Source organism: Amycolatopsis halotolerans, assembly GCF_042647905.1.
In the GTDB taxonomy this organism is placed as follows: domain Bacteria; phylum Actinomycetota; class Actinomycetes; order Mycobacteriales; family Pseudonocardiaceae; genus Amycolatopsis; species Amycolatopsis halotolerans.
In genome coordinates, this window is sequence record NZ_JBHRWI010000030.1 from 108,379 (window position 1) to 164,167 (window position 55,789).

General features: G+C 65.8%; 56 protein-coding genes and 1 tRNA gene (2 of these 57 running past the window's edge). 26 read left to right on the top strand and 31 right to left on the bottom strand.

Annotation, left to right across the window (positions count from 1 at the left end):
- Positions 1-615, top strand: partial view of a hypothetical protein gene (locus tag ACFORO_RS26145; protein ID WP_377869088.1) — the 3' portion only. It extends 267 nt beyond the left edge of the window; only the last 615 of its 882 coding nucleotides appear in the window; its start codon lies beyond the left edge, outside the window; it ends in the stop codon at positions 613-615.
- Positions 616-844: 229 nt separating this feature from the next.
- On the opposite strand, the gene ACFORO_RS26150 is transcribed toward ACFORO_RS26145, so the two are convergent.
- Complete coding sequence (locus ACFORO_RS26150) at positions 845-1,444, bottom strand: TetR/AcrR family transcriptional regulator (RefSeq protein ID WP_377869089.1); 600 nt, start codon at positions 1,442-1,444, stop codon at positions 845-847.
- Positions 1,445-1,564: 120 nt separating this feature from the next.
- On the opposite strand from ACFORO_RS26150, the gene ACFORO_RS26155 reads away from it, so the two are divergent.
- Positions 1,565-2,560 (top strand): fumarylacetoacetate hydrolase family protein, encoded by a 996-nt coding sequence (locus ACFORO_RS26155; protein WP_377869090.1) that lies wholly within the window; start codon positions 1,565-1,567, stop codon positions 2,558-2,560.
- A 2-nt stretch (positions 2,561-2,562) separates the two neighbouring features.
- A complete protein-coding gene (locus ACFORO_RS26160; RefSeq protein WP_377869091.1) occupies positions 2,563-3,504 on the top strand; it encodes an MBL fold metallo-hydrolase in 942 nt (313 codons plus the stop codon).
- 4 nt (positions 3,505-3,508) lie between these two features.
- Here the strand turns inward: ACFORO_RS26160 and ACFORO_RS26165 are convergent, their stop codons facing one another.
- On the bottom strand, positions 3,509-3,892 hold the full coding sequence (locus tag ACFORO_RS26165; RefSeq protein WP_377869298.1) for a hypothetical protein: 384 nt from the start codon (positions 3,890-3,892) through the stop codon (positions 3,509-3,511).
- Positions 3,893-3,985: 93 nt separating this feature from the next.
- Positions 3,986-5,173: a cytochrome P450 gene (locus tag ACFORO_RS26170; RefSeq protein ID WP_377869092.1), complete on the bottom strand. Its 1,188-nt coding sequence runs from the start codon at positions 5,171-5,173 to the stop codon at positions 3,986-3,988.
- Positions 5,174-5,380: 207 nt separating this feature from the next.
- Between ACFORO_RS26170 and ACFORO_RS26175 the strand changes: the two genes are divergently transcribed.
- The gene (locus ACFORO_RS26175; RefSeq protein ID WP_354742988.1) at positions 5,381-5,731 is read left to right on the top strand and encodes an antibiotic biosynthesis monooxygenase family protein; all 351 of its coding nucleotides are present in this window, start codon (positions 5,381-5,383) and stop codon (positions 5,729-5,731) included.
- Positions 5,732-5,735: 4 nt separating this feature from the next.
- On the opposite strand, the gene ACFORO_RS26180 is transcribed toward ACFORO_RS26175, so the two are convergent.
- A complete protein-coding gene (locus ACFORO_RS26180; RefSeq protein ID WP_377869093.1) occupies positions 5,736-6,332 on the bottom strand; it encodes a TetR/AcrR family transcriptional regulator in 597 nt (198 codons plus the stop codon).
- A 97-nt stretch (positions 6,333-6,429) separates the two neighbouring features.
- Between ACFORO_RS26180 and ACFORO_RS26185 the strand changes: the two genes are divergently transcribed.
- A complete protein-coding gene (locus tag ACFORO_RS26185) occupies positions 6,430-7,449 on the top strand; it encodes a hypothetical protein (protein ID WP_377869094.1) in 1,020 nt (339 codons plus the stop codon).
- Between the two features lie 32 nt (positions 7,450-7,481).
- Complete coding sequence (locus ACFORO_RS26190; RefSeq protein ID WP_377869095.1) at positions 7,482-8,795, top strand: MFS transporter; 1,314 nt, start codon at positions 7,482-7,484, stop codon at positions 8,793-8,795.
- Here the strand turns inward: ACFORO_RS26190 and ACFORO_RS26195 are convergent, their stop codons facing one another.
- Together ACFORO_RS26195 and ACFORO_RS26200 are read right to left on the bottom strand one after the other, a co-directional pair.
- Positions 8,796-9,470: a TetR/AcrR family transcriptional regulator gene (locus ACFORO_RS26195; RefSeq protein WP_377869096.1), complete on the bottom strand. Its 675-nt coding sequence runs from the start codon at positions 9,468-9,470 to the stop codon at positions 8,796-8,798.
- A gap of 55 nt (positions 9,471-9,525) precedes the next feature.
- The gene (locus ACFORO_RS26200) at positions 9,526-10,164 is read right to left on the bottom strand and encodes a TetR/AcrR family transcriptional regulator (protein ID WP_377869097.1); all 639 of its coding nucleotides are present in this window, start codon (positions 10,162-10,164) and stop codon (positions 9,526-9,528) included.
- Between the two features lie 126 nt (positions 10,165-10,290).
- On the opposite strand from ACFORO_RS26200, the gene ACFORO_RS26205 reads away from it, so the two are divergent.
- Positions 10,291-10,749, top strand: coding sequence for a cupin domain-containing protein (locus ACFORO_RS26205; RefSeq protein ID WP_354742978.1), 459 nt, complete (start codon positions 10,291-10,293; stop codon positions 10,747-10,749).
- Here ACFORO_RS26205 and ACFORO_RS26210 read toward each other — a convergent pair.
- A complete protein-coding gene (locus tag ACFORO_RS26210; RefSeq protein ID WP_377869098.1) occupies positions 10,731-11,612 on the bottom strand; it encodes an AraC family transcriptional regulator in 882 nt (293 codons plus the stop codon). The genes ACFORO_RS26205 and ACFORO_RS26210 overlap by 19 nt on opposite strands.
- 80 nt (positions 11,613-11,692) lie before the next feature.
- Between ACFORO_RS26210 and ACFORO_RS26215 the strand changes: the two genes are divergently transcribed.
- Positions 11,693-12,535, top strand: a complete 843-nt coding sequence (locus tag ACFORO_RS26215; protein WP_377869099.1) for an NAD(P)H-binding protein — start codon at positions 11,693-11,695, stop codon at positions 12,533-12,535.
- A 23-nt stretch (positions 12,536-12,558) separates the two neighbouring features.
- A complete protein-coding gene (locus tag ACFORO_RS26220; RefSeq protein ID WP_377869100.1) occupies positions 12,559-13,545 on the top strand; it encodes a methyltransferase in 987 nt (328 codons plus the stop codon).
- On the opposite strand, the gene ACFORO_RS26225 is transcribed toward ACFORO_RS26220, so the two are convergent.
- Positions 13,542-14,102: a TIGR03086 family metal-binding protein gene (locus tag ACFORO_RS26225; RefSeq protein WP_377869101.1), complete on the bottom strand. Its 561-nt coding sequence runs from the start codon at positions 14,100-14,102 to the stop codon at positions 13,542-13,544. The two genes, ACFORO_RS26220 and ACFORO_RS26225, sit on opposite strands and share 4 nt — an antisense overlap.
- A gap of 66 nt (positions 14,103-14,168) precedes the next feature.
- Between ACFORO_RS26225 and ACFORO_RS26230 the strand changes: the two genes are divergently transcribed.
- Together ACFORO_RS26230 and ACFORO_RS26235 are read left to right on the top strand one after the other, a co-directional pair.
- A complete protein-coding gene (locus ACFORO_RS26230; RefSeq protein ID WP_377869102.1) occupies positions 14,169-15,137 on the top strand; it encodes an RNA polymerase subunit sigma-70 in 969 nt (322 codons plus the stop codon).
- A complete protein-coding gene (locus ACFORO_RS26235; protein WP_377869103.1) occupies positions 15,131-16,285 on the top strand; it encodes an AAA family ATPase in 1,155 nt (384 codons plus the stop codon). Before ACFORO_RS26230 ends, ACFORO_RS26235 begins: the two co-directional genes overlap by 7 nt.
- Before the next feature lie 131 nt (positions 16,286-16,416).
- Here ACFORO_RS26235 and ACFORO_RS26240 read toward each other — a convergent pair whose 3' ends face one another.
- The 5 genes from ACFORO_RS26240 to ACFORO_RS26260 form a co-directional block, all read right to left on the bottom strand.
- Complete coding sequence (locus ACFORO_RS26240; RefSeq protein ID WP_377869104.1) at positions 16,417-17,226, bottom strand: SDR family NAD(P)-dependent oxidoreductase; 810 nt, start codon at positions 17,224-17,226, stop codon at positions 16,417-16,419.
- Positions 17,227-17,272: 46 nt separating this feature from the next.
- Positions 17,273-18,055, bottom strand: a complete 783-nt coding sequence (locus ACFORO_RS26245) for a helix-turn-helix domain-containing protein (RefSeq protein ID WP_377869105.1) — start codon at positions 18,053-18,055, stop codon at positions 17,273-17,275.
- Between the two features lie 16 nt (positions 18,056-18,071).
- Entirely contained in the window at positions 18,072-19,340 is a 1,269-nt protein-coding gene (ftsW, locus tag ACFORO_RS26250; RefSeq protein WP_354742961.1) for a putative lipid II flippase FtsW, read from the bottom strand.
- Between the two features lie 137 nt (positions 19,341-19,477).
- Positions 19,478-20,719: an LCP family protein gene (locus ACFORO_RS26255; protein ID WP_377869106.1), complete on the bottom strand. Its 1,242-nt coding sequence runs from the start codon at positions 20,717-20,719 to the stop codon at positions 19,478-19,480.
- 85 nt (positions 20,720-20,804) lie between these two features.
- On the bottom strand, positions 20,805-22,427 hold the full coding sequence (locus tag ACFORO_RS26260) for an NRAMP family divalent metal transporter (RefSeq protein WP_377869107.1): 1,623 nt from the start codon (positions 22,425-22,427) through the stop codon (positions 20,805-20,807).
- 409 nt (positions 22,428-22,836) lie between these two features.
- Here ACFORO_RS26260 and ACFORO_RS26265 point away from each other — a divergent pair, with 409 nt between their 5' ends.
- Complete coding sequence (locus ACFORO_RS26265) at positions 22,837-23,352, top strand: pyridoxamine 5'-phosphate oxidase family protein (RefSeq protein ID WP_377869108.1); 516 nt, start codon at positions 22,837-22,839, stop codon at positions 23,350-23,352.
- 61 nt (positions 23,353-23,413) lie between these two features.
- Positions 23,414-24,283, top strand: a complete 870-nt coding sequence (locus tag ACFORO_RS26270; RefSeq protein WP_377869109.1) for an SDR family oxidoreductase — start codon at positions 23,414-23,416, stop codon at positions 24,281-24,283.
- On the opposite strand, the gene ACFORO_RS26275 is transcribed toward ACFORO_RS26270, so the two are convergent.
- Complete coding sequence (locus ACFORO_RS26275; RefSeq protein ID WP_377869110.1) at positions 24,204-25,553, bottom strand: MFS transporter; 1,350 nt, start codon at positions 25,551-25,553, stop codon at positions 24,204-24,206. The genes ACFORO_RS26270 and ACFORO_RS26275 overlap by 80 nt on opposite strands.
- Before the next feature lie 103 nt (positions 25,554-25,656).
- Between ACFORO_RS26275 and ACFORO_RS26280 the strand changes: the two genes are divergently transcribed.
- Positions 25,657-26,610 (top strand): Lrp/AsnC family transcriptional regulator, encoded by a 954-nt coding sequence (locus ACFORO_RS26280; protein ID WP_377869111.1) that lies wholly within the window; start codon positions 25,657-25,659, stop codon positions 26,608-26,610.
- Here the strand turns inward: ACFORO_RS26280 and wzt are convergent.
- The gene (gene wzt / locus ACFORO_RS26285) at positions 26,607-27,341 is read right to left on the bottom strand and encodes a galactan export ABC transporter ATP-binding subunit Wzt/RfbE (RefSeq protein WP_377869112.1); all 735 of its coding nucleotides are present in this window, start codon (positions 27,339-27,341) and stop codon (positions 26,607-26,609) included. The two genes, ACFORO_RS26280 and wzt, sit on opposite strands and share 4 nt — an antisense overlap.
- A 68-nt stretch (positions 27,342-27,409) precedes the next feature.
- Here wzt and ACFORO_RS26290 point away from each other — a divergent pair, with 68 nt between their 5' ends.
- Positions 27,410-28,042 (top strand): TetR/AcrR family transcriptional regulator, encoded by a 633-nt coding sequence (locus ACFORO_RS26290; protein WP_377869113.1) that lies wholly within the window; start codon positions 27,410-27,412, stop codon positions 28,040-28,042.
- A gap of 16 nt (positions 28,043-28,058) precedes the next feature.
- A tRNA-Arg gene (locus ACFORO_RS26295) sits at positions 28,059-28,131 on the top strand.
- Between the two features lie 439 nt (positions 28,132-28,570).
- On the opposite strand, the gene ACFORO_RS26300 is transcribed toward ACFORO_RS26295, so the two are convergent.
- Entirely contained in the window at positions 28,571-28,684 is a 114-nt protein-coding gene (locus ACFORO_RS26300; RefSeq protein WP_377869299.1) for an SAM-dependent methyltransferase, read from the bottom strand.
- Between the two features lie 342 nt (positions 28,685-29,026).
- Positions 29,027-29,542, bottom strand: a complete 516-nt coding sequence (locus ACFORO_RS26305; RefSeq protein WP_377869114.1) for a hypothetical protein — start codon at positions 29,540-29,542, stop codon at positions 29,027-29,029.
- Positions 29,543-30,220: 678 nt separating this feature from the next.
- On the opposite strand from ACFORO_RS26305, the gene ACFORO_RS26310 reads away from it, so the two are divergent.
- Entirely contained in the window at positions 30,221-32,599 is a 2,379-nt protein-coding gene (locus ACFORO_RS26310) for a hypothetical protein (protein WP_377869115.1), read from the top strand.
- Between the two features lie 317 nt (positions 32,600-32,916).
- Complete coding sequence (locus ACFORO_RS26315) at positions 32,917-33,648, top strand: hypothetical protein (RefSeq protein WP_377869116.1); 732 nt, start codon at positions 32,917-32,919, stop codon at positions 33,646-33,648.
- On the opposite strand, the gene ACFORO_RS26320 is transcribed toward ACFORO_RS26315, so the two are convergent.
- Together ACFORO_RS26320 and ACFORO_RS26325 are read right to left on the bottom strand one after the other, a co-directional pair.
- Complete coding sequence (locus tag ACFORO_RS26320; protein ID WP_377869117.1) at positions 33,626-34,957, bottom strand: DNA methyltransferase; 1,332 nt, start codon at positions 34,955-34,957, stop codon at positions 33,626-33,628. The two genes, ACFORO_RS26315 and ACFORO_RS26320, sit on opposite strands and share 23 nt — an antisense overlap.
- Before the next feature lie 44 nt (positions 34,958-35,001).
- Positions 35,002-36,333: a protein kinase domain-containing protein gene (locus tag ACFORO_RS26325; protein WP_377869118.1), complete on the bottom strand. Its 1,332-nt coding sequence runs from the start codon at positions 36,331-36,333 to the stop codon at positions 35,002-35,004.
- 1,509 nt (positions 36,334-37,842) lie between these two features.
- On the opposite strand from ACFORO_RS26325, the gene ACFORO_RS26330 reads away from it, so the two are divergent.
- On the top strand, positions 37,843-38,487 hold the full coding sequence (locus tag ACFORO_RS26330) for a lytic polysaccharide monooxygenase auxiliary activity family 9 protein (RefSeq protein WP_354742943.1): 645 nt from the start codon (positions 37,843-37,845) through the stop codon (positions 38,485-38,487).
- A gap of 49 nt (positions 38,488-38,536) precedes the next feature.
- On the opposite strand, the gene ACFORO_RS26335 is transcribed toward ACFORO_RS26330, so the two are convergent.
- On the bottom strand, positions 38,537-39,151 hold the full coding sequence (locus ACFORO_RS26335; protein ID WP_377869119.1) for a DUF3159 domain-containing protein: 615 nt from the start codon (positions 39,149-39,151) through the stop codon (positions 38,537-38,539).
- Positions 39,148-40,197, bottom strand: coding sequence for an FAD-dependent oxidoreductase (locus ACFORO_RS26340; RefSeq protein WP_377869120.1), 1,050 nt, complete (start codon positions 40,195-40,197; stop codon positions 39,148-39,150). Before ACFORO_RS26340 ends, ACFORO_RS26335 begins: the two co-directional genes overlap by 4 nt.
- Positions 40,198-40,299: 102 nt before the next feature.
- Here ACFORO_RS26340 and ACFORO_RS26345 point away from each other — a divergent pair, with 102 nt between their 5' ends.
- Positions 40,300-40,884 carry a TetR/AcrR family transcriptional regulator gene (locus ACFORO_RS26345; RefSeq protein ID WP_377869121.1) on the top strand — a complete coding sequence of 195 codons (585 nt, stop codon included), beginning with the start codon at positions 40,300-40,302 and terminating at the stop codon, positions 40,882-40,884.
- Here the strand turns inward: ACFORO_RS26345 and ACFORO_RS26350 are convergent.
- Positions 40,881-41,465 (bottom strand): TetR/AcrR family transcriptional regulator, encoded by a 585-nt coding sequence (locus tag ACFORO_RS26350; RefSeq protein WP_377869122.1) that lies wholly within the window; start codon positions 41,463-41,465, stop codon positions 40,881-40,883. The two genes, ACFORO_RS26345 and ACFORO_RS26350, sit on opposite strands and share 4 nt — an antisense overlap.
- Positions 41,466-41,534: 69 nt before the next feature.
- Here ACFORO_RS26350 and ACFORO_RS26355 point away from each other — a divergent pair, with 69 nt between their 5' ends.
- Complete coding sequence (locus ACFORO_RS26355) at positions 41,535-42,974, top strand: carboxylesterase/lipase family protein (RefSeq protein ID WP_377869123.1); 1,440 nt, start codon at positions 41,535-41,537, stop codon at positions 42,972-42,974.
- Here the strand turns inward: ACFORO_RS26355 and ACFORO_RS26360 are convergent.
- Genes ACFORO_RS26360 through ACFORO_RS26390 form a run of 7 tightly spaced genes read right to left on the bottom strand, consistent with a single transcriptional unit; the run spans position 42,958 to position 51,130 of the window.
- Positions 42,958-44,889 (bottom strand): acetoacetate--CoA ligase, encoded by a 1,932-nt coding sequence (locus ACFORO_RS26360; protein WP_377869124.1) that lies wholly within the window; start codon positions 44,887-44,889, stop codon positions 42,958-42,960. The two genes, ACFORO_RS26355 and ACFORO_RS26360, sit on opposite strands and share 17 nt — an antisense overlap.
- Complete coding sequence (locus ACFORO_RS26365) at positions 44,874-45,692, bottom strand: SMP-30/gluconolactonase/LRE family protein (RefSeq protein WP_377869125.1); 819 nt, start codon at positions 45,690-45,692, stop codon at positions 44,874-44,876. Before ACFORO_RS26365 ends, ACFORO_RS26360 begins: the two co-directional genes overlap by 16 nt.
- Entirely contained in the window at positions 45,689-47,137 is a 1,449-nt protein-coding gene (locus ACFORO_RS26370) for a bifunctional 3-(3-hydroxy-phenyl)propionate/3-hydroxycinnamic acid hydroxylase (RefSeq protein WP_377869126.1), read from the bottom strand. Before ACFORO_RS26370 ends, ACFORO_RS26365 begins: the two co-directional genes overlap by 4 nt.
- A gap of 14 nt (positions 47,138-47,151) precedes the next feature.
- The gene (locus ACFORO_RS26375; RefSeq protein WP_377869127.1) at positions 47,152-48,348 is read right to left on the bottom strand and encodes an MFS transporter; all 1,197 of its coding nucleotides are present in this window, start codon (positions 48,346-48,348) and stop codon (positions 47,152-47,154) included.
- A gap of 5 nt (positions 48,349-48,353) precedes the next feature.
- Entirely contained in the window at positions 48,354-49,313 is a 960-nt protein-coding gene (locus tag ACFORO_RS26380) for an amidohydrolase family protein (RefSeq protein WP_377869128.1), read from the bottom strand.
- Between the two features lie 43 nt (positions 49,314-49,356).
- The gene (locus ACFORO_RS26385; RefSeq protein WP_377869129.1) at positions 49,357-50,283 is read right to left on the bottom strand and encodes a VOC family protein; all 927 of its coding nucleotides are present in this window, start codon (positions 50,281-50,283) and stop codon (positions 49,357-49,359) included.
- Positions 50,284-50,296: 13 nt separating this feature from the next.
- Entirely contained in the window at positions 50,297-51,130 is an 834-nt protein-coding gene (locus ACFORO_RS26390) for a fumarylacetoacetate hydrolase family protein (RefSeq protein ID WP_377869130.1), read from the bottom strand.
- A gap of 110 nt (positions 51,131-51,240) precedes the next feature.
- Here ACFORO_RS26390 and ACFORO_RS26395 point away from each other — a divergent pair, with 110 nt between their 5' ends.
- Positions 51,241-51,918 carry a GntR family transcriptional regulator gene (locus ACFORO_RS26395; RefSeq protein ID WP_377869131.1) on the top strand — a complete coding sequence of 226 codons (678 nt, stop codon included), beginning with the start codon at positions 51,241-51,243 and terminating at the stop codon, positions 51,916-51,918.
- A 94-nt stretch (positions 51,919-52,012) separates the two neighbouring features.
- Here ACFORO_RS26395 and ACFORO_RS26400 read toward each other — a convergent pair whose 3' ends face one another.
- The gene (locus tag ACFORO_RS26400; protein WP_377869132.1) at positions 52,013-52,267 is read right to left on the bottom strand and encodes a hypothetical protein; all 255 of its coding nucleotides are present in this window, start codon (positions 52,265-52,267) and stop codon (positions 52,013-52,015) included.
- Between the two features lie 63 nt (positions 52,268-52,330).
- Positions 52,331-52,675, bottom strand: coding sequence for a hypothetical protein (locus ACFORO_RS26405; protein WP_377869133.1), 345 nt, complete (start codon positions 52,673-52,675; stop codon positions 52,331-52,333).
- Between the two features lie 475 nt (positions 52,676-53,150).
- On the opposite strand from ACFORO_RS26405, the gene ACFORO_RS26410 reads away from it, so the two are divergent.
- The 4 genes from ACFORO_RS26410 to ACFORO_RS26425 all read left to right on the top strand — a co-directional run.
- Positions 53,151-53,804: a response regulator gene (locus ACFORO_RS26410; RefSeq protein WP_009083595.1), complete on the top strand. Its 654-nt coding sequence runs from the start codon at positions 53,151-53,153 to the stop codon at positions 53,802-53,804.
- A 9-nt stretch (positions 53,805-53,813) separates the two neighbouring features.
- Positions 53,814-54,434: a trimeric intracellular cation channel family protein gene (locus ACFORO_RS26415; RefSeq protein ID WP_354742913.1), complete on the top strand. Its 621-nt coding sequence runs from the start codon at positions 53,814-53,816 to the stop codon at positions 54,432-54,434.
- Positions 54,435-54,565: 131 nt separating this feature from the next.
- Positions 54,566-55,258 (top strand): response regulator transcription factor, encoded by a 693-nt coding sequence (locus tag ACFORO_RS26420; protein WP_354742911.1) that lies wholly within the window; start codon positions 54,566-54,568, stop codon positions 55,256-55,258.
- On the top strand, positions 55,255-55,789 hold the beginning of the coding sequence (locus ACFORO_RS26425; protein ID WP_354742909.1) for a sensor histidine kinase. 905 nt of this gene lie beyond the right edge of the window; the window shows 535 of its 1,440 coding nt (coding positions 1-535); its start codon is at positions 55,255-55,257; the stop codon falls past the right edge of the window. The genes ACFORO_RS26420 and ACFORO_RS26425 overlap by 4 nt, the downstream gene beginning before the upstream one ends.

The following is a 55,789-nucleotide window of genomic DNA, read 5'->3' on the forward strand; positions in this document are numbered from 1 at the left end:
CCGAATGGAACTCTGACTACTGGGAAACAGTTGGCGTACAACGGTTCCCTGTACTGGGGAGACCGGGAAGGCTACCGAATCACCCGGGTGCGTCCGGACGGAACTGGGCTCACGGATCTGATCGTGAACGAGCCGGACGACAGCGGGACGCAGGAATGCGTCGGCGTAACTGTGGACTCGACGCACCTCTACTGGACGCAAAAGGGTCCGGCAAAGGGCGGCGTCGGACGGATTTTCCGTGCTGGGCTGGAGATTCCTTCAGGTGAGACCGCTCGCGACCGGTCCGACGTGGAGACCCTGTGGGACCACTTGCCGGAGCCGATCGACCTGGAAATCCATGGCGGGTACCTGTATTGGACCGACCGTGGTGCGGCTCCGAAGGGAAACACGCTGAACCGCGCGCCGATCCCCGGTCCGGGGGAGAAGGGCGCCGAGCCGGAGATTCTGGCGAGCGGATTCACCGAGGCGATCGGTTTGGCGGTGGACGCCGAAGTCGCTTACGTATCCGACCTCGGCGGCCGGATCACGGCGGTGCCGTTGGCTGGCGGCGAGCCGCGTGTGGTGGTGGACATGGGCGAGTTGTTGTCCGGGATCGCGGGGGTTCGGGCCTCGTGAGCGTTTATCCCGGTGAGAACCCAATGCCGCCGCGGCATTGGCCTGCGACCTTTTGCTGAGGTCCGTGAGGGGAACCCTGAGGGACTCTGAGTCCCTCAGGGTTCCCCTCACGGACTACTGGCCCAGCTTAGGGCCTTCGACCCGGGCAGACGCGCCTCAACCGCACCCGTAGTGCCGCCTCAAGCTACGCGGAATTGGGGTTCTCACCGGCACAAACACTCACGAGCAGCTACCGAGCCGCGATCCCGCGCAGGATCATCTCCACCATGTTCAGCAAATGCTCCTGCAGATCAAACGGAGCAGCCTCGCTCTCGATCCACGAACTCAGCGTCCCGAAATAGGACGTAGCAAGCAACAACCCGGCCTGCGCCGGATCGATGTCCGCGCGGATCTCCCCGGCCTCCTGCGCCCGTGCGACGAACGAGCCGAACTCGCGGGCCAGTTCCGGGTTGCCGAAGACGTTGGTGGAGTGGATCGCCGCGCCCATGCAGGCGATCGTCTCGGCCCGGGAGTCAAGGCTGTTGCGCGCGAGTTCGATCAGGTACCGGCTGAGCACCTCGCGCAGCGGCCGGTCCTCGAGGTTTTCGGCGCGCACCGCGGTCATCGCGCGTTCCCGGCGGCGCAGGCTCCACTCGTCCAGGAACGCCGTCTTGCGCTGGAAGTGGTTGAACACGGTGGCGCGCGCGGTGTCGGCTCGTTCGGCGATGTCCTCCATCGTGGTGTTGTCGTAGCCGCGCTCCACGAACAGCTCCACGGCCGCCTGGAACAGCCGGTCCCGGCGTTCGTGTCGCTGCCTGGTCCGCCGGTCGCCCGTCGCTTCTGCCGTCATGCCTCGCAGTCAACCATCATTTCCTCCCGGCGCCTGCTGAACGACGCCCTTGACGCTACTTACGTCGCGGCATAACTTGGACTCAAGTCCAAATTTATACTCCAGTTCAAGGAGGCGGCGATGCGGCTGGTCACCTACGAATCCGCGGGTACGGCCCGGCTCGGTGTGCTGCATGGCGACGTCGTGGTGGATCCGGCACGCGTCTTGCGGGCGGTGAAGGCCGGGGCCGAAGTCCCGGCCGAGATGGTCGCCTTCTTCGAGGGCGGGGCCGAGGCGCGCGCCAGGGCTGAGCAGGCGCTTCAGCTCGCAGACGCCGCGGCCGAAAAAGGCGACTTGTTGATCGACGAAGGTCATCCGGCGGTGCTTCCGCAGGAGGAGGTCCGGCTGCTCGCCCCGGTGCCGAGGCCGCGCCGGATTCGCGACTACCTGACCTACACCCAGCACGCCTCCGGCTCCGGCCTCGCCGTTCCGCCCGCTTTCGAGGCGATGCCGATCTGCTACCAGGGCAACGTCGAGACGGTGATCGGGCCGGAGGAGCCGTTGCTCTGGCCGTCCTACACCGCACAGCTCGACTTCGAACTCGAGCTTGGTTTCTTCACCTCCGGCGGCGGCAAAAACCTCACCCCGGCCGAGGCTGCCGGACGCATCGCCGGCGTCACGATTTTCAACGACGTCAGCGCGCGCGACATCCAGATGTTCGAGATGAGCCTGACGATCGGTCCGTCCAAAGGGAAAAACTTCTGCACCGCGATGGGCCCGTGCGTGCTCACCATGGACGAGGTCGACGAATGGGCGGTGCGGATGTCGGCGACGGTCAACGGCGAGGTCTGGGCTTCCGGGTCCACAAAGGACCGTCAGTTCTCGTTCGCCGAGGTGCTCGCGTGGGCGTCGCTGGACGAAGACATCTATCCCGGGGAGTTCTTCGGGCTCGGCACCGTCGGCGGTGGATGCGGGCTGGAACTGGACCGCTGGATCCAGCCGGGCGACGTAGTGGAACTTGCCGCGGCTGGCATCGGTGTGCTGCGAAACCCGGTGGGAAAACGGCAGAACGCTCCGGAAGGCGCGGGATTGGCTTCATATCAAGGTGCACCCGAGGTGCACGTTCCTAGGAGGTAAGTGTGCTCCAAGACATTCCCTACACCAAAGGACAGCACCGGCTCACCGAACACTGCTCGGCCTGGCTGGTCCCGGACGGGACCTGGGGCTGGAGCAATGCCGGACTGATCGCCGGGGCAGGAGAATCCCTGCTCGTCGACACCCTCTTCGACGTGCCGATGACCCGGGAAATGCTGAGCGGTCTGCGGAACACCACAGCAGACAGTCCGATCAAGACAGTCGTGAACACGCACGCGAACGGAGACCACTGGTTCGGCAACGAACTGGTCGCCGACGCCGCTATCATCGCCTCCGTTGCCACGGCGGAAGAAATGCGCACCAACGGCCCCGATCTCATGCGCGGCCTGGTGCATCAGGAAGGTCCGCTGGGCCGGTTCGCCCAGCACATCCTGCACCCGTTCGACTTCGACTCCATCACCACGACCTACGCGACCCGGACGTTCGCCGAACAGCTGAAGCTCGACATCGGCGGCGTGGCAGTGGAAATCCGCTGCCTCGGCCCCGCGCACACCGAGGGCGACAGCGTCGTGCTGGTCCCCGACGAGGGCGTGCTGTACGCCGGGGATCTGCTGTTCATCGGCGGCACCCCGATCACCTGGGCGGGGCCGGTGTCGAACTGGATCGCCGCCTGCGACGCGATGCTGGCGATGGACGCCGAGTTCGTCGTCCCCGGCCACGGCCCGGTCACCGACGCCGACGGCATCCGCTCGGTCCTCGACTACCTGCAGTGGGTACAAGCCGAGGCGGCCGACCGCCACCGCCGGGGGATGACCTCGGAGGAGGCGATGCGCGACATCTCGCTGGGCCGGTTCGCGGACCTCGACGAGCACGGCCGTCTCGCGCAGAATGTGCTTGCGGTGTATTACGAACTCGACCCGGAGATGGAGCGGGTGGACACCCGTGAGGTGTTCCGCCGCATCGCCGAACTGGAAGGGTTCGCGTGAGCCGCTAACCGGCCACGGTCAGGATTCCGAGCGCCAGCAGCACGAGGACCTTCACGGTTTCCGTTGCGATATAGACAAAATGCGCCCGAGACCGGGGCAGCTCCGCGCCCTCCGGGGCGGCGAGGACGCGGTCCGTCCGCCGGTTCAGCGCCGGGCGGACCGCTCCCAGTTGCCCGATCAGCACCACTACCGCCACCGCCGCCAGCACGGTCACGGCGGCCCCGGGCCGCCCGGCCACCACGGTGACCACCACCCCCGCCGCGAGCACGATCTCGGCGAGGTTCAAGGCCCGGAACACCAACCGGCCGATGCCGAGACCGATCGGGATGGTCACCCCCGGCGCGCGGAACTTCAGCGGGGCTTCCAGGAACGAGATGGCGAGCACCATCCCGAACCAGACGAACGTGAAGGCGCCAATCAGAGCAATCGCATGCACAGCGCGGAAAACCTCGATTCCCGTCTTCGATCCGCCACTGCCAGGCTACTCCCGCTGCCAGGTCACCGGCAGTCGCACCGGACCGTAGATCGACGCGTCGTGCGGCAGGTCCACCTCGGCGAACGGCACCGCGAGCCGCAGGTCCGGGAAGCGCGCGAACAGCCGGAACAGCGCGGTTCGCATCTCGACCCTGGCCAGCTGCTGTCCGAGGCATTGGTGCACGCCGTGTCCGAAAGCCAGCTGTCCGGCCGCGCGCCGGGTGACGTCCAGCTCGTCCGGGTCCGGGAACTTCTCCGGATTCCGGTTGGCCACCGGCAGCGACATGACGACCGGGTCGCCCGCCTTGATCGTCACGCCGCCGAGTTCGACGTCCTCGAGTGCGGTGCGGATCGGGCCGATGTGGATCACGCTGAGGTAGCGCAGCAGTTCCTCGACCGCGCCCGCGACCAGGTCCGGATCAGCCTTGAACTTCGCCAGCTGCTCCGGATTTTCCAGCAGCACCAGCGTTCCGAGCGCGATCATGTTGCGGGTCGTCTCGAATCCGGCGACCAGCAGCATCATGCCGATGTTGGCGAGTTCCTCGTCGGTCAGCTCGCCGCCGCGGACCAGGTCGGACAGCAGGTCGTCGCTCGGCCGCGCCCGCTTCTCCTCGATCTGCCCGGCGATGAACGCGACGACGCCCTGGGTGGCGTCGATCCGCTCGGCGATCGGGACGTCCTTGGAGAACATCGTGGTGGTGAACCTGTCGAACTCGGCGCGGCGTTCGTACGGCGCGCCGAGCAGTTCGCAGATCACCAGTGACGGCACCGGCCGCGCAAACGCTTCCACCAGGTCGACCGGACCGTCCGCGGCGGCCATCGCGTCGAGGTGGTCGTCGACGATCTCCGTGACGCGGTCCTCCAGTTTGTGCATCCGGTGCACGGTGAACGCCCCGGTCAGCAGCTTGCGATAGCGGTGGTGGTCCGGGTCGTCCATCCCGCTGAACACCCCCGGGTCAGCCGGTTTCGGCGGCGGCAGCGGGCCGAAGTCGATCGGGATCTTCGTCAGCTCCACTCGCGCGGACATCCGCTTGTCCGAGAGGACTGCCCGCACCTCCTGGTATCCGGTGACGAGCCAGCCCTCGGTGCCGTCCGGATAGGTCAGCGGCTCGACCGGAGCCTGCGTGCGCTGGGCCGGTGCCGGATCGAACGGACACGCGCCCCTGGCGAGCGGGAGTCCTGCCTGACGGGTCATCGTCGCTCCTTCCCCTCTGAATAGTTCAGAAGGTACACAGCTTTCACAAAGTTGTGAAGAGAATGTCTGAACTGAACGCGGGGCGGACGGGGATTCACCGGCTTGGCCTATTTCTAGCGCTGCTAGACAACCGAGCGGCAGCAGTGCTAGCGTTGACTCAACAGCTAGCAATGCTAGATTCAGTCGACCGCAAGGAGAAGTCCCGAAATGGCCAAGTTGCAGAGCCTCGACCCGCGCACGCCGATGTTCGCTCAGTTCAAGGAGAAGACCGGACCGATCGTCCTGGCCAACACCTTCGTCGTCCCGGAGGGGAAGACCGAAGAGTTCCTGGCCACCTTCAAGAAGCAGGCCGAGTACATGAAGGCTCAGCCCGGATTCGTCTCGCTGCGGATGCACCGGGGAACGGCGGGCAGCCAGCTGCTGATGAACGTCGCGGTCTGGGAATCGACCGGGGCGCTCGCCGCCGCGTTCGGCAATCCGGAGTTCCAGCGGCTGGCGGCGGAGACCTCCGACGACATCGAGTCGTACCCGCACATCTTCGAGCAGATCGACGTCTGAGTCCTCAGGCCTCCGCGGCGTCGAGGGCCGGAACGAGCGGTTCGAGCATGCGCCGCAACAGGTCTGGCAGTGACCCGGACACCACGACCAGACCGTTGCCCGCTGGCTGCGTCCACTGCTCCAACGCGACCCGCACTGCCGCGGCGATGGAGGCGGCCAGCACGCGCGCGGTCTGCGGGTCGCCGACCCGGGTCGCGATCACTTCCTGCAGCGGATCTTCCAGTGCGGCCGGAGCGTCAAGAAATGCCGTTCGCAGCCCGGGATTCGTGGTGATCAGCAGCAGTGCGTCGCGGCTCTGCTCGCCGGGATCGGTGTATTGCGCGGTGATCGCGTCGACGATCGCCTCCGCCAGCCGGGTCTCCGAAAGGCGCTCGGTGACGGCGGCGGCGATCCGGCTCTCGCGGTCCGCGGTGACCGCGGCGACGATCGCTTCCTCGCGGCTGGAGAAGTAGTTGTTGTAGGTCCGCGGCGAGACCCCGGCCGCCTCGGCGATGTCGTCGACGCGGACGTTCGCCGGCCCGTGTTCGAGCGCCAGCCGCAGCGCTGCTTCGCGCAGTGCGACGCGGGTGGCCTCCTTCTTCCGTTCGCGCAATCCGGTCACGTATCCAGTCTCGCAGCCTTCGTGCGCCTACGCAAACTTGCGTGCACGCAAGTTTCGTGCGTAAAGTGAGCGTGTCCCCGAACGAGAGGAAACCGCCATGCGCGGCAAGGGAATGACGTACGAGACCGGGTTCGTCCGCAATGGACGGTCGTCGCGGGAGAACTTCGAACCGGAGGTGGTGAAACGCGAACTGGCGATCATCCGCGACGACCTGCACTGCACCGCGGTGCATCTCGTCGGCGGCGATCCGGAGCGGCTGGAGCGGGCCGCGCGGTGGGCGGCCGACCTGGGGCTGGAGGTCTGGTTCTCGCCGTATCCGCTGGAACAGACCCACGAAGAAATGCTCGCCCTCTTCGCCGACTGCGCCACCCGCGCGGAACGGCTGCGCGCCACCGGGGCCGACGTCGTGTTCGTGACCGGCGTCGAGTTGAGCGTGATGAACCACGGCTTCCTTCCCGGCGAGGACGTCGCGGAACGGGTCAGTTCGCTGCTCGCCGAACCCGAGGGTCGCGCCGAGCGGCTGGCCGCGGTGGGCAAGCGGCTCGACCCGTTCCTCGACACCGCCGTCAAGCTCGTGCGGGAGCGGTTCCACGGCCCGGTCACCTACGCGTGCATCCAGTTCGAGCAGGTGGACTGGAGCCGGTTCGACTTCGTCACGGTGGAACTCATCCGCTCCGCCGAGGTCGCGCCGATCTTCCGGGACGGCGTGCGAACCCTGGTGGCGCAAGGGAAACCGGTCGCGATCACCGGTTTCGGCACGGCGACCTGGCACGGGTCCGGCGACGTCGCGCCGCGGAGCATGGAAATCGTCGAGTACGACAAGGAAACCGGCGATCCGCTCCGCATCGACGGCGAGTACGAGCGCGACGAAGCCGGGCAGGCGGGGTATCTGCGCGAGCTGCTGGAGATCTTCGACGAGGAGGGAGTGGACAGTGCGTTCGTGTTCCTGTTCGCGCTCTACAACCATCCGCACCGGCCCGGGGGCAACGATCTCGACCTCGCGAGCTTCGGCCTGGTGAAGGTCCTGGAAGACCGCTCGGGCACGGCGTACCCAGGGCTGAACTGGGAACCGAAGGAGGCGTTCACCGCGGTCGCGAAGCATTACGCAAAACCTTGACTCAGCGGGGTCCGGCCGGGTGAGATCCGGACATGTCGACGAAGACGAGCGCACTGGGCAACCGGGTCATGGCCAAGGCGGCGGTGCGGGTCATGCCGCTGCTGATGCTGCTGTACTTCGTCAACTACCTGGACCGGGTCAACATCGGGTTCGCCGGTCCGAACGGGATGAACAAAGAACTCGGGCTCACCGCGACGGCCTTCGGGCTCGCGTCGGGGATCTTCTTCATCGGCTACCTCATCCTCGAGGTGCCGAGCAATCTCGCGCTGCACCGGTTCGGCGCGCGCCGCTGGATCGCGCGGATCATGATCACCTGGGGCGCGGTGGCCGTCGCGATGGCTTTCGTGCCGAACACCGCGACGCTGGTGGTGCTGCGGTTCGTACTCGGTGTCGCCGAGGCGGGGTTCTTCCCTGGCATCATTTTGTATCTGACGTACTGGTTCCCGGCGGCGCAGCGGGCGAAGGCGGTCGCGCTGTTCATGTGCGCGGTGCCGGTGTCGAGCGCGATCGGCTCGACCGTCTCCAGCCTGCTGATCAGCGGCGGCCACGGCGTCTTCGGCCTGTCCGGCTGGCGGTTCATGTTCCTGGTCGAAGGAATTCCGGCGATCCTGCTCGCGGTCGTCACGTGGTTCTGCCTGAGCGACCGGCCGGAAACCGCGAAGTGGCTGTCGGCGGAGGAACGCGACTGGCTCACCAATGAACTCGACGCCGAACGCCGCGCCACCGAAGCCGAACACCACTGGCCGCTGCGGAAAGCGCTGACGCACCCGCGGATCCTCGGGCTGGCGTTCGTGTACTTCGCGGTCGTCTACGGCCTGTACGCGCTGGGTTTCTTCCTGCCGACGATCATCGCCGGGTTCGGCGAGGAGTTCGGCACGAAACTGACCGTGCTGCAGGCGGGTTTGGTGAACGCGATCCCGTACGTCGCGGGCGCGCTGGTGATGGTCCCGTGGGCCCGCCACGGCGACCGCACCGGGGAACGGACGTGGCACGTCGCGCTGCCGATGCTCGTCGGCGGCGCGGCGATCCCGGTCGCGCTGTATCTCGGAAACCCTTACGCCACAATGACCGCGGTGACCATCTGCGCGATGGGCGTGTGCGCGGCGCTGCCGACATTCTGGGCACTGCCGTCGAACTTCCTGTCCGGCGCGGCGGCGGCAGGCGGGATCGCGTTGATCAACGCGCTGGGCAATCTGAGCGGGTTCGTCGCGCCGTATGTGACGGGCTGGCTGCGCGACCTGACCGGTACGCAGCGGACCGGTTTGTGGGTGGTCGGCGCGTGCATGGTGGCCGGGGCCGTGCTGGCGGTGGCGTTGGGGGCGAAGCCGCGCGCGTCTCGCCGGTGATCAGGAGGCGCGGCGGACCCGGTCTGCCAGTACTCGCACTTCGGTCTCGAACAGCGCGTCGGCGTCGAGGCCCATCGCGGTGAAGCCGCCGCCGATTTCGAGGCTGACGAAGCCGTGCAGCCGCGACCACAACGCGACTGCCAGCTGGTGGTTCTCGCTGTTGGCGCGCCGGGCGTCGAGCACTTCCTCGTTCTCGTACGCGGTCGGCTTTTCCGCGGTGGCGGAATCGAGGTGGTGCAACACCCCGAGCACCACGCCCATCAGCGACCGGGCCGCTTCGGCGAGCGGCTTGGCGTGCGCGTCGTATCCGGGGAACGGCGCCTTGAACAGCAGCTCGTACCGGTGCGGTTCTTCCTGCGCCCAGGCCCGGTATGCGGCGGCCAGCAGCCGGACCTGCGCTTCCGCGTCGAGTGCGTCGGTGTCGAGGGCTGTCGCCATGGCCTCGCGGAGGTCGTTGTACGCGTCGATGACCAGGACGGTCAGCAGTTCGTCGCGGCTGGAGAAGTAGCGGTACAGCGCCGGCCCGGAGACGCCGAGCTGCTTGGCGATGGCGTTGATCGAGATCGCCTGCGCGCCCCCGGCCGCGAGCTGGTTGAGCGCGACGACCTTGACCTCCTCGCGCACCTGCTCGCGGAACCGTTCGCGCATCGGCTTGCGGGTGCCTGCTGCGGGCATCCCCACCTCCTTGACGACGCCCGACGGTAACATGGCCGATCGTTCGGAAGACCTTCTAACTGTCCGCCCGTGCGGCGAAGGCCTGCTCGACGTCCTCGCGTTCGACGGCGGGACCAGGCACTTCCCTCGGCCCCTCGGTCGCGATGCCGTTGAGGAAGTGCGCGATCTGCCGTCTCGCCAGGTGGGTCCAGTCGAGGACGGCGGCTTTCGGCTGCGTGAGCAGGGTGCTGAACGCGATGAGATCAGTGGCGTTGACCTGGCCGCGGATGCTGCCGTCCGCGCGACCGCTCGCGAGGAAGAAGCCGAGCCGTCGGTAAATCGACTTTCGCGCCGCCACTGCCTCCGGGGTGACGAGCGGAGGCGCGCCGTGCAGCGGGAGTACCAGCTGGTCGGCGAGGTCCACGGTGCCTTCGAGATAGCGGGCGACCGAGTCGAGGCCAGTGCTGTCTTCGTCGGATTCGATCTGGTCGAGCAGGCTGTTGAGCAGGCCGTACGCGCGGTGCTCCAGTGCTTGCAGCAACGCGTCGCGGTCGGAGTAGCTGCGGTAGAGCGTGCCGATCCCGAGACCGGCCTCGGCGGCGATAGTGGCCAGCGGAACGTGCCGGCCTTCGCGGAGCACCGCCGCGGCAGCCGAGGCGAGCAGCCGTTCGCGGTTGGCCTCGGCGTCCTTGCGGACCTTGCGCGGGCGGGACATCTGTTCTCCTCGCGGTGCCTGGACACTGCCCGTCAGTTTAAGCTAATCTGAATAAGCGGACGAAATGTTCCGGATTTTCTGCCGTGTCGCCCGTCTTCGGATTCCGTTGCCTCGCAGGGAGAATCGATGACCTCTCTTCCCCCGGACGATCCGCGGCGCCAGCTCACCGTCGCGCGCCCGAACGACCTGCCGAATCTCGAGCTCGTCGGCGACAGCTACACGATCCTGGTGTCCGGCGAGCAGACCAACGGCCGCTACTGCCTGATCGACATGCGCGTCCCGCCCGGCGGCGGCCCGCCGCCGCACCGGCACGACTTCGAGGAGATGTTCACCCTGCTCGAAGGCGAGCTTCGGTTCACCTTCCGCGGCGAGGAAACGATCGTGCACGCGGGCGAGACGGTGAACATCCCGGCCAACGCGCCGCACTTCTTCCGCAACATCTCCGACCGGCCCGCGCGGATGTACTGCGTGTGCTCCCCGGCCGGGCAGGAGGAATTCTTCCGGCAAGTGGCGAGTGCGGAGAAGGCCGAGCAGGGCCAGCGGGCGCGGTCGTTGGCGGCGAAGTATCACACCGAGCTTTTGTGACGGTGTTCGCTCGGCCGGATTCCGCGTCGTCGTTTGAAGGCTACGCTGAGTGCGAAAGCGTTGGCGTAGCCGACTGTTCGCGCGATAGTGTCCACTGTGTACTCAGTGGTGCGGAGCAGTTCGGCGGCTAGTGAGACGCGTCGGCCCGCGAGGTAGGCCATCGGCGGTTCGCCGACCTGCTCGGTGAACCGCCGGGCTAGCGCTGCCCTCGACACTCCCGCTTCGGCAGCCAGTTCCGCGACTGTCCAACTGCGGGCGGGATCCTCGCGGAGGTGCTTCAGCGCGGCGCTTACCACCGGATCGAGTTGGACCGGGGCGTTGTCGAACCAGGTGCGCAGCGCGGAAACCAGCATCAAGTCCAGCATCCGGTCGAGTACCTGCTGTTGTCCCGGCCGGTCTTTCCCGACCTCGTCGGCGAACACCTCGGCCGGCGGATGCGGACTGCCGGCCGGTACGACCAGCACCTCGGGCAACGCTCGCAACAACCGTTCGCCGGACTGGCCACGGCTTTCAACCGCCCCGCTGAGCAATACGGCTGCGTCCTCGGACGGATTTCCGCAGGTGCGACCGTCGGTCGGCGGCGGACAGTAGTCGGCGGCGATGACGGTGTGCGTCGGCGGGGCGGTCGGATCGTTGGCCACCACGTACGGCACATCACCGCGAACCACGGCGATGTCGTTCGCGCCGATCCGGACCGGTGCGAGCCCGTCGGGCACGATCCACGCCTCGCCGCGCAGCATCCGCGCCAAGGTCAGCGGCGTACCTGTGGCGACCCGCAACGCCCACGTCGACGGCATGATCGTCTGCCGGAAGACCGCACCGCGCACCCGGACGTCCGCGAGCAGTTCCGCTACTGCGTCCACCTGGCCAGCGTATACGCGCAGACATCGAGGCGAGCTTTTCAACCATGGCCGGGCGGGGAGCCTGCCGCTTGACTGAAGACATGGCTGAACACCCGATCCTGGTCACCGGCGCGACCGGCAAGTCCGGCCGCCGCGTCGTCTCCCGGCTGCGCGCCGCCGGGCACCCGGTCCGCGCGGCTGCGCGATCCGGCGAACACCCCTTCGACTGGACCGACGCCAGCACCTGGGGCGCCGCGTTGGAAGGCATCCGCGCGGCCTACGTCGTGCAGCTCGACGGGACCAACCTGGTCCGCCCCTTCGTTGCGCAGGCCCGAAAACACGGTGTGCGGCGCATCGTGCTGGCGTCCGGACGCGGCATCGACGACCCGGGTTACGTCCGCGACCGCACCGGAATGCGCGACGGTATCGCGGACAGCGAGGCGGCCGTCCGGGAAAGCGGTCTGGAGTGGACGATCAGCCGCCCCGGCTGGTTCGCGCAAAATTTCAGCGAGGGATTCTTCGCCGACGCCGTGGCCGCCGGCGAACTGCGCCTGCCCGCCGGTGACGGCGCGGCGACCTTCGTGGACGCCGAGGACATCGCCGAGGTGGTCGCCGCCGCCCTGACCGAAGACGGTCACGCGGGGCAGACCTACGAACTCTCCGGGCCCAGTGCGGTATCACTGGCTGAGGCGGTCGAAGCGATTTCCGCCGCGGCCAGCCGGGAAATCCGCTATGTTCCACTGTCCATTGAGGATTACGTCGCGGAATTGGTCGACCAAGGCTTGCCGCGCGCCGAGGCTGCGATCTTCGCCGACGTCATCGAACCGCTGCGCGAAGGCCGCGACGCCCACGTTTCCGACGGCGTCCAACGCGCTCTCGGCCGTTCGCCGCGCAGCTTCGCCGAATTCGTCAAGACCGCCACCTGGCCCGGAAAATTCGGTTGACCGGGCTGGCAAGGTGGAATCACGTGAGTGATGACGCGAACCTCCTCCTCCGTGCCGCCAGCCTGGCCACTCCGATGGCGTTGCGAGTCGCGGTAACGCTGGGCCTGCCCGACCGGCTGCGCGCCCCCGGCACTGTCGACGACGTCGCCGCGGAACTGGATCTTTCCCCGGTCGCGCTCGACGTCCTGCTCGGCCACCTGGTCACGCTCGGCGTGGTCGAACGCACCGACGACGGCTACCTGACCACCTCCTATGGCGAGAACTTGTGCGCTGACAAGGAAAACGGCGTCGCCAACCTCCTGCACCTCGACCGGGCCGCCGGTCGCGCCGAACTCGCTTTCGTCGAACTGGCGCACAGCGTCCGTACCGGCGAGGCGGCTTACTCCCGTCGATACGGCAAGGATTTCTGGACCGATCTCTCCGAACAACCGCATTTGCGGCAATCCTTCGACCGGCAGATGACCAACCGATTCCGCACCGAGATCCCGCAAGTGATCGCCGGAATCGACTGGGCCGCATTCGGCACAGTAGTCGACGTCGGTGGCGGCCGAGGAGATTTGCTCGCCGCGATCCTCGAGGCTCAGCCAAAACTGCGGGCGCAGCTGATCGACCTCGAACCCACTGCGAGCGAGGCCCGTGCCGCCTTCACCGCACGCGGCCTCGCCGACCGCGTCGAGGTCCTGGGCGGCAGCTTCTTCGACCCGCTCCCGTCTGGAGCAGATGTCTATGTACTGGTGGACATCCTGCACAACTGGGACGACGACAACGCCCGCCGCGTCCTGAAGCGGTGTGCGGAAGCGGCGGGCCCGTCCGGTCGGATTCTGGCCATCGAAGCGGTCGGCGGAATTCACGCGCGCACCGAAATGGACCTGGTCATGCTGGTCCATTTCGGCGGACGCGAACGGCGCGTGGAAGAATTCTGCACCCTCGCCGATTCCGCTGGCTTAGTGCTGGAATCAGCAGTCCCGTTGACCGACCAACGAGGTCTGCTGACCTTCCGCGTCGCTTAATTCGGCGACCGGCCGAGCAGCCCAACCAGCCGATCCAACGGCGGCGCGTCCTCCGCGACCGGCACTGGCGCCGCGAACGGACTGCGCTCCGCCGGAAGGTCAGCTAGCCGAGCCGCGCTGAACGCGATTTCCCGCTCCACCAAGGCGTCCTCGAACTTCGGCTCCTGCCCGGTGGCGCGAGCGAGGTCCCAGCCGTGCACGAGTTCCTCGACGATCCGCAGATGCAGCGCGGCGATCCCCGGAACTGTCCCGGCTGGGACCTCGAAAGTCCCCTCCAGCACGCCCGGCTGCCGGAACGCCGCGAGCAGACCGGCGACCGCGTCCCGGTAGGCCGCCACCGGATAGTCGCCGAGCGCGTCGGAAGTGCGCGGGTCCAGCGAGCCGCCCGCGTCACCGCGCAGGGCGGCCGTGAACAGCCGGTGCCCGAGGACCAGATGGTTCACCAGCTCGCGGACAGTCCACTCCGGGCACGGCGTCGGCGCGTCCCAGCGAGACACGCCAGCGACCAGTTCGCTGGTGGACTCGAGGACAGTGGCCAGATCGTCGACAGGGTTCATCGTTTCGCCTTTCGCAGGGGTCGCCAGTAGAGACACCGCCCGCCCCGGAAACGGAACGGTGGCAGGATGCGAAGGGTGGGCCAGGACATCCTCGATCGCGCACGCGCCGGAGACGCGCACGCCTTTCGCGAGCTGGTCGAGCCTTATCGGCACGAGCTGCAAGTGCACTGTTACCGCCTCCTCGGCTCGCTCACCGACGCCGAAGACCTGCTGCAAGAGACGCTCCTCGCCGCCTGGCGCGGCCTGGACGGGTACGCCGGTCGAGCCTCGGTGCGGGCCTGGCTGTACCGCATCGCCACCAACCGCTGCCTCAACGCTCTCCGCGACGCCGGCCGTCGCGTCCCAGCCGAACCCTCGCCGCCGTTCACCCCGACCGAGCCCACCCGTCGCACCGAGGTGACGTGGCTGCAGCCCGCGCCGGACGACCCCGCCGCGCACTACAGCGCCAAGGAAACCTTCGAGCTGGCGTTCGTCGCGGCCCTGCAGAAACTTCCGCCGCGCCAGGCCGCGGTCCTCGTGCTCCGGGACGTGCTCGACTACTCGACCGCCGAGGCCGCGGAAATGCTGGACACCAGCCCGAATGCGGTCAAAGGCGCTCTGCAACGCGCGCGGGCGCAGCTGCGCCAAACCGTCGAACCCGCCCCGCCAGCGCCCCGGGAACGGGAGATCGCGCAACGCTTCGCCGACGCGTTCAGCGAGGGAGACGTCGAGGGCGTAGTCGCGCTCCTGACCGACGACGGCTGGCTCGCCATGCCGCCCGCGCCGCACGAGTACGTCGGCCGGGAAGCTGTCACCGCGTTCCTCACCATGTTCGGCGAATGGCGCGGCACCCGAGAGTTTCGTTTGCTCCCGACGCGCGCCAACACCCACCCAGCCTTCGCCTGCTACCTCACGGAACCCGGTGGCACGGTGGGACGTCCCGCCGGAATCCTCGTCCTGGCACCGTGGGGCGACCGAATCCGCACCGTCACCTGGTTCCTCGAACCCGAGTTGCTCCCCCGCTTCGGCCTGCCCGCGGAGGTGTCGGCGTGCTGACCACCCTGGCCATCCAGAACTACCGCTCGCTACGCGACCTGGTGCTGCCGTTGTCGCAGCTCACCGTGATCGTCGGCGCGAACGGCACCGGGAAATCCAGCCTGTACCGCGCGCTGCGGCTTCTCGCCGACGCCGGACGCAACGGCGCAGTCGCCGCCCTCGCCGGTGAAGGCGGCCTGCCGTCGACGCTGTGGGCCGGTCCGGAGACGATCGGCCGATCCGTGCGCGAAGGCCGATCACCGATACAACCGTTGCAGCGCACCAAACCGATCGGCCTGCGCCTGGGTTACTCCGGCGACGAATTCGGCTACGCCCTGGACTTCGGCCTCCCCGTGCCCACCGAGACCGCCTTCAACCTGGACCCCGAGTACAAACGCGAATGCGTCTGGCACGGCCCAGTTCTGCGCCCGTCGGCGTTGTTGGCCGACCGCTCCGGCACGAGACTCCGCATCCGAGACGAGTCCGGCCGGTGGGCCGAAAGCGGCCACTCGATCGCCCTGACCGACAGCATGCTGAGCGAATTCGCCGACCCGCGCCTCTGCCCGGAACTCCTGATCGTGCGCGACCGAGTCCGAGCGTGGCGCTTCTACGACCACTTCCGCACTGACGCCGACGCCCCCGCCAGGCAAAGCCGCATCGGCACCCGAACCTGGGCCCTGGACCACGACGGCGGCGACCTGGCCGCGGCCTTGCGCACCATCCAAGAATCCCTCGACGCCGACGCCCTGGCCACCGCGATCGACGACGCCTTCCCCGGCTCGTCCATCGAAGTAGCCACCACCGACGGCAGATTCGACCTCCGCTTCCACCAACACGGCCTGCTGCGCCCGCTGAGCGCCGCCGAACTCTCCGACGGGACCCTGCGCTACCTGCTGTGGGCGGCGGCATTGCTGAGCCCGCGCCCGCCGGAGCTGCTGGTGCTGAACGAGCCGGAAACCAGCCTGCACCCGGACCTGTTGCCCGCGCTGGCCGCGTTGATCACTGCGGCGGCGAAGAAGACGCAGCTGCTGGTGGTTTCGCATTCCCAGCTGCTGGTGCGGTTTCTCGAGGACGCCTCGGTGCTGGAACTGGAAAAGGACTTCGGCGCGACGGTGGTCGCCGGGCAGGGTCGGCTCGACCAACCGGCTTGGCATTGGCCGAAACGGTGAAACCTGGAGTTGCTGGGCTGGCCGCTGAAGAGGCTTCCGCACAAGGCGTTCCGCGAGTCGTATGCGCAGATCGGGCCATTGGCCGAGCTGTACCTGGCGCGAGTGATTCCCAAGCCGAAAGCCGCACATCTCTACCGTTTCGCCCGTTGCCCCTCCGCCAACTGCTCGGTAATCGCCTCCGCGCCAAGACGCCGTTGCACAGCCGCCGCCACCCCGGGTGCGATCCCGCCGAGCAACGCCGTCAGCCGCAACCCGAACGGTGCCACGTCGATCTCCGCGAGGTTGCGTTCGATCGCCCGCACCGTCGCCCGCGCGACGTCGTCCGGTGTCCGGGTGCCGACGCCGAACGGCAAGGTCGCCCCCGAATCGGCGAACATGCCCGCGTCGCTGATATAGCCGGGAAACACCGACGACACACCGACATTGAACGGCCGCAAGTCCTCCCGGAGCGCAAGAGCAAACCCGCGCAAGCCGAACTTCGTCGCGTTGTACAGCGAAGCCTGCCCAGACGCGGTCTTCCCGGACAGCGACGAGATGAAGACGAGATGCCCACGCCGCCGCGTCATCATCCGCGAAGCGACCAGCTTCGCCATCACAGCCGGCGCCCGCAGGTTGACCTCAAGCGCGCGATCGACCTCATCGATCGAGTAATCAGCCAGCAGCCCCGTCGCGGGGAGAGCCGCATTGGCGACAACGACGTCGATTTCCCCTGCCGCAGCGAGAAGTTCCTCGACCGCACCCCGATCGGTGAGGTCGGCCGGAACCGCGCGACCACCCACCTCGGCGGCCAGCGGTTCGAGCAACTCGACCCGGCGGCCGGTGAGCACCAGGTCGGCTCCGCGCGCGGCCAGCGCACGGGCAAGCGTCCGACCGATCCCGCCGGTCGCTCCGGTCAGCAGGGTTTTCGCGCCCCGCAATTCCACAGTGGACAATTTCGCCATGCCCGCAGTGTCGCGCGGCCAAGACCGCCGGGTATTGCACAAATGTTCAGGCGAACGCGCTGCGATCCGCCGCGAACCCGGCATCGGCGGCCAGCCGACCCGGCGTCACCCCGGCGAACGCCACGACATCCCGGTGCAGGTGCGACTGATCGGTATACCCGCACTCAGCCGCGACATCGGCCGCACTGGCCCCGGTCGCCAGCCGTCGAGCAGCATGATCGAAGCGCACCAGCTTCGCCGCTCGCTTGGGCGGCAACCCGACCTGTGCCCGGAACCGGTCCCACAACCGCCGCCTGCTCCACCCGCATTCGGCCGCCAGCGACTCGACCCGCACGAGGCCGCGGCTCCGGACGATCCGCCGCCAAGCCAAGGAAACCTCCGGATCCGTCGCCGGAACCACCGAGAGCCGACGGGCGAAAGCAGCCTCCACCAGCGCGAACCGGGCGTCCCACGAACCGGCTTCGCTCAACTGGTCCCGAAGCCGGTCGGCGTCCCGGCCCCACAACTCGGTCAGCCCGACCGTCCGGTCCAGCTCCGCGGGCCCAGCGCCCACTCCGGCAGCGGCCAACGGCGGCAACCGGACTTCGACGCATTCGAGGCTTTCCCCGCGCAGCCGCACCCCGCGCGGCGCGAGCCCGGCGACGAAGCTGCCGTGCTGAGCGCCGTCGTCCACGAGGAGTTTGCCGCCGCCGAACTCCAGCACCACCGTGATCGCCGGATGCGGCACCACTCGCAGATCGACCGTCCCGCCGGTCCGGTGGCGGAATCCGCCCAGGGACAACGGACCCGCGCGACCGGGCCGCGCGACATCCCAGACGTCGCTCTCCACTACCGCAGTGTAAGAGTCAGCGAGGCCGCACCGGTCGTCGTGCGCGGGTCGGCTTCGCCGACGCCCGGACCGGCCGATACGGCTCCGGCACCGGCAGCCGCAGGATCCGGCCGATCTTGCCCGGTCCCAGATGATTCAGGTCGGCCACCGCGGCGGGCTCGTGCCGCGCGCAGCTGGCGAGCACGCCGAACAGGAACATCGTCACGATCAGCGACGTCCCGCCGTACGACACCAGCGGCAGCGTCACCCCGGTCACCGGCAGCGCGTTCACGACGTACCCGATGTTGACCGCCGCCTGCGCGACCAGCAGCACGGTGATCGTCGCGGCGACGATGCGGATCCACGGGTCGAGGTTGCGCGTCGCGATCCGCAGGCCGACCAGCGCGAGCCCGCCGAACAGCAGCAGCACCACGGCACAGCCGAGGAACCCGAGCTCCTCGCCGATCAGCGCGAAAATGAAGTCGTTCTGCACGTTCGGCAGGTACTTCCACTTCGACGCGCCCTGTCCGAGCCCGACGCCGAACAGGCCGCCCTCGGCGAGTGCGTACTGTGCCTGCACCGCCTGGTATCCGGCACCGGAGGTGTCCGCGTCGGGGGAGAGGAACGACAGCACGCGCGCGAGCCGGTAGTCCGCGACCAGCGCGAGCACCACGAACCCGCCGACGCCGCCAGCCAGCAGCGCGGCGAACAACCGTCCCGGCGCGCCGGAGAACCACAGCAGCGAAAGCAGCACGATGCCGAGCGAGATCGTCCCGCTGAGGTTCGGCTGCGCCATCACCAGGGCGAACATCAGCAGCGCGACCGGAACCAGCGGCACCAGCAAGTGCCGCCAGTGGTGCAGCAGCCGGGCCTTCACCACGAGAATGTGCGCGCCCCACAAGGTCAACGCGACCTTCGCGAGCTCGACCGGTTGCAGCGTCAACGGACCGAGCGTGAACCACCGCTGCGCGCCGTTCACCTTCGCGCCGAGCGGGGTGAGCACCAGCGCGAGCATCGCCAGCGTGACGAGCATCAGCATCGGCGAGAGGGACCTGATCCGCCGCAACGGAATCCGCAGCCCGGCCCACAGCGCGACCAGCCCGATCAGGACGAAGATGATGTGCTTCTGGAAGGTGCTGTACACCCCGCCCGGCTGCGCGGAAGACGCCGACAGCACCATGATGACGCCGAGCAGCGTGAGCAGGCCGCACAGCGCGAGCACGAGGTGGAACGACGCCAGCGGCCGGGACAGCCAGCCGACGATCGCGACCGGAACCCGGCTTCGTCTGTTCCGTGTCGTAGCCACCCGAGCACCGCCGTCCGCCGATTTTTCGGCGCGGGAAAGAACGCGCCGGGCTGATTATGCCTGCTCTGTCCTGAAAGGACATTGAGGCGCGCGGAGTGTCCGTGGTCTCATTCGCGGTGCTGAAGTTATTTCACGAGTTATTTCACGCACGGGATTCCGCCTCCGCTCAACGCCGGCGGGGGAGCGGGGGTGGCGTTTCCGTGCGCCAGCGGGGTGACGTACGCGGCCGGGCTCGGCACCGGGGCTCCGCTCAGCAGTTGCGCGACCAGGGACTGGATTTGCGCGGTATTGACGAAGTTGACGTCCTCACCGGACGGGCTCTTGCCGAAATGATCGACCGGAAGGGTCACGAAACTGACATTGCCGCCGGTCAGGCTGGACGCCTGTTTCGCGAGCGCGAGCAGGTCCAGCGAACTGTCGACCGCGGTGTTCTGCTTCGCGACGTCCAGAATTCCCTGGAGTTTCGCCGGATTCGTGAAGGTCCCGCCCTGTTTGAGCTGATATGCGAGCGAGGAGATGAACGCCTGCTGCCTGCGTTCGCGGTCGAGGTCGGTGAAATTGAGCGACGGATGCACGTAGTCCCGGCGCTGCCGGACGAACTCGACGGCCTGCTCGGCGCTGATCTCCTGCTGGCCGGCGTGGAAGTTCGCGCCCGAGTAGCTGTCCTGGGTGTCCTCGTTGAGGCACACCGTGATCGGCTGGACGACCTGGGCGATCTCGAAGAACGCCACCAGGGTGACCTCGACGAAATGGTCGATCGGGACATCGCCGAGGAATTTCCGGACGGTGTCGATTTCCGCGCGCCGGCCCGCGTCCCGTGCCTGCTGCTCGCGCTGGGTTTTGTCGGTGACGTTCTGCTGGACGAGCTGTTTGGCTTTTTCGTCGAACGCCAGCCCGTAAGCCTGTTTGATCTTGCCCTTGCACACGTTGTCCGGGCAACCCGCCAGCGGAACGTAATCGTCGCGCGGAATCGAGATCGACGTCGCCTTGCCGCCGTTGCCGGGGACGTGCAGCAGCATCAGCACATTGGCGTTGTAGCCGCCGTCCTGTTGATCCCCGGCGTGCAGCGAGTTGTAGATGTCCTTCGGCAGTGGGTTGCCGTTCTCGTCGAGCCGCGAATCGAGGCCCATGATGAGGATGTTGGTGTCGCCGCCGCTGGAGGTCGACTGTCCGTCGAGCACGTCGGAAACCTGCAGCCCGGCCACGATGCCGTTGTAGGCCGCCCAGCCGTAGCCGGTCAGCGAAAGCGTCAGCGCGGCCGCGAGGGCCAGCGCGACCCGGCCGGTGATCCGTCGTCGCCGGGCCGCGGCGCGGGCGGCGACACCGCGTGCCGCCGCACCTCGGGATGCGGCGGCGCGTCTGTCGTTGGGGTCGGTCATCAGGCCTTCCGGTGCCAGGGCGTCACGGTTACCCACTGTTGTGCACACTCGCTGTGTACACGCTGAGAAGTACTCTCACGCAGAGTTAACCTAGAGCCAGTTGGACGAGCTTCACGATGACGAGCGCCATCGCCAGGAGCAGATACGTGCGCAGCGCGGTCAGCCCGATCTTGCGTCCGGTCGACATCTCCGGCGGCGGCAAGTACTGCAGCGGCGGCATCCGCCACTCCGCGCGTCCGGTGCGATCGATCGGGGCGGCGTTCCGGCGGCGGCGAAGCAGCGCGTACCCGGCCGTCAGCGCGCCGATCCCGCCGCTGACCGCCATGATCAGGAAAATCTGGTCCGCGCTGATGTCCGGGAACAGCACCGCCGAGGTGAGGATCACCGACAGCACCACCAGCACCCCGACCACCACGGAAGTGAACAGGTTGGTGAGCCGTCCGTTGACCCACGGCCCGAGCACCGCCTTGTCGTTGCACAGCAGTAAGAGGAACACCGTCGCCGACGGCAGCAGCACCCCGGCGAGCGTCTGCACCCCGGTGGTGAGCAACCCGAGCGGCGAGCCCGGGATGAGCACGATGGTGGCCGACAGCGCGACGAGACCCGCGTACACCGCGTAGAAGCCCTTCGCGTGCCGCGCCCCGCGATGCAGCGAGTGCTTCATCCCGAAGACGTCACCGATCGCGTACGCGATCGAGAGCGACACAGCGAACGCTCCGACGATCGAAGCGTCCAGCAGCGCGACGGCGAACAACGCGCCTGCTGTACGTCCCGCGTAAGCCTCGATGCCGTCCGTAACGCCAGCTGTGTCAGTGAAGGACGTGCTGGCACCGGCGAAGGCCGCCGAAGCAATGCCCATGATCGCGGCCGCGCCGACCATCACCACGACCAGGCCGATCCACAGGTCCGCCTTCTCGTACCGCATGAACCGCGGCGTGATGCGCTTGTCGATCACGTACGACTGCTGGAAGAACAGCTGCCACGGCGCGACCGTGGTGCCGACGATCGCGATGATCAGCAGCATCAACTCGGCCATCCCGCCAGGTCCGGCGGGCATCGTGGGCACCAGCCCGCCGAGCATCTCCGCCGGTGCCGGGTGCGCGAACACGTACACCGGGATCAGCGTCAGCGAACCGAGGCAGAAGAAGATCGCGATCCGCTCGAACCGCCGGAAGCTGCCGGTGAACGCGGCCCCGATGATGACGGCCGCGGCCAGCGCCACCGACGGAACCGTCGGCAGGCCGAGGTAGCGCGTCGCCATCGTGATGCCGATGAACTCGGTGACCAGCGTCAGCGCGTTGAGCAGGAACAGGTCGATCACCGAGAACGCGCCCCAGAACTTGCCGAAGCGTTCGAGGATCAGCCGGGCGTGCCCGACGCCGGTGACCGCGCCGAGGCGCAGCACCATTTCCTGGTTCACGTACAGCACCGGGACGAGCAGCAGGAGGGTCCCCAGCAGTTTCGGGCCGTAGTTCTGCCCGGCCTGGCCGTAGGTCGCGAACGCGCCGGCGTCGTTGTCGCCGACCAGCACGATCAACCCCGGCCCGACGATCGCGAGCAGGGTCTTGAGCTTGGCGGACAGGCCGGTCCGGGGCGCGCAGTCGCCCGCTTTGATGGTGCCGAGCGCGCCGCGGATGTCGCCGACGTGCTGCTCGTCGAGGACGGCGGTGGTGCGCCGGTCGATGCTTACGGTGGTGTCGGTGGTCATGCCGAGCACTCCCTTCGGCCCTCTTTCCGGGCCGATCAGGGCAGCCGCGACCGCCGGTTTCCGCGCACTCCGAAGACCCCGTCCGGCGCGGGCCGGACGGGCGGGGAAACCGGGATCAGCCGGGGATGCCGGAAGGTGGGGACAATCCGGGGTCCGGGGGCGTACTTCGCCCCGGGCTCGTATCGCTCATCGCCCTCACCTCCCCGCGGCTCGCTTCCGGTTTCCGGGCAGGGAAACCCCGCACGGGAACCACTCAACGCCATCCGCCGGATAACTGTCAAGCAGTTGTACAAGTGTTGTAATTATCGATGTGACCTAGGTCACTGTCGAGGTAATGTCGAGAACTCCGCCGCGGCCCCGTCCCCGCAGCACCTGGCCGTCGTGGCCAGCCGACGTGGAGGAGACCGACATGGAACCGCAGGAAGTCGCCGAGGTCCTGAACCGCCCGCTCAGCCGCGAACTGCTCGCCCGCGACCTGACCCGGCTTGCCTACGTGGCGAAGGACGGCACACCGCGCAGCATCCCGATCTCGTTCAGCTGGAATGGCGCCGAGGTCGTCATGTGCACCACCAAGAACTCCCCGAAACTGCACGCGCTGAAGGAGAACCCGATGGTCGCGCTGACCGTCGACACCGAGGTGCACCCGCCGAAGATCCTGCTCGTCCGAGGCCGCGCCGAACTGGACTACACCGACGGGATCCCGGACGAGTTCCTGGAAATGAACGGTTCCTACGAGATGACGGCCGAGCAGCGCGTCGAATGGGAGGCCGAAATCCGTTCCCTCTACGCGGAGGGCATGGTCCGCATCGTCGTCACCCCGACCTGGGCGAAGCTCATCGACTTCGAAACCACACTGCCGTCCGCCGTCGAAGAACTGGTGCAGCGCCGGGCTGCCGGCGCGGAAACCCCCGCCGTCACCGGCTGATCCACTACACTGAATCGCCTACACGCGAACGTGATTTCCCTCTACGCGCGAAGGCGGGCGCATGATCCTGGTGACGGGTGCGAGCGGCAATGTGGGGTCAGCGCTGGTCGCGCAGTTGCGCGCGGCCGAGGTGCCGTTCCGCGCCGCCTATCATTCCCCGGAGAAGGCAAGGAAAGCCGCCGCCGACGGAATTGACGCGGTCACCGTCGAAATGTCCGATCCGGCCACCGTGCAACCGGCGCTGGCCGGAGTGTCGAAGGTGTTCCTGCTGGGCGCGATGAGCCCCGGGCAGACCGGCAACGAGTCCAATGTGGTCGAAGCCGCGGTGTCCGCCGGGGTCACGCACGTGGTCAAGCAATCGCTGTGGCGGGCGGACGAGGAACTCACGCCGATCGCCCGGCTGCACCGTCCGGTCGAACGGATGCTGGAAACGTCGCCGCTGTCCTGGACCTTTCTCCGCGCGAACTTCTACCTGCAGGCATTCTCGGGAAACTGGTCCGGAACCATCCGATCAGGAAACTTCTTCGCCAGCCCGCTGATCCGCGGCCCGATCGCGTTCGTGGACGCCGAAGACATTGCCCGCGTTGCATTTCACGCACTGACCGAAGACGGCCACGCAGGCAAGGCGTACGCACTAAGCGGCCCAGAGGCGCTAACGTACGACGAGGCTGCGGCGGTGCTGTCGGAAGTGCTGGGCCGTCCTATCGCGTACCGCGGCATGTCGAACGAGCAAGCGCTTTCGGCGTTGGCGGAAGCCGGAATGTCGTCGTTCCACGCCAAAGCGCTGGTCGAGGTGTGCAACACGTACCTGGACGGCGGCGCGGAAACCGTGACGCCCGCGGTCGAGGACGTCACCGGCCAGCGGCCGCGGAGCTTCCGCGAGTTCGTGACGGCGCATCGGCAGTGTTTCGAGCCAGCACAAGGCAACTGAGCACGGCGGCGACGAGGCTGAGCCCGGCGGTGACCAGGAAGACGCCGCCGAGTTCCGCGCTGCTGGCGTAAACCAGCCCGAGCACGGCGACGCTGAGGGTCTGGCCGAGTTGTCGAAAGGTGGCCATGGCACCGGACGCCATCCCTGCGCGGTCCCGCGGAACCGCGCCGAGGATCGCGGTACTGCCTGCTGGCCCGGCGATGCCCATCCCAGCACCGGTCACGATGAGTCCAGGCAGCAGGCTGAGCCAAGTCGAGTCGCGGTCGAGCAACATCCAGGAGAGCCCGCAGCCCGCCGACGCGAGCAAGGCCCCGAGACCGAGAACGATGCCCGGCGAAATGGCGTGCAGCCGCTTGCCGATCAGCATCGAGCACACGAAAGACGTTGCCGCCAAAGGAATCAGTGCGAGCCCGGCCGCGGTCGGGCTGAGATGCAGCACGGATTGCAGCCAGATCGAGGCGTAGATCAGGCAAGCGAAGACGGACGAACTCGCGACGACCACGATCAGCACCGTCACGAAGGCCGCCCGGCGGAACAACCCGAGGTCGAGCATCGGGTGCGTTACCCGTCGTTCGATCGCGACAAAGGCGCCCAGCGCCACGGCCGCGAGGGCGAATGCCGGCAGGGAATCCTGGATCAACGCGTAGACCAACGCGCCGGAACTGACGCCGAAAGACAGCATTCCGCCGAAGTCGATCCGGGTGCCGGACGGTCGTTTCGGCGCTTCGGCCAGGTACTTCCTGGTCAGCAGCACCGTCAGCACGCTCAACGGCAGATTGACAATGAAGATCGCCTGCCACCCCGCCCACTGAGTCAAAACGCCGCCGAGAAACGGCCCCGCCGCACCTGCGGCCCCGAGCACTGCCGTCCAGATCCCGAACGCTGTCCCGCGCTCTTTGCCCTCATAACTGGCCCCGAGCAACGACATCGCGGCCACCATCATCGCCGCGCCACCAATTCCTTGTACCGCCCGCGTGCCGATCAACACGCCGACATTCGGGGCGAGCGCACACCCCAGCGACGCCACGGCAAACAACGTCACCGAGCCGGCGAATACCCTGCGCTGCCCCGCGATGTCGCCGATCGCACCCGCGCTCAACGCGAGAACGGCGAGCACCAGGGTGTAGCTGTTGACCACCCATTGCAGACTGGCCAGCGACGCTCCCAGTCCGCGAGCCATCTCCGGCAACGCGACTGTCACGACGGTGGTGTCGAGGATCAACATGAACGACCCGAGGCAGATCGCCGCCAACGGCCCCCATTTGCGCATCACAGGCCCCTTTCTCTCTCCGTGAGAGTTGATCGGGTTCTCATAGGCACCTCAAGCAAACTGGCCTCGCCTGACGGATCCCGTCATCAGCTACCGTGAGGTGATGAAACCCGTCACGCTGGACTCCGTGGACCGTCAGTTGATCCACGCCCTCGACCTCGACGGACGAGCCCCTTTCGCACGGATCGCCGACGTCCTCGGCGTTTCGGAGAACACCGTCGGCCGGCGTTACCGGCGGTTGCGGCAGGCTGGCGTGCTTCGGGTTGTAGGCGCGGTCGCGAGCGCGAAACTGGGGTACGCGTTGTGGATGGTCCGGTTTGCCTGCGCACCCGCGTCCGGAATCCCGATCGCGGCGGCGCTGGCGAAGCGTCCGGACACGTTCTGGGTCCACTTGCTTTCCGGCGGAACGGAAATCGCTTGCACGACGCAGTCGTCCATGGTGGAGGATGCCGAAGGGCTGCTGCTGGACAAACTCCCGCGGAGCAGCCGGATCACGTCCGTAACCGCACATCAGATGCTGCACGGTTTCACGCGCCTGGGCGGTTGGGCGGCATTGTCGGAGCAACAGATCGCCGCTTTGCGGGTGCCGGTTCATCCGACCGAAGAAATCACCTTCGACGAGGCGGACCGTCATCTAGTGCACGTTCTGGCAGACGACGGTCGTGCGAGCTACGGCGAACTGGCCGCAGCGTCCGGCCTGTCCGAGTCGACCGTGAAGCGCCGGATCGAAACCCTGCGTCAGGCGGGATTTCTGACGTACCAGCTGGATATTTCCCTGCGTGCCTTGGGATTCCAATCGGAAGCACGACTGTGGATGGTCGTGCGCCCGTCAGCCGTCGTGTCGGTCGCGGAATCCTTGGCGGAACACGACGAGGTGCAGTTCGCCGCGGTCACCACCGGCCCGACGAACCTGGTCGCCGCGATCGCCTGCCGAAATGCCGCACACTTGTACGAGTACCTGACCGAACGCGTCGGCTCGTTGGACGGAATCCGGCAAATGGAAACCGCTCCCGTCGTCCGCACGGTGAAACGCAGCGGATCGCTGCTCCCTCTCTAAGCGGCATAAGCCTTAAGAATCTCAGACAAGGAGCCGTACTGTCGCACCTGTCCCTCGTCCATCCACAACGCGGTGTCGCAAAACTCCTTGAGCATCTCCTCGGAGTGATTCGCGAACACCAGAATCCCCGACCGCTTCACCAGATCCCGGAGCCGAACCCGCGCCTTGCCGAGAAACGCCGCGTCGACCGCGCCGAGCCCTTCGTCGAGCAGCAGGATCTCCGGGTCGATCGTGGTCACGACCCCGAGCGCGAGCCGCACCCGCATGCCGGCCGAGTACGTGCGCAACGGGAGCTCGAGATAGTCGCCAAGCTCGGTGAACTCCGCGATGTCCTCGACCCGCTTCAGCATCTGCCGTCGGCTCATCCCCAGAAACAACCCCTGGACCAGGATGTTCTCCCGTCCGGACTCGCCCGGATCCAGCCCGACCCCGAGATCGAACACCGGCGCGACCCGCCCCGCGACTCTCCGGACGCCGCGGGTCGGCTCGTAAATCCCGGACAGCAACCGCAACAACGTGGACTTCCCGGCCCCGTTGTGCCCCACCAACCCGACCCGATCGCCCTCGCTGAGCTGGAACGACACGTCCCGCAACGCCTCGATCACCGGCACCTTCGCCTCGGTGCCGATCTTCCCGCCGACCTTCCCGAGCACGCGTTTCTTCAGCGACCGCGTCTTGGCGTCGAAGATCGGAAAATCGACGTAGGCGTTGCGTATCTCGATGCTGACCAAGATCCCTCCCCAGATGCGAATGGAAACTACCATTCGCATCTGATCGATGGCCAGGTAAGGTTCCCCGGGTGAGCCAGACCAGCGAGGGCTTCCGCCCGCCGCAACAAGCGCGCAGCCGGGCTTCGCTGCAGAAAGTCCTGGCCGCCGCCGAACGCGTGCTGGCCGAACAGGGCTTGGAGTCGTTCACCGTCGCCGAGGTCGCCGCGCAGGCCGGGATGTCGGTCGGCGCGATCTACCGCCGCTTCGAGGGCAAGGAACAGCTGCTGTACGCCGTCAAGGACCAGCTGCTGACCGAGTTGGAAACCACCGTCCGAGACGCCCTCCACGCAGCGACCCCCGGCCTCCGGCCGATCTTCGACGCCTTCGTGGCCGCCCTGGCGCAGACGTTCCAGGAACACGACCGAATCTTCCCGGAACTCCTGGACGCCCAACGCTCCGACGGCCGAGACCGCGGCCTCGCCGCCCTGTCCGCGATCCAAGACGCCCTGCTGGAAGCCCTGGCGCCCTTCCTTGCCGACACCGGCGGCCTGGAAATGGCAGCCCGAACGATCATCGGCGCATGCATCCACCGCGCCGCGACCTGCAGATTCTGGCCGGATGACCGATCATGGACGACGTGGGCGGAGGAGGTGGCGGAAATGGCACTGGCGTACCTGGCTTCACCAGCCGCAGACTCGCCTCCGGGCCCCGCTAGGATGTAGGCAGCAACACGCGAATGCCCTCGTAGCTCAGGGGATAGAGCACGGCTCTCCTAAAGCCGGTGTCGCAGGTTCGAATCCTGCCGGGGGCACTGCAAGGATGGGAACAAGACCATCATTCGCTCGGTGGTGGCCCTGCTCTTTATTCTTCTGTTTCTGCTGTTCACGACACTGCTGGGCATCGTCCAGATGACACGACGGCGGCGCTATGGACGGTGCGGCTGACTGTGTGATGGCGGGGCCGGTCAGGGTGACTCTGCAGGTGGCGGTGTTGGGTTGCGGTTGTAGAGGATCTCCAACCGGAAGGCTTCGAACAAGGCTCGAGCGAGTTCCTCGGGTAGTTGGTCGACTTCGATCTTCATCACAGGGAACGCATCGAGCGGGTCGGGGTTGTGTACGGCCAAGACGCGCTGCTCCGCCTCTGCCAGTCGTGTCTCCAGCCGCTCACATTGTCGACGTGCCGCAGGTCCGCCTCGACCACCCCGGTGCTCGGATCGTCTGCGTGGAAGATCTGCTCGAGCCCGGCCACGGCTACGGGGTCGGGTCGACGTAGACGACACGGGCCCGGGGCTGCTCGGCATGGGCGAGTTCGTGCGCACGGCGAACGCCACCCAGGCACGCACCTAGGTCGAGGAACCGCTCGATTCCGGCGGCGCGTGTCTAGCACCGCGTGACGCACGAAGGCGCGGCTATCATGGACAAGCAAGTCGTAGCGCGGCACCAAGGCCAAGATTGCCTCAGCCACAGCACGGTCGGAGACTAGACTGTGGCCGCCGTCGAACATGTGGTCACTGACTCAGGACAGTGACGGCACGTTGACATCGACCGGCGCGCCCCACTCGTGCGCGGCCTCATGCGTCGCCATCACCGTTGCTGTTCTCCCGCCTCTGGCTCGCCAATACGAGACCGACTCCCTGCGCATCCTGACCGACTCCGACAGGACGACGGGTAGCGGTTCGCCGCTTTGCCCGAAGTCGACCGAGCCGATTAGTCCTGGCGATTAGACCGCGGCAAGAGGAGCTGAACCAGAGCGGGACCGAGGCGCTCGTGAGGTGTTGATGGGGCGGGACCTCGCTGAGCACGCCTTCCGACACGGCGACGATTACTCGCACGGGTGGCACCGAGCGCGGCCGGGATGAGTTGGCAGGTCAGTTCTCGTCGAAGGGCACCGGGGCGGCGCGGCGGATCTGCGCGAGTGGTTTCGACACGGCGCTGTGATTGGCGTAGCCGAGGGTTGTCAGCTATCTCGGTCTTGCTGGTGACGACGCTGTTGAGCAGCACGACGATCTGCCGGTTCAGGCCATCCAGGAGCGAGAGGAAGTCGTCGGTGATCGGGTTGCCCAGCACCTCGCTCTCCGGTCCCTGGCCGGGGAGGGTGTCGGTCAACTCGACGAATTTCACCGTCACCTTGCGCCGCTTCTGATTGCAGCTTGCGTTCAAGTCTTCGCGGGCGTACGTCCGGTGGCTGGAGAAGTCGCCCTCGACCCGGTGGGAACGAACCACGTCCAGGATGTCGCGCAGCTGGCTAGCCCGGTCGGCGGCCTAACGGTCTTGACCACGGCAGTGCGGGCATCGTCCTCGCCGAACCAGCCCTGTCCGCCCATTGAAGTAGAGGACGTGGGCTCACATCCAGACTTGACGCAACCATTTGCCCGCCGACCGGGGCCGAACTCGGCCAAGTCGCGGATACGAACACCTTTGCGCGGCAGCCGCTACCCGGCCAGAACGCACAAGTACTTATCGGCAGGCCGCGAGCTAGGCCAATCGGAGCAGCGGGGACATGCCCCGCTACCGACATCCCGCTCGGTGACCTAGCGAGCAACTGCAGACCTCCTCGTACAAGTCCGGGAAGTAGTTGACCGCAGCGTTCATCTCGCTTCATCCAGCGTGAGCTTCCCTGGCTTCGCGAGCAGCGCCCGTCACGACTGCCAACACCTCGCCTGGACGAGCCACGCGCTACGATCATCGATCACAACACGGTCGGTTCATGATCCGTTGGAGGACGCCAGGTGTCGAGCGCTGGACGGCAGATGCTGAGTGTGGTTCGTCAAGTCAACACAGCTGTCCAACAGGGCCTGCCAACTGGGGCAGCCAGTGATCCACAAGTCGATGTCGATGTCCTTGAAGGTCTAGCCGCCGAGCCATTCGATCCAGCAGCCGTACTCGAAAGGCTGGTCAGCGATGCACATTAAGATCGAGGCTGAGTGCACCCGCGGGCTTCGCATCATCGAAGAAATACCCGACCTGAGCATTTGCAAGATTGAGGGATACAATGGCATTGGAAAGACGAATGCCATTAAACTGCTTCAGCTATGCACAGGAGGCCAGCCTTTCTCAAGCGAAGATCCATCCTGGCGCTCTTTTCGTACTCAGATCGTTAGTGCGCGTGTCCGCATCACTGGACTGCGGGAGGTGGGCGAGATCGAATGGATTCTTGAACCGCGACGCTGGCCTGCGCAAGCAGAACCGCTGGGCGACCTTTTGGGTGCGGTAAGAATCGCCGGGCAAGAGGCGCGCCCGCGCGATACTTTACCTCTTGTGAAAGTGCATCACGTCTCGGTCGCAGAGACGCCGCTAAAAGCGCTTGCAGACCGCGTCACAGAAGCGCAAAACCAAGTGTCGATCTGGGTGCAAGAATCCGGGCAAAAAAGACAAGAAACTCTTGACGGACTTCTTGAACAGGTTGCCAAGAAGATTGCCGACAGTAAACCAGAAACCTTGCATTCCGAGGTGTTGGCTGCGCAAGAGGCCAAGAAGCGCGCCGGCACGCTGTCAACAAAACTCAGCAAGGCACGTGGACGGGTTGACCTTTTCGACAGGGCGGTGGAGACCGCCGACCAGTTGGATCAAGTGCGCGGTCGCGGACCTGAGCTTGACGCCAAGCTTGAGGAACTCGATGCGCAACTGGAAGAGCTTGAAATAAGGAAAGAGCAGCTCAATAGCCAAATCTCAACTGCGAGCGCACGTCAGCATCAGGACGAACAAGCCGATCATGAGTTTGACCTAGCCCAGAAACACCTTGATCGTCAGGATCAGGCTCTCCGTGAAGCGGAAGCTGCCTTAGAAAGAAGCGCAGCGAAAGCTGGCATTAGTCCAGATCGCGAGGGGCTCGAACAGCGCCGAGAAGCGGATTCTAAGAGACTGAACAGACTCACTGAAATTCTTCCTCATGTCAATTCTGTGCCGCTGGTAATCGACATCCTCGAAGATCTAACACTTCGACTTGAGGATGCAGAGCATGATGGCCTGAACGATGTAACACTGATTGAGGCTGAAGATAGAAATTCAGGCTGGACTGTAGAGCAACTCAAGACTGCGCTTGCCAACCAGCTTGAGGCGCTTCGCAACAAGGCTCCCTCGACAGATTCTGATAAACTAACGAATGAGATCGCTTCCGCTCGGAGGCAGCTACACCTGCTTTCAGATGTGGAAGGCGCACTCCGAAACGTTGAACAGGCACAGGAACGGCTGACCAAAGCGCAAGGCCGCCTGGGGACAGCTGCAAGGAATCTTCCTGGAGCCAGTACGCGATCTCTCGATGAGCTAATTTCTAATCGTAATGACGTTGATAACTCAAGTCGACAACTTCAAGCTGAGCACGCCCGGGTTGAACAGGCTCGGGAGCTTCTCGGTGGCGGTATGAGTGAAGAAGCCCTCGCTGCCACGCTCGCGACTCTGTGCGCCGAGATAGATGTCGAGCCTGCTCGGGTTCGAGGCCGCAGTCAAACCGCCCGGAACGAACTCGATGATGTCATCAAACGAGAGTCTCAGGGCACCCATCAGGCAGAGAAAGCGGCACGCGCCGCCGCTGAACACAGAAAGAATGTTGCAGCGACGTTTAGCTGGTTGCACAGCAACGACGAACTAGCTTGGCTGCGTAACGCGGTGCCGCAAATTATAAGCAACATCGATGCAGATGAAGAACAGCAAGCCGAGATATTACAGAATATTGCCGCGCGGATTGAGAATGGTCGAAATTCGCTCGCGAACACCTTCTACGCTGTACAAGGTATCGGTGCCGCTTTGAGCAGTCTCGCAATGCGAGTGAACAACCCGGTGGCAGTTGCACGATCGACCGATTTTGATATGGCTACACAGCACTGGCTCTCGGAAGAGGTCCGTCAGTGGTTTGACGACGAGCTTGTGCGCGAAGCACTATTTGATTCTGGAGATAACATTAGACTGGACGCCAACGATCTCACAGTAACCTGGACTGTCGACGGAAAGGCGCATGAGCGACCTCTTCTTGCGTTCTCCAGTGGTCAGCAGGCGTTTGCATACGCTCAAGCGCAAGTATCACGACTGGATCGTGAAGAAAATCCTCCTGCTAACCGGCTTATTGCACTAGACGAATTCAACGCGCTCTTGGATCGTGAACGAATGTCGAGCCTGGCTAACTACCTTATCGCTCGGCAACAGACCGCCGAGCGCGACCAGGTTGTTGTCATTCTGCCGCTCGAAACTATTCCGAGCCGATCTTCTTCTGCGGACGAGCGGAGCCTTACTCGCGCCCGAGATCTGGAGCGGCGTGGCTACATCGCAGAGGAGCTCCTACCGTGAGCCTATTCGATGCAGCAGACGGTGTCCGCGCAGTATTCGGAGTGCCTGCTGTTCTAACTGGGCAAGAGTCTGCCACTCTCATGCGAGACTTGGTCGAGTTGTGGCACCTGACGTACGGTAAGAGCCCAGGTCGTATTGAGGATGATCTCGAAGGATGCCGGCGATTTTTCGATCCCGTAGCGAGGGGGCATACCCTAAGGGAGCGCATTGGCAGTCTGCCGCAAACGCCGATGGAGCTGAGGCGCACTTCGTACCGTGAGCCTCTGCTAGTGGATGCGGGAGACAAAACTCTAATTATTGGCGTTGAAGGACGCTTAATGATCGCACTGCTAGAACGTCAAGATCTCAGCAAGGGGCACCTCGTTTTTCCATCTGCTGACGTCTCAGCAATTGAGCAAAAAGCACTCGAAGTATACAGAGGTTGGGCGCGCGGGCGACTTAATCAAGTCATCGCACTTCAGATGGGTCGGGGGGCAGAAGTTCTTCAAGCGATTTCCGTCGGCTTGGTAATTGCACTACTTGTGAACAGGTCAGATTCTGCAGAGCGTGCTGTCATTCGATGGGATCACGACACTCCTGAAGGCAAGCAGATCGATAAAGCTATCCATGCTGGGGCAGAGCGATTCGCATCGGTGATCTCAGGCAGTCGTGGAGGGCGATCCGCCGGTGAACAACGGCTTAAAGGCGGCTACGCGCTGAGCGAGGCACGGCGCCGGTTGGCCCACCGCTTGGCTGTGGAGCCCGACAGCAAGTCCGGGGGAGAGCGTCTCTACGTTCCGGCCGAACACCGGGACGAGGTCGTCCGTTTCCTAGCGAACGACCTCGCGCGACGACCTAGCCTGAGTCTGGAAAAACTCGCCCTGGCGTTTGATCAACTAGTCAAAGAGTTCCGCAGCATAGCCGGGCAATTGGCCCACAGATCAATGGTTTTTGAGCGCGCAGCCGACACCGGAACCCTGAAGAAACAATTGCAGGAAGTGTTCTCTCTTGCGCAAGGTAAAGGATCGCCGAAGCTCGGTGATGTAATTAACCACGACGAAATAGGATGAGGCGTTCAGATAGCTGTACATCATGTCGCGTCTTGTTCGTTGCCCACCGCTGACCACGACGTCGGAGCGCTTCGTCTCTTTCAACAGTAAATCCGACCTGCTCAGCAATTCGGCCAATGATAGCGGGTGTGTCAATGTAAACCCCATAGGGGGCACTGTCGCCTATCAGCCATACAACTGGAGAACCAGGGTGCATTGCTGCTGCCAAGTTTTCGAGCACCTCCGAGATCGCATCAAAATAGTCCGGAACAACCCGGTCATATTCCTTGCCTCGTCCACGTTGTGTCCGCTGTATTTTTAGAGCTTCGACTAGCTCATCTACTTCAGATCCAATTTCCGCAAACCTGCTCAATCTCTGAGAAGCATCTGAAGCGGCACCAACACTACTCTGCTGCGTGGTGGCCGTGACCATGTCGGAGCGCACGTTTGTGACCATTTCTGCCCAGCTCGAAACCTCGCCCCAGAAGTACAGTTCCAGGCGTGTTGCATCTGCATAGTCAAAGTTGTTTAGGTATGGCGGCGACGCAACACAGCCATGCGCGCCGCCGGAATCTAACCTTTTCCATGCGCGTTTCCGTCGAGCGTCCCCTTGGGTCACGAATGCACTCACGTCGATACTGGATTTCCAGTCGACAAGACCAATATCCTCGGATATCAGGTTCGCTCGCTGCAAGAATCGGGAATACGCATCTGCGTACTTCGGCTGGCGAGCTTGCCCTGGTCTTTGATACGGCCATCCAACCCGAGCGGATGCCACATCACGCAACGTAGCGAGAAGTGCCCATTTGGCATACTTGCCCCATACCCCAGCTTTGCGATCGAGGATGGCTTCTCGGATGGAACACAAGTCTGCCAAAACGTCTGGAGTGAAGCAGCGGCGAGTAAGGTCAACCTCTGCATTTATCAATGATCCTGTCGCCCTGCTCTTTTTCGCGGCATCAACGACTATACTAGCCGCTCGAAGAAACGCGGCCGGAGAACCAGGGGGCTTCTTAAGCTTCAAGTTGGCAAGTTCCGCGATCAGCGGATGCGCTTCGATTCCAAAGAAGGACAGGCCGGCGCGACGTGCGGCAGTGCCTGTAACCGCGGAACCGGCGAACGGGTCGACAACCATGCTCCCAGTCGGGAGAGCGAGGTGTTCCAAAAGCATCGAAACGTAGTCCGATGCAAACCCCGCTGGATAGCGGAACCATCGATCGAACGGCTCGGTGCCGCTCGTGCCGTGGCTTCGGCCACGGCCGGACGCAGGCTCTGCGGGAAGTCCAGTTGAGAGCGTGGTGGTGCTAGATTCCGACACTTGAATATTCATACCAGGTGACGGCGATCACCACCACGGTGGCAGATGATTATTTGTCATGCTGTCATGGCCGCTCGCAAGGCGGCTGCGGCAGGCTGCCAGCCGCCCTCTCTGTAGTGGTCAGAGACGGCAGCCTTGTCAGCACAGTGCGCCAGAGCTCGCGCCATCGCCGCGGCCGCCGGCCCCGTCAACCCGTCCAGCCAGTCTCTTGTGCGCATCCGTTGTCCGACGTCCTGCCAACGCGCGTCTGCCGTAAAAAAGGGCGTGGCAAGGTCTTGGGCGAGACCCAATTGGCTCACATCAACCAGTGCACGCAAGACAGTGTGAACGAAACTCAAAGGCGTGCCCGCATACTGGCGATCTCTGTCGCCCCAAGGGCTCCCGACGACATGTTCAGCCATGGTGGTGGCCAGCGCTGCAGCTCGATCGGGATCGTTTGCAGCCCATCCGTACAAGCGCATTGTTGGGACTCGCGCTAAATGATCGATATATAGATCGGTATTATTCGTGTACGCCTCCGCCAGTGACACCAACGAATCAAGATTCTCGACAGCTCCTCTTAGTAGGTCGTCAACGAGATTTCGTGCGCGCCGATCTGGCGACTCCTCGCGCTCGCTAATGACACCACGCAACAGCTCCTTCAGGCCAGCCATGTCCGGCACCCGGTGGGCAACTTCTTCGTGTGCGCAGTTCGTAACAAAGGGCCGCCAGTGAATCATAGTCCCGTCAGGCAAAAGACGACGACCGCGTAATGGGCGATTACCTGTCACGAACCACGCAGTGACACGCCCTAAACTGTAAACATCGACCGCTGTTGTAACAGTTCGTGGATCATCGTCGAGTTCTGGGGCGTCAAATCCTGGCGTCCCCATTCCTTGACCTGTCCGGGTTAGCTGCTTTGACACCATCTCAGGAGGGTGGCGCACCATGCCCCAATCGGCTAAGACCCATCTAAACTTTCCGGTACTGCCACCTGAGAGGGCAAGAATGTTACTTGGAGATATATCTCGGTGAATCAGCTCCTGTTTATGCGCAATATCGAGCGCATCTGCGAGATTTAGCAGGATGGACATCAGGACTTCCTCGTCGAGGTAATTCCTTAGCTTCTCGAGAGTGCCCTCAGCGACAGGCATTGTGTACCAGCGAAAGCCAGGGTCATGATCATGGATGGGCATGATATTGGGGTGAGCCAGGCTTTGCTGGGCCTGAATCTCCCGCTTGATTCGACTGTAAGCATCAGACTTTTGAAGCGCTCGTTTAAGTGCGACTTCCTGACCGGATTCCTTGTGCTCCGCGCGCCAAACTTGCGCGTAGCCGCCTTTACCGAGCGGGCGTGCGCTCAGCCGATAGAGTTCACGCGGATCCACGGTTTCGCCTGCGCCCAACATCCGACAAGCATAGACGACGTACGTCGTCGCCGACTTGCCTGTCTGGGTACTACCAGGTGCCCGAAATCAAGCAGTCTCGAACTCAGCAACCCCCGCGACGGCCAATAGCCGCGCAGCGCGCTGCCCCGCAGGCAGGGTATGATTTGGTCGCCAAGGGGCCAGCTCGGCGCTCGATTCGGTTCGCCTTGGCGTGCCGCAAGGAACTTGACTCAAGCGCTTACGTCCACAACGAACACCCTAACTGGCAGGATCCTTGCTGTCCCGCAGCGCGGCCTCGGCCTCGCTTCCAGCGGGCTCATGCCATGCTACGCCGAGGTGTCGGTAACGAGGCAACCAGGCGCAGCACGCCGGCCGAGCAGATGCCGCAACTCGTCCCGGCGCGGCTAGTGGAGCGGCATAGAGGTGGTAGACGGTTCGTTACGCTCAGCCTGCCGTCTGGTCAATCACTCCACCACCAGCATTCGGCCACCACGCTGCCGCTATAAACCCGCTGGTCGGCCATGTTCCCATCCTTTGGCACTCCGCCGGGGGCACATCTTCACTGGTCACCGCAGTGCCGAGGGGTTTGTTTCCGCGCGCCCATGCTTAACCCTCTTCGCCGGGGGCTCGACGCCCGGTCGTTCGCCGAGCGCGGTACCGGCATCCTCGCCGCGGCTGCACCTAGGGCCGCGTCCAAGAAGAAAAAGAATGTCCTCGCCGGACCGGCAGGTCTCCGAGATGGCCGGGACCGCGCGCACGTTGCGTCCGTGAGTGACCTGCCGCCATCTCGCCGACCTCCCCGAGGGCTATCACGCCGCGTCAAGGGGGCAGTTCGGGTGGCATGCTACGGGCCGCGGGAAGGTGCCCCCTTGACATGGCGTGATCGGGCTGCGCCAGGTCGACGAGATGGCGGAGAGGTCACCCACTTGTAGGTGGAGAGAAACGAAATCGGCCTCTTCCGCAGCTGTGTAGCACCTGTTCGGAAAACGATTGGACCTCGTTAACCAAGCTGCCGAGACTCACGTCGAAGCTTCAAATGCCGTCGCCATTTTTCCGCAGCGAGCGAAGTGCCGCCTATTGGCAAGGCGAGGAGCCAACTGTTCCCAGGGAAGAAAAGCTCCACCAGGACGAACACGCACACTGCCACGATCGTCCACGCGACCGCTACGCGAAGAGCCTGCCGTCGCTGTCGATCCGCCTCGTCCGACACAGCGACCAGTTTCGCACATCTCTGGATAAAATGGAAATAACGGACTTAAAGAGATAATTAGCCAGGTCTGGCCTTGGCTCGTTGCCGGTAGTCACCTACATCGATCACCAACACAGCCGACCGTGATCCATAAGGGCTGGTCGTAGGTTCGAATCCTGTCGGAGGCGCATTCTGCATCGGGGGCGCATGCCGGGCGCAGCATCGCGCCCGCAGTCGCACTGCGCGCCAAATCGCCCACGCCCGACTTTCGGGCCTACAACCCGACGCGCCACAACACCTACCGTAGACATGGTCTAGACCTCTCATGAGAGGAACCCGCGATGAAGTTTTCCCGCTCCGCCGTCAAAGTCGGGATACTGACCGCCGTGCTGGGGACAGTTTCGGTGTTCACCGCCGTCCCGGCGCTCGCGCACGGCTCGATGGGCAACCCGATCAGCCGGATCATGCAATGTTTTCAGGAGGGTCCGGAGAATCCGCAGTCCGCGGCGTGCAAGGCCGCCGTCGCGGTTGGGGACAGCTGGCCGCTCTACGACTGGGACGAGGTCAACATCGGCGACGCCAGTGGCCGCAGCCGCGAGATCATTCCGGACGGCAAGCTGTGCAGCGCCGGCCGGGACAAGTACAAGGGGCTCGACCTGCCCCGCGACGACTGGCCGGCCACCACGATGCCCAGCAGCGGCCCGTACACCTTCCAGTACCAGTTGACCGCCGCGCACGAGGGCACCTTCGAGCTGTACGTCACCAAGCCCAGCTACGACCCGACGAAACCGCTCAAGTGGTCCGACCTGGAAGACACCCCGTTCTACAAGCAGGACAACCCGCCGATCGCGGGCAACGCCTACCAACTCCAGGCGAACTTGCCCGGCGGCCGCACCGGCAGGCACTTGATCTACTCGATCTGGCAACGCCACTGGCCCGACTCCGGCGAGGCCTTCTACTCCTGCTCGGACGTCATCTTCAACTGAGCGGTCCGCCCGGCGGCGGTGGCGTAGGCCGCTGCCGCCGCAGGGCAGGTCAACGGGCCAACGCACCCCTGGCCCGAAGAAATCGCCAACACAGATACGCGCACGCGCCCACGGCTGGCGCCCCGCCCAGCAATGTCGCGGCAATCCCAAGCGGCGTAACCAGTCCGGCCAGATATAACGGCACCAAAACCGCCGTAGCGAGAACGTATTTCGCTAAGAAAATCCCGGTGCACAGCTGATAACGCCGTCGCCGCAGGGGATCCCGCCGCCAGTCGAGCCGTTCGCCTCGCCCCAGCACCACCCCGATCAGCGGCAAGCGGACCGCGATCGACAGCAGGAAAACCGCACCTCCGGCCGCCTGCATGAGCACCGCTGGCAGGTAGAAGTCGACGGCCCGTCCGGTGCTCCCGGCCAGCAGCGCCGACGCACCCACGATCACCAGCCCAATCGCTACCTGCCAGTACTTTCGGTCGGTGAACGCGCGAATTCCGGCGAACACCACCACCCCGCCGACCGCGATCAGCGACGCGGTCGACACCTGATCGGTCACCAGGTAAGCGATCAGGAACACCACCCGCGATGCGACGCCTTCGGCAACAGTGCGCCAACCACCCACCGCGGCGAACAAGGACAACGACTTCTCGGTCAGCAGCGCGAGCTTCATGCGCTTGCCTTGACCTGCACGGAGTTTTGCATCGCTGCTTCGTACGAGCCGATCGCGTCGAGCAGATCGCGCTGCCCGCGGTCCGCCTCGATCAGCGCTGAGCAGAGACGGTGCGCGTCTTGCATCGCGAGGTTGCCGCCGAAACCCGGGGCCAGGTGGACGGCGTCGCCGAGGACGGTCACCTGGCCGGCGGGCCAGGCGGGGATCGGCGGGATCATTCCGATGCGCAGCGTGGACGTCATTTCTGACCACGCCTCGTCGACGATCTGCTGGAAGGTGCGAGGAAGATTTTCGGCCGGGCCAGGCAGAGCCCACATCAGGTAGTCCTCGATCCCAGTGACCGCGCCGAGCCGCAGTGCGGGCAGAAATCGTTGCCGCGCCACAGTCGGCGGCGAGGTGAACCGCAGCGCGCCCATCACCATCGTCGTGTCGCGTATCCGGGCGACAGCGGGATTGTTGCCGATCAAACCGGGTAATCCAGTCACTGCGCACAAGGAAGTCGCGCCCATCAGCATGCGCCGCCCGGTATCGACCACCTGCGCCTGCGGCAGGTATTGCCGACGGACCGCGGAGCCGATCCCGTCCGCGCCGACCAGGACGTCAGCCGTATCTGTGCTGCCGTCGGCAAAACACGCCCGGACCGTGCCGTCGGGTCGCCGTTCGAACCGCGTGAACTCCGCCTCGAAGCGAACCACATTTTCCAAACCGGTCAGCAATATCGCCCGCAGCAACGGGCGATGTGCCTGCCGACCAGGTCGTGCGCCGGACGGTTCGGTATCCACGACCGCACAAGCTCCGTCCACTTCGGACACTGAAAGAGTCTGTTCGCGCAGCCCGCCCATCGTGGCGTCGATCATCGCGGCGTGCGCTGAAGGCAAGCACCCCCGCAATGCCGTGACGCCCCGGTCGTCGATGTGCAGGCTGACGCCTTGCGCCCGTCCCAGCGCGCCGTCGCGCTCGTACACGGCGACGTCGATCCCCGTTCGGCGCAGCCCCTGGGCGAGCGTCAACCCGCCCAGGCCTGCGCCGATCACGATCACTTTCATCGCAACCCCCGGTTTCTTCATCACTGATGAAGTTCAGGCTAGCGCGGGTCGGCAGGAAACTCCACCAGCGATGAAGAAAACTCGGCTAGACTCATCGGCGTCATGGCAGAACAGAACGCTCGCCCCGGACGCTGGCGAACCGGGGCGGAGAGCAAACAGCGGATCCTGGACGCGGCACGCGCGCTGTTCCGGCAGCACGGCTATGGCGGCACCACCGTGCGCGCGGTCGCGGGCGAGGCGGGGGTCGACCCCGGGATGGTGTTCTACTTCTTTGGCAACAAGCAGGGCCTCTTCGCCGCGGCGATCGAGATGTCCGCCCAGGCCCCGCCAGCCATCGAGGCAGTCTTCGCGGGCGGACTCGACGGTCTGGGGGAGCGCATCGTCCGGACGCTCGTGGAGAACCTGGACGCCTCGGGCCGAACCCCGCTCGCGATGCTCACCCGCGCCGACGACCAAGCCGACGCCCTGCTTCGCGAATACATCGACCGCGAAATCACCGGACGGCTGGCGAAGCTGATCGCCACCCCGGACGCCGCGTTCCGGGCGGGCATGGTCAACGTCCAGCTCTTGGGGCTCACTGTGGCGAGGTACGTCGTGCGGATCGAGCCGATCGCCTCAGCCTCGGTCGACGAGCTGGTCAGCAGGTTCGGGCCGCTCGTGCAGTGCTGTTTGACCGAGGGCGGCTAAGCGAAAAGCCGGTCGAGATACTGGTCGATAGCCACCAGCGCGGCGCGGGACTCGATCACGTCCAGCTCAAGCAGTGGCGTTAAACCCGTCAGTGCGAGGACCAGGTTCGTCTCGACGGCTGGGTCGCGATCGGCGGCGATGTGTCCGTCGGCGATGGCTTGCCGGAGCAGGTGTTCGACAAGCGCTCGTTTTTCGCGCAGATCGTCGCGCAGCTTCGTGTGCAACTCCGGGTCGTGCAGTGCTTCGAGGACGTACGCGGCGCTCATCCGGCTCGTGGCGCGGGCGTCGGGATGCAGCGGCAGCATCTCGGTGAGCGTCGCTCGCAGCACTTCTCGAGGGTGTGTGGCACCGGCGAGGCGCTCGGCGACCCGGTGCGAGGTCTGTTCCGCAGCGAACTCCATCGCGAACGCGAGCATCGCGGTCCGGGTCGAAAAGTAGTGCTGCACCTGGCCGAGGGATGCCTCCGCCTCGTGGGCGACCTCGCGCATGGTCGCCCGGTTCCAGCCTTGCTGCGCGACCACCCGCCACAACGCACGCGCGATCGCTTCCCGGCGCTCGCGGTGGTCGACCTTCTTCGGCACGTCGGGCCTTTCCCTCGTTCCAATACAGCTGACATAATACACTTGACTTGAAACCTGAGGGGGTTGAATATGGACGACAAGAGGCCGCCGGCGGTCCGGACGGTCGAGGGGGCCGTGACGGGCCGTTGGCGGGCGGGGATGGCGGAGTTCCGCGGAATCCCGTACGCCCAGCCGCCAGTGGGCGATCTTCGTTTTGCCGCGCCTGTCCCGGTTTCGCCCTGGGACGGCATGCGGCAGGCGACCGAATTCGGCCCGCTGCCTCCGCAATCCGGGCCGGTCCAGACGGAGTCGGCGCACGAGACGGACTGGCTGACCCTCAACGTCGCGACGCCGGATCCGGGCGCGGCGGGACTGCCGGTGCTGGTCTGGCTGCCGGGCGGCGGATACGTCATCTCGGTGAGCAGCGACCCGACTTACGACCCGGCGCTGTTGTGCGAGGCGGGGTTGGTCGTGGTGAGCGTCAATTACCGGGTCGGCGTCGAGGGATTCGCGCTGATCGACGGCGCGCCGGCCAACCGCGGGTTCCTGGACCAGATCGCCGCCCTGGAATGGGTGCGGCGCAACATCTCCCGCTTCGGCGGCGACCCCGGCCGAGTGTGTGTCGCCGGGCAATCGGCGGGAGCGGGATCGATCGCGTCCTTGCTCGTGCTGGCGCAGGGCTTGTTCCGGCGTGCCATCACTCATTCCGTGCCAGGAGCTTTCGTCCTTCCCTCGCTCGCGAAGCGGGTCACCGCAGTGCTCGCGAACGGGGAAGACCTCCGGAACGTCGACCCGTGGCAGTTGGCCGACAGACTCACCGCATTCAACGCCAGCCTGTCCGGCCAGCACGACCGCTGGGGTCCGATGGCCCAAGTCGGCACCGGGGTTTGTCCAGTTCTGGACGAGACTTCCCTTCCTCGGACACCTTGGTCCGCACTCGAGGACGGTGTCGAGCTGCTCGTCGGCCACACCCGCGACGAGTTCCGGCTGTTCTCCGTCATGGCCGGGCGGGTCGGCACATTCACCGCCGAGAATGCCCAAATGGCCCTCGACCTCTTTGCCCCGGAACCCGATGGCTATCGCGCCGCCTACGCGGAAGCCAGCCCGGAGGAGCTGATGGAGACCGTGTATTCGGACGCGCTCTTCCGGATGCCGAGCCAGCAGCTGGCCGAAGCGAACGCCTTGGCCGGTGGCAGGTCGTATCTATTCGAGCTGTGCCTGTCCGCGCCTGGTCTGGGTGCGTGTCACAGCCTCGATGTGCCTCTGGCGTTCGGAACTTTGGACAGTCCGGTCGGCCGCCAGGTGTTCGGCGAGAAGCCTGATGCCGCAACGCTTCGGGTGTCCGAGGAGCTTCGACAAGCTTGGGTCGGTTTCGCAACCAATGGCGATCCGGGATGGGCCGCCTATCGTCCCGATGAGCGGCTGACCCGCGTGCTGGACGTCGAGTCGAAGACTGTTCCGTATCCGGAAGAGGCTTCGCGGAAAATCTGGGAGCACCACACGCCGGTTCCGTTTAACCTTCCCGCATAGGCGGTCTGATCTGCCGGTACCAGTCAAGAAGAGCAGGCTGGTCGACGCTGCCGGGATCGACCTCCGGATCCTCCCCGCGTAACAACCGTTTCACGGGGACTTCCAGTTTCTTCCCGGTCCGAGTATGTGGAATACCAGGGGCCGCAATGATTTCGTCGGGAACATGCCGCGCTGAAGCACCCTGGCGAATTGCGGCGAGAATCCGCTGCCGCACCGGGTCGTCGAGGCTCTCCCCTTCGATCAAAGTGACGAACAACGGCATCCAGTACCCGCCGTCACCCTGCTCAACGCCGACGACCAGAGCCTCCGCGATCTCCGGAAGTTCCTCGACCGGACCGTAAATATCGCTGCTGCCCATCCGCACGCCATGCCGGTTCAGCGTCGCGTCTGACCGGCCATGGATGACGACCGAGCCGCGGTCGGTGATGGTCGTCCAATCGCCGTGCCGCCACACGTCCGGGAACGTGTCGAAATACGCGGCCCGGTAGCGGACGTCGTCGGGGTCGTTCCAGAATCGCAATGGCATGGACGGCATCGGCCGTCGCACGACCAGCTCGCCGACCGTGTCGCGGACAGATTCCCCGTTAGGCCCCAACGAATCGAGCGCGACACCGAGGCACGGAGCCGATAACTCGCCCGCCCATACCGGAGTGGTAGGAGCCGCACTCGCGAAGGCTGTGACGACGTCCGTCCCGCCGCTGCTCGAAACGACCTGGACTCGCGGCCCGAGTTCATGCTCGGCCCAGAGGTGCAGGTCGGCCGGAAACGTCGATCCGGTGACACCTAGCCGCACCAACGCGCTCAGATCGTGATCGCTAAGCCGGACATCGGCCTTGCGGCAGGACGCCAGGTAACCAGGACTGGTTCCCAGCGTGTTGACCCGCAAGCGGGCGGCCAACTCCCACAACGCATCCGGCCGACCGAATGCGGGGCTGCCGTCGTAACAAACCGCGGTCGCTCCGACCAGCAGAGCGCCGACGAGGGAGTTCCACAGCATCCAGCTGGGCGTCGTGTACCAGAGGATCCGATCGCCAGCCCGCAGGTCTTGATGGAACGCGGAATGCTTCAGCTGCTCAAGGACTACGCCGCCGTGCCCGTGCACTATCCCTTTAGGACGGCCAGTGGTCCCCGAGGAGAACAGTATCCACAGTGGATGATCGAAAGGAACCGAGACGGGAGGCAGCGAATCACCGCCCGTGATCGATGACCAGGGAATCGCTCCAGGCACCGAGTCCGGATCGTCGACGACCACGGTCGCGGCCAAAGTGGACAGTCCGGCCCGCAGGGCGGCCACATCGGCGCTGCGTTCGATCACCCGGCCGCCGTGCCGCGACCGGGTCGCGGTGATCAGAACAACCGGCGAGAGCTGCGCGAATCGCGCCTGCGCGGCCGATCCGACGTAGTCCAAACCGCATCCGGCCCAGATCGCCCCGAGGCTCGCGGTGGCCAGAAACGCGACGATCGCCTCCGCCGAATTAGGCAGATATCCCACGACCCGGTCGCCGGACGACACGCCCAGTGCGGCTAAAGAAGCGGCGACGGACCCGACCTGACGGCGCAACTCACCCCAGCTCAGCTCCGCTGGAGCGCCGTCCTCGGTCACCGAGATCACCGCAGTGGCGGCATCATCGCGGCCCCGGAACACCTCGGCCGCATAGTTCAGCGTGCTCCCCGGGAACCAGACACTGCCTGGCATCGCCTCGGTCGCCAGCGCCGGTCGCCCCTCCCGACGCGCGGGCAGCCCGAAGTAGTCCCACACTGCGGACCAGAAGCCGTCGAGATCCTGCACCGACCACTCCCACAGCGTCCGGTATCCGCCGGTCAAGTCGCGTCCGACGCGGGACGAGGCATACCGGGCGAAATCGGTGATCTGCGCTTCCTCCACGGGAACCCAGCCGGTCATCCAAGCTCCCATTCCGCGACCGTAGTCTGTACGGCCTTGGCCGCGAGGGCTTCGAACAGCGGCCGTCCGCCGGTGTCCGCCAAGGTGACGAACAGCCGGTTTCCGCCGTCGCTGCAGCACGCGATGGGGAAGGCTGTGCCGGTTGCGATCGTCTCGCGCACCGTGTTGTCCCGGACCAGCACGACTGCGTGCCCAGTCGTGGTCGCCACCCAGATTCCTTCCGGCCCCGGCCATATCCCGTCCGGACGAGCGTGGGGGCCGACCAGGTCGGCGAGGTCGGCATAAAGACGCTGGTCGGTCAGCGTCCCGTCCGCGCCGACGGTGAAGGCGGTCAGCCGCTGCGCGGCGGTTTCGGCGACGATCAAGGTGCGCCCGTCGTCAATGAAGGCGAGACCGTTGGGGAAGACGAGGTTCTCGGCGGCAACGGTGGCCGAGCCGTCGACGGCGACCCGCACCAGACGGCCTGGCCGCGGTGGTTCACCAGGCTTGAACCCGACGTCGTCAACATAGAGATTGCCCTGCTCGTCACCGACAAGATCGCCGAGCGGACCGCTGGCCACAGCACTGAGATCCGCGTAGGTGGCGAACTGCCTGCCATCCCAGACACCGATGCGCTTCTCGTGCATCATCGCCGCGACGAGCTTGCCGTCGGGCATGAACCACAGCCCGTTGGACGGAGAGTCCAGCTTGGTAGCGCTCCAGCTTCCGCCGTGATCTGTCCACAGTCGACTGCCCTGGGTGTCAGACAGCCACAACGCGCCCTGATGCCAGCGCGGTCCCTCGCCCCAGGTCATCCCGGTGCCGTACGGCTTCACGCGCGCACCTCCAGGCGTCCGGCGAGTTCCTTCGTCGCAGTCTCCAGCTCCGCTGTGTCGGCGGCCAGAGCGAAGGCATACCGGTCCGGGCGGATGATGGCCGCAGTGGCTGAATTCGCGGCCAACCACTCTTCGACCGCCGGACCAGCGTCGGCGACCACTGCGACGTCCAGGCGTTGCCACAGCTGCGCGATCTCCGCTGACACAGCCTGCTTGCCGACCACGACGAAGTTGTATCCAGTGACATCGTCGAGCCGGATACCGTCAGCTCGCGGTTGTGGGCTGAGCCAGCTGGGCTCGTCGCTCAAGCCGGGGCCGAGCGGCGGCCTGAGCGGTTCGAGGGTCTGGGGTTCTCCCAGCTCCGGGTGGGTGTCGCCGATGCCGAAGGACTCGACGAGGTTGGCCTGCCGAGCGGATTCGGCGATGTAGGGGCGAACGTGCGGGGCGCGCTCAGTTTCGTAGGTGTCGAGCAGGCTGTCGGGGCAGGTGCCTTGGACGACGGCGGCGAGTTTCCAAGCGAGGTTCGCCGCGTCGCGGAGTCCGGAACACATGCCCTGCCCGAGCATCGGCGGCATCTCATGCGCGGCGTCACCGGCGAGGAACAGCCTTCCCGAACGCCAGCCGTGCACGAGCCGCGCGTGCCATTCGTAAGTGTCGGCTCGCATGATCCGGTAGCTGCCCGGCTCGATCCAGCGGCTGAGCGCGTCGTACACCGCCTGCGGGCGTTCGAGCGCGGCGGCGTCGTCTCCGTCGAGGAGCATGAATTCGAACCGCAGCATCGGGGGGAAGACCGGCACGTAGGTAATCGGCCGTTGTCCTTGGCACAGAATGAATCCGGATTCCGCGGGCAGCGCCGGAGGATGCTCGAACGGATGGATGTCGACGATGAGTGAACGTTGCGTCCCCTCCAGATCTTCGACTTCGGAGCCCATCAATTGGCGGACGAACGAATTCGCTCCGTCCGATCCGACGGCGTAGGCCGCTTTGAGTGTCTTGACCTGGTCCCGATCGGTCACCGTGAGGTACACCGCGTCGGCGTCCTGGACGATCTCGGTGACGGACCAGCCGAACCACAGGTCGACGTTCGGGTCGCTCGCGAGCAAACCGCGCAGCCGGGATTCGAAATCCGGTTGGTGGAACTGGTAATCCGTACGCCAGCCTTGTCCGGATTCCCCTCGTGCGTGGGCGAATTCGAGGAAATGCGTCCCGTCCGGCAGTTGCAGCGTCCATCCGGTCTGCCGCAGGAACCGCTGTTCCAGATCGGCCGCGCCCAGCGTTTGCAGGGTACGCATCGATTCGTCGTCGAGATGGGTCGCCCGCGGATGGTGGCAGACGATCCGGTTCGGATCGATCGCCGCGACCCGGAGCCCTTTCGCGCTGAGCAGTCGGGCGAGGGCCAAGCCGACCGGACCGCAGCCCACGACAGCGATGTCATACGTGTCCATAACTGTTCCTCCGCTCAAGCCGGTTCTTCGATCGGCTGCGACGTGGGTGTGCGCCGGAAGCTGCCCAGGGCAACGGTGAGAAGCGCCCCGAAGATCGCCGGTACCGCGAAAAGCAGGAAATTCCACTGTGGAGCGAACCCGGCGGCAAGGATCCAGCCGCCGAGCACCGGCCCGGCGATCGCGCCGATCCGGCCGATTCCCAGCGCGACCCCAATAGCGCTGGCCCTGGCGTGCGCCGGATAAGTATGGGCGATGTACACGTTGATCAATCCCTGCACGCCGAACGCGCCCGCGCCGCCAATCAGCACGATTATGGAAAGCACGATCAACGGCGACCGGACGCTCAAGGCAGCCATGGCACCCGCGGCGACGACGAAACAAGCGATAATGGGGATTCGCGACCCCGTCCGGTCGGCGAGCGCCGCGATCGCGAGGCCGCCGACAGTCGCGCCGACATTGAGCAGGGTAAGGAACATCAGCGACGAATCCAGCGGATATCGCGCAGCCTGCATCAATTGCGGCAGCCAGGTGTTGATCCCGAAGATGAGCAAGAAGGAACAGATCACCATCACGCAGAACAGCACGGTCGTTCCCGTGTACGGCGACCGCAGCACGACCCGCAAGCCGCCGGCTCCCGTTGGCTCTCGCCGATAGACCGGTGATTCGGGCAGCCAGCGGTAAGTCATCGGCAGCAACAGCAGCCCGACCGCACCGCCGACGAGATACTCCGGCCGGAAGTTGTCTCCCTGCAGGAAAGCCGCGGCCACGGCGGCGGCCAGCGATCCGCCGACCGTGACTCCACATTGGACGATCGCCGAACTGATGTTCTTCCGTTTCGGCGGCGCGAGTTCGAAGATCAGCGGGCCCATCGCGGGATAAACCGCGCCGACGCCCAATCCGACGACGAGTCTGCTGGCGCCGAAAAGTTCCGGATTGGGCGCGCACGCGCAGGCGAACATGCCGAGCGAGACGACCGCGATGCTGACCAAGGTCGTCCGGCGGCGTCCGTATCGGTCGGTGAGCGGACCGACCAGCAGTGCGCCGAAGAGCATGCCCACCGGCGTGAGACTGCCCAACGTGCCCAGTTCGGGAAGGGAAAGGTGCCACGGCTGGTGCCGGAGCAACAACGGCGTCGTCGCGCCGAAAGCGACGAGGTCGTACCCTTCCAACGTCATGACGGCCAGCCCGATCGCGATGGCCTGCCACGGCATCGTCCTCACGTGCTTGCCTCTGCCGTCGGCAAGCGCAGCACCCGTTCGGCGTTGCCGTGGCTGATTTTCTCCCGATCGCGGTTGCTGATCGGCGCTTGTTCGAGGAACTGGACTGCCTCGGCGGTGTCCTCGAAGGGATAGTCGACGGCGAACAGGATCGCGTCCGCGCCGACGGCCAGGATCGCCCCGGCGAGCGCGGCCGGGGAACACACGCCGCTGGTGGTGATCAGGATGTTGTCGCCGAAGTATTCCGACGGTTTCCGTTCAAGGGTCCGGTGTTCCTGCCGATCGTAGCGGGAATCAAGCCGCGCGAGCTGAAACGGCAGGAACTCGCCGAGGTGGCCGAGAATGAGCGTGGCGCCCGGATGCCGATCGAAGACGCCGCCGAAAATCAGCCGGAGCGCGTGCCCGCTTGTCTCCGCCGCCCAGCTCCACAATGGACCCCTCAGTTCGGGTCGCCCTTCGAGCACCTGCCACGGCTCGGCCGGGGGAGCGCCCGGGTGCAGGTAAAGCGGCACCCGCAACTCCTCGAGCGCCGTCCACACCGGTTCGTAGCGCGGGTCATCGAGGTAGCTGCCGTTGGTGTGGTCGTTGACGAGCGCGCCATTCAGCCCGAGCATGCCGACGGCGCGATGGAGTTCCGCCACCGCTGCCTCGGGATCCTGGAGCGGCAACGCGGCCAGTCCGCGGAACCGATCCGGGTGCTCGGCGATCACCTCGGCTAGATGATCATTGGCGATCCGGGCGTCTTTGACTGCCTGGCCAGCGTCGGTCAGCCCCTGAATTCCGGGTGCGGTAAGGGAAAGCACCTGGACGTCAATTCCATGCCGGTCCATTTCCGGCAGCCGGTAAGTCGTGTAATCGCACAGCCGTTTTCCCCAGTCCGCAACCCACCGCGCGGCGGTTTCCGTCTTGGGCACTGGGTAACCGGCCTGCATTTCGGGAAGCGCGAACGCTTCCTCCATGGCGATATAGCGCAAGGTCTTTGCCTTTCCCTCGGCGGTTTGCTCAACTGCCTTCCGCGTGCGCGCCGGTCATGTGCGCCGCGAGGTCTTCCGGATTGATGAACGACGGCGGAGGCGGCGGACCCCATTCGTAGAGCGACTGGATGCCCTCGAACGACCGCGGCGTCCAGAGCTGATCGTCGACGATGGCGTCCATGTCGGAGTAGTACTCGGCGAAGTTTCCGGCGGGATCCTTGAGATACCAGAAGAAGTTCGACCCGATGTAGTGGCGGCCCAGTCCCCAGACGTGGCGTTCCGGATGCTCGGCGAGCATGCTCATCGCTCCGCGCCCGACATCGTCCACATCGGACAACTGCCACGACGTGTGATGCAGGAAGTTGAGCGGAGCCTGTTGTACCAGCAGGTTGTGGTGATCAGTGGAACACCGCAGGAACGCGGCGCGACCCGGGACCACGTCGCTGACCTTGAACCCGATGCCGTCGGTGAAGAACCGCTGAGTCGATTCCTGCTCGACCGTCCCGATCACCACGTGCCCCAACGCGAGCGGCCGGACCGGTTCGGTCCGGGACAGCACGGGCGCCCGGGTGTTGGCGCGGTCCAGCCGACCAGGCCCGTTGTACGGCGTCGCAGGCACGGCCGCGCGTACCAACCGAGGCGCGACGACCGCTTCGACCGCGATGTCCGCGATCGGCTCCCTGGCGCGCAAGGTTTCCGCCTCGCGCTGCACCGGAATGCCCAGCCGATCGAGGTTCGCCGCGATACGACCGAGATCGTCAGCGTTATCGACCGCGACGGTCATTCCCAGCAAACGGCGAACTCGCGAGTGCTGAAGGACGAACTGTTCACCACCCTCGACCGTGGCGAACCGGCCCGGGGCGAGCTGTGTAAGCCCGAAGTCGTCGTAGTAGCCAGCGGTTCCAGCGACGTCCGGTACGCCGACGGTCAGCGACTTCAATCTGTGCAGTGCCATGGAATTGCCCCTTTCACCCGGCGACGCAGATCTGCCGGAGTTGTCCGATGCCCTCGATCCGCGTGACCACTTCGTCGCCCGGCTGCAGGTAGCGCTGCGGAGACCGCGAATGCCCGACGCCCGAAGGCGTGCCGGTGAAGATCAGATCCCCCGGCAGCAGCGGACAAACTGCCGACAGCCGGGCGATCAGCTCGGCGACCGAGAAGACCATCGACGATGTGCGCGCCTTCTGGACGCTCTCGCCATTGACGAGGCATTCGATCGCGAGATCGTCGGGGTCGGCTAGTTCGTCGGCCGTCACCAGCACCGGCCCGGTCGGAGCGAACCCCGGGAACGACTTGCCGAGCGAAAACTGCGGGACGGGCCCCGCGGCCTGCACGACCCGTTCGGAAAAGTCTTGTCCCACAGTCAATCCCGCCACGTGCAGCCAGGCATCCTCGACTGCGGTCTTCTCGGCCCGACGGCCGATCGCGACCACGAGCTCCGCCTCCCAATCGACGAACTCGCTGGGCAGCCTCAGCTGGGTGTCCGGCCCGGTGAGGGAAGTGGCGAACTTCGTGAAAGTGGCGGGTGACTCCGGCAGCGCCAGCCCCGCTTCCTGCGCGTGCTCCCGGTAATTCAACCCGATCGCGAAGACCTGCCGCGGCCTCGGCGAAGGGCTCCCGGCTTGGCCCTCGGGCGCCGCCGGTCCGCCGGTCGTCGCTCGCCCCCACTCCGCGAACTCGGTCCAGCGCTCGAAAACCGCGAGCGGATCGGCCGGAAACCGCCCGCCGCTCGCGCCCTCGACGTCGATCACCTTGTCGTCGAGCACCAGGCACATCCGGCCCGCCCGTGTCGTCGTCTTCATTTCTCCGCGTCCTTCCGCTGCTTCCCGGCCAGTGAACACCTGAGAATCTCGATAAGTCAACTAAATCTCGAGATTCTGGCGTTAGTGCGTAACCAGGTACGATCTGCGACATGACTGGCGTTCGCAGCACGACCCGCGTCGAAGACGTCTACCTGCGTCTTCGCGCCGACATCCTCAACGGCCGGCATGAGCCCGGGTCGCGGCTGCGGGTGGAAGCGCTCAAAGGCGACTACGACGCCAGCAGCGGCGTCCTGCGCGAAGCACTTCCCCGCCTCGTCGGCCAGGGGCTCGCTACTTTCGCTCCGCAGCAAGGCTTCCGAGTCATCGATGTCTCCCCAGAGACCCTGCAAGACCTCACCGAAGCGCGCGTGGTCGTCGAGACGCACGTGGTCCGCGAATCCCTTGAGCACGGCAGCATCGAATGGGAATCTGACCTGCTCGCGGCGCACCACAATCTCGCCCGCACGACGTTCGCCGACGAGTCAGACGCGATCAACGACCGATGGCTGGCCGCACACGCCCGATTTCACCAGGTCCTGCTGGAGGGCTGCCCCAATCAACACCTGCGCGCGGTGGCGACGCAGCTGCGCGAATCCGCCGAGGTTTACCGATGCTGGGCCCGCACGTCGAGCGAGGACAACCACCGGGATGTCGCCGCGGAACATCGGCTGATCTGCGAACGGGCGATCGAACGAGACGTCCCGAGCACTGTCGAAGCGCTGCGGGACCACATCGAGTTGACTACGAAGCTGCTGCTCGACGAGTATCGGAACCGGGGAGGCGAATAGTTGGTGTGACCATGCCTCAAGTTTTGCCGCCTCTCGCCGCTGACGTCCAAGACTGGCTCGCTATCCGGCGATAACCTGACGGCATCGTTGAGGCCTACTGGCCGCCGCGCTCGATCAGGTACTGCTGTTCGAGTTCCGGATAACTGAGATCAGCCGGGAACTCGTCCTCGGACAGCAACCCGATCGCCCAGGGAACCGGACAGGGCGAGCTGTGCTCGGGTTCGGGGCACAGCAGGAGCTTGATCTGCTCGACCAGGTCCCGAGCCTGATCCTCGGTCGCGTAGATGCCCACCCGGATCTCATGGGTCTTGCGTTCGTCCGTCGGATGGCCTTCCCGGATGCTCGTCATGACCAGTAATAGCGAGCTCGATGGCCTGCGGGCAAACGTTTTTCCTCAGCCCATGCTTCTTGATCAGCTCGGGACGATCAGTACGACGGTTACGGCGAAAATGATCCCGCCACAGCCGCCGAGCAGCACGGTGCCGACCGTGCGAGAGGTCCCGTTTCTGGTGAGCACAAGGAAAAGTCCGACTGCGCCGAGCACGAGCGCGACCGCGCCAAGAATGAGCAACGCGGGCGGAAACGCCATCACGGGCCCGGCGGGCCGCGGGTCGGTGAACGACGGGCTCTCGGGAAGCGGGCCAGTCGCTGGAACAGGTTGAGCCACTGTTTCGCTGGGCTGCGGTTGCGTGCCGGAACAGCCTGTCAGCAGTGCCAGAACCGTCGAGCACGTAAGGATCTGGCGCGGACGGCGCATGCGAGCTCCCTCTGGCCGGGCAACCGCGGCGACGGGCACTGGCGGGAACCGGTCCGCCTCCGCAAAAGGACGCTACCGCTGGTCGTGCTCGTCACGCTGGGCGCAATTTCCTTCGCCACGACAGCACTCTCCGCAATCGGCGCACGGCCTTCCGGCGGTCGGGTGGTCTGAGGGCGCGAACCAGGCAATCCGCCGCCTCGACAGCCGACATCTCGACCGCCATGGACCGGCCACCGGTGTGTGGCCGATGAACATCCGCTTCTTCTGGATCGGTTACGCAACTCGGCGGTGCCCACCCGATGAACTCACTCAAGTGGGTGACCTGCAACGAGGTCAACACCTGCTCTCGGCCGCTCCGGTGGACCAGTCGAGTCACCTGGTCGTGTCTGGTTTCGAAACCGTGAACAACAGTAGGTAATCTTCCGTAACGGGTGCGGGGAGCCGCCTCCAACCCACGGTTTGCCGGAGGGCTTCGTTGATCAAGCTCATGTTCGCCGACGACGAGGAACTAGTTCGGTCGGGGCTGCGCGCCATGATGTCCGGGGCGTCGGACATCGAGATCGTGGGCGAGGCAAGCGACGGCAGATCGGCGGTCGAGGTCGCCCGTCGCTATCACCCCGACGTCGCGCTGCTCGACATCAAGATGCGCGCCCCTGACGACGGCATTCGCGCGCTTCGGGCCATTCTCGCGCTGCCCGATCCGCCGACCGTCGCCATGCTCACCACGTTCGACATCGACGAGTACGTCAGCCTCGCGCTGCGGCTCGGCGCGAACGGCTTCCTGCTGAAGGACATCGACCCGGCGGCGTTGCTGCGGGCCGTGCGCGACCTGGCCAAGGGCGGGGCCGTCCTCGACCCGGGCGTGGCCGTGCGCATGGTGCAGAGCCACCGCGACGAGCAGCGGGCCGCGCAGCCGGCGCGCAAGCTCCTGGCCTCGCTGTCCGAACGCGAACGCGAGGTCGTCGCGCTCATCGGGCAGGGGCTGTCGAACGCCGAGATCGGCGGGCGGCTGCACCTCTCCGAGGCGACGGTGAAGGGGTACGTGTCGGCCGTCCTGTCGAAGATCGGCGCGGCCAACCGGGTGCAGGCCGCGCTCCTGGCCTACCGCGGCGGGCTCCTCGACCAGTAGAACCAGCACATGCTGCTGACCGCGCTCGAGTTCCTCGGGCTGGTGGCGTTCGCGGCGTCCGGGGCGCTGGCCGCGGTCCGGGCGCGGCTGGACGTGTTCGGCGTCGTCGTGGTCGGGCTGACCACGGCGCTCGGCGGCGGCATCATCCGCGACGTGCTGCTGGGCATCCATCCGCCGACGTCCCTGCGCAACTGGCCGTACCTGGCCGTGTGCGCGGCGACGGCCCTGATCGTGTTCGCCTTCCATCCGCAGGTCGCCCGCCTGCGGCACGCGGTGCTGCTCGCGGACGCGGTCGGGCTCGGCGTGTTCGCCACGGCGGGGACGACGCTCGCGCTCAACGCGGGCGCGACCGGGTACGCCGCCTGCCTGATCGGCATGACCAGCGGCATCGGCGGCGGCGCGCTCCGCGATCTGCTGCTGCGGGAGATCCCGCTCGTGCTGCGCAAGGAGATCTACGCGATGGCCGCGCTGACCGGCGCGGTCTGCGTCTGGGCGGGGCACGCACTGAGCCTCCCGGCCGGTGCGGTCACGACCGGCTCCGCGGTGGTCGTGGTCGCGATCCGCGTGCTCACGCTCTGGCGACACTGGAACGCTCCGGTCGCGCGGCCGCCGGAAGAGCGTTCGTTGTGACTTCCGCGTCCGCGACGCCCGGTGCGGCCAGTACGAATATGCCTTCTGTCCACAGCTCGTCCGGGAATGCTCTTTGTGTGTTCTGCGTGTGTTCTTAGGCGGGTCTCAGCACTCTGCGTAAGACTGGCGCCATGCGCATCCTCGTAGTGGACGACGACCGTGCCGTCCGTGAATCGCTCAGGCGGTCTTTGGAGTTCAACGGCTACACCGTGGAGCTCGCGAGCGATGGTGCGCAGGCGTTGGAGACGATCCTCGCCAACCGTCCGGACGCGATGGTTCTCGACGTCATGATGCCGCGCCTCGACGGGCTCGAAGTGGCCCGCCGGCTCCGCAGCACCGGCGATGACCTGCCGATCCTCGTCCTGACCGCGCGCGACACCGTCTCCGACCGGGTCTCCGGCCTCGACGCCGGCGCCGACGACTACCTGCCCAAGCCGTTCGCCTTGGAGGAACTGCTCGCCCGGTTGCGCGCCCTGCTGCGCCGCGCCGTGCCGGACGGGCAGCAGGGCGAGACGTCGGAGGTGCTGTCGTTCGCCGACCTCACGCTGGACCCCGGCACTCGCGAGGTCCGCCGCGGCGGCCGCGAGATCAGTCTCACCCGCACCGAGTTCGCGCTGCTCGAGCTGTTCCTCTCGTACCCCAAGCACGTGCTGACCCGCGGAAGGATCCTGGAGGAAGTATGGGGTTACGACTTCCCGACGTCGGGCAACGCGCTGGAGGTCTACGTCGGCTATTTGCGCCGCAAGACGGAAGCGGACAACGAACCGAGGCTGATCCACACGGTCCGTGGAGTGGGGTACGTCCTGCGCGAGACGCCGCCGTGACCGACCACCCGGCGGGCGAGCAGGCCGCGCCGGCGGGGGAGGTCCCCGATCCGCGGGGCACCCGGTGGAGCACCCGCCGGTTCTCGCTGCGCGGCCGCGTCACGCTGCTGGCCGCCGCGTGCGTGGCGGGTGCGGTGGCGCTCGTTTCCCTGTGCGCGTACCTGGTGGTGCGCAACAACCTCCTGAGCCAGCTCGACGACAACCTGCTCGCCCGCGCACAAGCCGCGGCGAACTCGCCGCAGGTGCCGACCGACCAGCTGCGCGAGGTGCCGGGTGCGCTGCTGGCCAGCGCGGACCTGCAGATCGGCCAGCTCAACGGCGTCACCGGCGACCTCATCTATCCGCAGCCGGGCACCCGGCCGCCGGTGGGCCCGGCCGAGATGCGCGTCGCGACTGGCCTGCTGTCGCAGTCGCTGCGCACCGACGCGACCACTGGCATGCGGGTGGTCGCGGTGCCGCTCGGGCACGGCCAGGCGATCGTGCTGGCGCAGTCGATGGCTCCGACGATGCGCGCGCTGAACCAGCTGTCCG

Coding starts and splice junctions, on each gene's coding strand:
- ACFORO_RS26325 (WP_377869118.1), bottom strand. CDS start 36,333: ATGTTGGGCGCAGGCGAAACCGTGGATCCGCGTGAACTCTATCGGCTG.
- ACFORO_RS26265 (WP_377869108.1), top strand. CDS start 22,837: ATGGAACCGCAGGAAGTCGCCGAGGTCCTGAACCGCCCGCTCAGCCGC.
- ACFORO_RS26355 (WP_377869123.1), top strand. CDS start 41,535: ATGGACGACAAGAGGCCGCCGGCGGTCCGGACGGTCGAGGGGGCCGTG.
- ACFORO_RS26360 (WP_377869124.1), bottom strand. CDS start 44,889: ATGGGAGCTTGGATGACCGGCTGGGTTCCCGTGGAGGAAGCGCAGATC.
- ACFORO_RS26315 (WP_377869116.1), top strand. CDS start 32,917: ATGATCGCACTGCTAGAACGTCAAGATCTCAGCAAGGGGCACCTCGTT.
- ACFORO_RS26415 (WP_354742913.1), top strand. CDS start 53,814: ATGCTGCTGACCGCGCTCGAGTTCCTCGGGCTGGTGGCGTTCGCGGCG.
- ACFORO_RS26335 (WP_377869119.1), bottom strand. CDS start 39,151: ATGAAGCTCGCGCTGCTGACCGAGAAGTCGTTGTCCTTGTTCGCCGCG.
- ACFORO_RS26200 (WP_377869097.1), bottom strand. CDS start 10,164: ATGTCCCGCCCGCGCAAGGTCCGCAAGGACGCCGAGGCCAACCGCGAA.
- ACFORO_RS26240 (WP_377869104.1), bottom strand. CDS start 17,226: ATGGCGAAATTGTCCACTGTGGAATTGCGGGGCGCGAAAACCCTGCTG.
- ACFORO_RS26185 (WP_377869094.1), top strand. CDS start 6,430: ATGCGCGGCAAGGGAATGACGTACGAGACCGGGTTCGTCCGCAATGGA.
- ACFORO_RS26175 (WP_354742988.1), top strand. CDS start 5,381: ATGGCCAAGTTGCAGAGCCTCGACCCGCGCACGCCGATGTTCGCTCAG.
- ACFORO_RS26385 (WP_377869129.1), bottom strand. CDS start 50,283: ATGGCACTGCACAGATTGAAGTCGCTGACCGTCGGCGTACCGGACGTC.
- ACFORO_RS26330 (WP_354742943.1), top strand. CDS start 37,843: ATGAAGTTTTCCCGCTCCGCCGTCAAAGTCGGGATACTGACCGCCGTG.
- ACFORO_RS26205 (WP_354742978.1), top strand. CDS start 10,291: ATGACCTCTCTTCCCCCGGACGATCCGCGGCGCCAGCTCACCGTCGCG.
- ACFORO_RS26225 (WP_377869101.1), bottom strand. CDS start 14,102: ATGAACCCTGTCGACGATCTGGCCACTGTCCTCGAGTCCACCAGCGAA.
- ACFORO_RS26155 (WP_377869090.1), top strand. CDS start 1,565: ATGCGGCTGGTCACCTACGAATCCGCGGGTACGGCCCGGCTCGGTGTG.
- ACFORO_RS26270 (WP_377869109.1), top strand. CDS start 23,414: ATGATCCTGGTGACGGGTGCGAGCGGCAATGTGGGGTCAGCGCTGGTC.
- ACFORO_RS26310 (WP_377869115.1), top strand. CDS start 30,221: ATGCACATTAAGATCGAGGCTGAGTGCACCCGCGGGCTTCGCATCATC.
- ACFORO_RS26230 (WP_377869102.1), top strand. CDS start 14,169: ATGCGAAGGGTGGGCCAGGACATCCTCGATCGCGCACGCGCCGGAGAC.
- ACFORO_RS26345 (WP_377869121.1), top strand. CDS start 40,300: ATGGCAGAACAGAACGCTCGCCCCGGACGCTGGCGAACCGGGGCGGAG.
- ACFORO_RS26275 (WP_377869110.1), bottom strand. CDS start 25,553: ATGCGCAAATGGGGGCCGTTGGCGGCGATCTGCCTCGGGTCGTTCATG.
- ACFORO_RS26215 (WP_377869099.1), top strand. CDS start 11,693: ATGGCTGAACACCCGATCCTGGTCACCGGCGCGACCGGCAAGTCCGGC.
- ACFORO_RS26380 (WP_377869128.1), bottom strand. CDS start 49,313: ATGGAGGAAGCGTTCGCGCTTCCCGAAATGCAGGCCGGTTACCCAGTG.
- ACFORO_RS26190 (WP_377869095.1), top strand. CDS start 7,482: ATGTCGACGAAGACGAGCGCACTGGGCAACCGGGTCATGGCCAAGGCG.
- ACFORO_RS26195 (WP_377869096.1), bottom strand. CDS start 9,470: ATGCCCGCAGCAGGCACCCGCAAGCCGATGCGCGAACGGTTCCGCGAG.
- ACFORO_RS26170 (WP_377869092.1), bottom strand. CDS start 5,173: ATGACCCGTCAGGCAGGACTCCCGCTCGCCAGGGGCGCGTGTCCGTTC.
- ACFORO_RS26375 (WP_377869127.1), bottom strand. CDS start 48,348: ATGCCGTGGCAGGCCATCGCGATCGGGCTGGCCGTCATGACGTTGGAA.
- ACFORO_RS26390 (WP_377869130.1), bottom strand. CDS start 51,130: ATGAAGACGACGACACGGGCGGGCCGGATGTGCCTGGTGCTCGACGAC.
- ACFORO_RS26255 (WP_377869106.1), bottom strand. CDS start 20,719: ATGACCGACCCCAACGACAGACGCGCCGCCGCATCCCGAGGTGCGGCG.
- ACFORO_RS26395 (WP_377869131.1), top strand. CDS start 51,241: ATGACTGGCGTTCGCAGCACGACCCGCGTCGAAGACGTCTACCTGCGT.
- ACFORO_RS26165 (WP_377869298.1), bottom strand. CDS start 3,892: ATGGTGCTCGCCATCTCGTTCCTGGAAGCCCCGCTGAAGTTCCGCGCG.
- ACFORO_RS26260 (WP_377869107.1), bottom strand. CDS start 22,427: ATGACCACCGACACCACCGTAAGCATCGACCGGCGCACCACCGCCGTC.
- ACFORO_RS26280 (WP_377869111.1), top strand. CDS start 25,657: ATGAAACCCGTCACGCTGGACTCCGTGGACCGTCAGTTGATCCACGCC.
- ACFORO_RS26400 (WP_377869132.1), bottom strand. CDS start 52,267: ATGACGAGCATCCGGGAAGGCCATCCGACGGACGAACGCAAGACCCAT.
- ACFORO_RS26420 (WP_354742911.1), top strand. CDS start 54,566: ATGCGCATCCTCGTAGTGGACGACGACCGTGCCGTCCGTGAATCGCTC.
- ACFORO_RS26370 (WP_377869126.1), bottom strand. CDS start 47,137: ATGGACACGTATGACATCGCTGTCGTGGGCTGCGGTCCGGTCGGCTTG.
- ACFORO_RS26320 (WP_377869117.1), bottom strand. CDS start 34,957: ATGAATATTCAAGTGTCGGAATCTAGCACCACCACGCTCTCAACTGGA.
- ACFORO_RS26340 (WP_377869120.1), bottom strand. CDS start 40,197: ATGAAAGTGATCGTGATCGGCGCAGGCCTGGGCGGGTTGACGCTCGCC.
- ACFORO_RS26405 (WP_377869133.1), bottom strand. CDS start 52,675: ATGCGCCGTCCGCGCCAGATCCTTACGTGCTCGACGGTTCTGGCACTG.
- ACFORO_RS26150 (WP_377869089.1), bottom strand. CDS start 1,444: ATGACGGCAGAAGCGACGGGCGACCGGCGGACCAGGCAGCGACACGAA.